The organism is Falsiroseomonas sp. (assembly GCF_030695085.1).
In the GTDB taxonomy this organism is placed as follows: domain Bacteria; phylum Pseudomonadota; class Alphaproteobacteria; order Acetobacterales; family Acetobacteraceae; genus Falsiroseomonas.
Genome location: NZ_JAUYTS010000084.1, coordinates 1 through 56,416 on the forward strand (window position 1 = coordinate 1; position 56,416 = coordinate 56,416).

Below are 56,416 nucleotides of genomic sequence, written 5' to 3' on the forward strand. Positions count from 1 at the left end.
AGGGGTTGTTGGTCTCAGCAACCCAACCCTACCGAAGATCACCGCGGTGGCCGCCCAGGGCGCTCCGCTTCGCTCAGCCAGGGGCTTCGCTACGCGCCCCGGGCTTCGGTCCTCCTACACCACCACCCGGGACACGACCTCCCTCGGTCCGTCGCTGCGTTTGGCCGGGCGGCCTACGTCTCGCAAAATGAACGGTCCGAGCTGTAGGCCTCGCGTCGATATTTCGCGGCGTAGTTGGCGCGCCGAAGCGGGCGGCGCAGCAGGACCTGGCCGAGCCGGCGCCAGCTGCCGAGCGGCTGCATCGGCGGTGCGCCCGCACCGGCATTCCATAGGAGCTGGACCTCGACCCGGCCTGTTGCCGCATGACCCAGCACGCGAAACCCTGGTGCGGCCAAAGTCAGGTCGTAGTCAGCACATTCCACAGGCAGGGGCAGAGCGGTGGCGGTCCAGATCGGTGCGTCGGGTCTCTGCCAATACGCCGCGACCAGCGACCGCAGCGCCCACAGATGCAGCCTGGTCGCGGCAGTCAGGCGCGCGGCATGGGTCATCTGATTGGCAGCCGGCGCGTCATGCGCGAATTACTCCGTTGGGTATTGGGGTGCAAGGCAATCTGCCGCGTCGGTCTCGGCTGCGCCGGCTGGACGGGACCTGGGGGTGTTCGCGGATGAGAATGGCTTCAAGGCGGCGCGCATCACCTGGCGGTGCGATTCCACGGGTGTGTGATGCCGCAACCGATACCAAAAAGGAAGACTCCGGCGCGCGGGATCAACGACTGAAGCGCCCACTGAGAATGCCACCTGGACGCTGGTGACCGCCGGCCTGTAGCCTGGAAGGGCTGCGTCACCAATCGGAGCCATTCTCCTGATCCCGCACGCCGTCTCTCGTGCCGCCATCGTCTTGTTGATCGCAGTGGCCTCCGCACTCGTCCCTTTGTCGACCTCGGCGCAGGTGGAGCACGCAGCGGGGAGAATCCTGCGGGTCGGTCCAGGCGAGCCATTTCCGCTGCCGAGTGCGGCCGCGGCTGCGGCGCGGGAAGGCGACCGTGTGGTCATCGCGCCCGGCCGATATCGGGATTGTGCGGTATGGCGCGTCCCGCGCGTGACGATCGAGGCTGCGCCGGGCGGCGAGGTCGAGATCCATGGTCCCATCTGTGCCGGCAAGGCATTGTTCGTGGCCAGCGCGCCCGGCCTGGTGGTAGCCGGCCTGACCTTCCGCGGCGCCAGGGCGACAGAGGGCAACGGTGCCGGAATCCGGGCCGAAGGCGGCGACCTCACGGTGCGCGCAAGCCGTTTCATCGACAATGAGAACGGTATCCTGACGCATCGCGATCCGACCGCGAAGCTGCTGGTGGAGGACAGCGTGTTCCAGGGCAACGGCGCGCTGCGCAATGGAAGGGACTGCGCGCACGGGATTTATGTCGGGCAATGGGCGCGGGTCACCATCCGCCGCTCGGAATTCCGGGACACGCAAGCCTGCCACCACATCAAGTCGCGCGCCCTGCGCACGGATATCCTGCAGAGCCTCATCGAGGATGGGCCGCAAGGACGATCCAGCTACCTCATCGACATTCCCAGTGGTGGCGACCTGATCCTGCGTGGCAGTCGGCTGATCAAGGGGCCGCTGACCGGCAATCCGGTCGGCGCGGTGGTCATCGGGTCGGAGCGCACGCTCAACCCGACGCGGGAGCTACTGATCGAGGACAATGATTTCGAGAACCGGATGACGAGCGTCACCGCCTTCGTCGTGAACCGTGGGGAAGTGCCCGCCGTGCTGAATGCCAATCGGCTGTCCGGCCCTACGCGTCCGCTTCTCGGGGCCGGCAGGCTGCGCTGAGACCGGACGCGCGCAGGCATGTGGTCACGCCGCGCATCTTCCGGTGCCGATAGGCGCCCCTGCGCCTGGATCAGCTATAGAGATGCGCGCGTTCTTCCTCCCGCACCCCATCATGGGCTGCGACATCTCGCTCGATACGCTTGCGCGCCACCCAGTCGAAATAGGTGTCGATACCGCGCCACCCGCGCTCAAGCGCCGCGTGGCGCGCGCGATAGAGATCGACCACATGCTTGGGCATGGCTTCGATGCCCTGCTCGAACAGCAGCGGATACAGCATGTTCGCCTGCTGCCGCCGCACGGCGTAGCGCATTTTGCGATTGCGATAGATGCGCCAGTCGCCGAGACGCCAGGGCGACAGCTGCTGAAAGGCGAAGCCACCCCGCTCGGTCGCGGTGATGCGCTCCTCATGCCGCGGCCCGCTGGTATCCAGATCGTGCTTGACCAGCGTCGTCACCAGCCCGTCCTCGCCGAAGATGCCGAATGGCAGCCGAATGTCGCGTTTCCGGAATTCAGCCAGACAGCTGCCGCGCAAGGCGTACAGATTGCCAGCCATTTCATGGCTGCGGATCAGCTTCTCACGAAAGGCGTTGCGGCTACGGCCGCTGACCGGCAGGCCTGCGCAGCCATTGGCCTCCGGTACGGCTTCAAAGCGCTCCAGGAAGCCGGCGATCGACCCTGGCGCCACGATCATGTCACCATCCGTGAAGACATGCAGCGCCGCATCGTGCGGCGCTATCTCATGTGTGTAGGTGTTCCATGCATTGGCCTTGTCGCCGCGGCGGATCACCACGGGCACCAGCGCGAAGCCGCGGGGCTGATAGGCACGCACCCGCGCCTCCGTGTCGTCGGTGCAGCCATTGATAAGGACATGCACGGTCATCGGCGCCTCATGCGCGCAGGCGGCCAGCGCATCGAGGCATGCGGTGATCTGCGCTGATTCATTGTAGGCGAAGACAGCGACGGAAACGGCGGGTGACATCTGCAGTGCTCCGGCGATGGGTGGAATTGCGCTGGACCAGCAGCCCCGCGCATGGGCTCAGGCGCGCAAGCAAGGGCGGCTGCCGTGCATACAAGGCACAGTCGCCAACGGCCCCAGGCTGCTGCCGGCATCACGTTCAATTGACAAGTCGATAATCCGAGTTCTGTCGGCTGTGGCGCGTCGCGTCTCGCCGAACCATGCCGGCCAGGATGGCGCGGCGCAGTCAGGCCAATAACACCCTTTTGCTGTGCGAAGACAACCGCGATCGATCTAACTTGCGCGCCATGCCTCCCCGAACACGACATTGCGCCGAGGGCGGCGCGCCACGCACGAGATTGAGACGACGCGCGCAGATGACGCGACGGGTTCGTGGTACTCCCTCGGCCTCACCTTTTCCCTGAACCCTTCGGCACGCGCACCGATCGGTCCACCCCGGCCCCTGATCGCTGTTGTCGCTCGACTTTACAGCACCCGGGTACTGGATGTCGGTTCGTCCTTAAAATGTTGTCTTTGCTTCGCTATTTCGACGGCAAGGCATTTGCATAGCGGCGCAGTGAATCTGTGTTGAGCGTCACATTGCGGAACAGCGATTGTGAAACAGTGTGGGTATGACCTTAGCCTCCTGAGGACGACGACAGCGATGCGCTTCCACCTGCGGCTTTGTCAGAGCACCACGGACACGAGGACGGCCGCACGCCGCGCCGCCGGAATCCTGGTGCGTGTCACCGGGCCCACCGGCTGCGACGAGGCCCGGTTGGGCGGCGGAAACCATGCAGGCACCGGCGCATGACCGCGGTTGATGGCCCCCCCGAGCCGCCGCGTGAGGCCGCGCCTCCGCGGCCGCGCCGCGTGCTGCATGTGCTGAAGTATTATCGCCCCGCCTTCACCGGCGAAGGCGTGTTTCTGGAGCGCTCCAGCGCGGTGATGCAGGAAATCCTGCCGGGTGTGGGGCACGACCTGCTGGTGACGCATACGCCGCGCCCGGCCGAGGATCCGGCAGCCTGCTCCACGCTCGGCCGCGTCATCTACCTGGCGGACCGCCCGCTCGGCACGGTGCGGCGCGAAATCCGCATGGTGGCCTGGTTCATCGCCAACCTGCACCGCTACGACACGGTGCATGTCCGCACCCATGCCGACTGGTATTTCCTGACCTACCTGCTGACCCGGCTGGCGCGGCGCCGGCTGGTGATCTCCGCCACCTTGGATGACAGCCTGCCGGTATTGACCCAGCAGTACCGCGCCAGCCTGCGGAAATGGGCAGCGCGCGGTTTCCGCCTTTTCGACGGCTTCATCAGCATCAGCCCGAAGCTGGATGCGGAAACCCGAACTGTCGCCGACGCCGCGCGCTGCCATCTCATTCCCTGCGGCGTCAGCATCCCCGCGGTGCAGCCCGATGTACGCGCCGGGCTGCGCGCCGAACTCGGCATCGGGGCGGAGGAACTTGTGCTGCTGTTTGTCGGCGGCCTCGGCGCGCGCAAGGACCCGCTGTTTCTGGTGCGTGCCCTGCCGCGCATCCTGGCGGCGCGGCCTGATGTGCGGCTGCTGCTGGTCGGGCCGGTGCTGGAGGATGCGCATCTCTGGGCGATCCAGGATGAGATGGGGCGCTCAGGGCTTGCGGGCCGCGTCATCCTGGCCGGTGAACAACGCAATCCCCACCCCTATTTCGCCGCCTCCGATGTGCTGGTCTTCGGCTCCCACCTCGAAGGTTTCGGCACGGTGGTGCCGGAGGCCATGGGCCATGGCCTGCCTGTCGTGGTGCGCCACCTGCCGGGCGTGAATGACAGTTTCGTGCTGGACGACGAAACCGGTTTCCTGTTCACGGATGAGGATGGCTACGTCGCCGACGTGACCCGCCTTGCAACCGACGCCGCATTGCGCGGACGGATCGGGGCGGAGGGCCGCAAGCTGGCGCGGGCGCGCTTCGGCATGCGCGGCGTCGCGCATCGCTATCTTTCCGTCTACGGCTTTGACGCGCCGCCGCTGCCGCCGGAGGAGACCGGCCTCGGCGCCACGGCGTCGGTTCTCGATCACCGCTTCCACGAGCCCATTTCAGCCCCGGCCAAAGCCCAGCCGCTGCTGATCACCATGGTCGATGCGGAGGAAGCCTTCGACTGGTCCGCCCCGTTCCGCCGCGACGCGCCGGATGTCACCTCCATGGCGGCGCAGGCGCTGGCGCACCGGGTGTTCGAGCGGCATGGCGTGGTGCCGCTGTACCTGGTGGACTACCCGGTGGCGACACAGGATGCAGGGCGTGCGCCGTTGCGCGAATTCCTTGCCTCCGGCGCCTGCGAGATTGGCGCGCAGATGCACCCCTGGGTGACGCCGCCCTTCAATGAGGAGGTGAATGAGCGCAACAGCTATGCCGGCAACCTGCCGGTGGATCTGGAACTCGCCAAGGCGCGCTGCCTGACGGATACGCTGGCGGAGACCTTCGGCACGGCGCCGCGGATCTATCGGACCGGGCGTTTCGGCGCCGGGCCGCGCACCGCGGATATCCTGAAGTCGCTGGGCTACCTGGCCGATAGCAGCGTCACCCCGCATTGGCCGCCCGATGGCGTGGTGGGCGGGCCCGCGGCCAACTGGGCCTTTTCGGCGCGGCCCTATTGGGCAGACCGCGAGCGCACGCTGGTGGAAATTCCGGTCTCCGCCGCACTGGTCGGGCGGCTGGCCGGCACGCGGGCGGAACGCCTGGCGCCGTGGTTGCTCGGCCCTGCCGGGCGGCGTCTGCACCTGGGTGGGGCACTGGCCCGGCTCGGCCTGCTGGAGCGTATCCGATTGAGCCCCGAGGGCATGACGCTGGAGGAGGCGAAGCGGCTGACCCGCCACATGCTGGCGCATGGCCACCGGGTCTTCGTGCTGACCTATCACTCCCCGTCACTCGCCCCCGGCAATACGCCCTATGTGCGCGACGCGGCGCAGCTCGAGCGATTCCTTGGCTGGCTGGACGAATTCTACACCTTTTTCCGGGAGGAGGCGGGTGGGCGCTTCGGCAGCTGGCAGGAGGTCCGCGGCCAGCAATTGGCGCCGCCACGCCCGGCCATTCTGGCGGCGGCATGAACGGGCTGCAGAACGCGCTCGCGCCACTGCTGCTGCCGCCTCTGGCACTGGTGGTGCTGGCGCTGCTGGCCGGGCTGCTGGCGGCGCGATGGGCCGCGCCCGGGCGCCGCGGCGCCGGGCTCGCAGCAGCCGCGGCCAGCCTCGGCGTGTTGCTGATGGCGACGCCACTGGTCTCCGGGTTGCTGATCCATTCGCTGAACCCGGAAGCCGCAGACCGCACGGGCGAAATGCCGGGCGCCATCATCATCCTCGGTGGCGATGTGGCGCAGGGGCGCCAGGGCCCGGAGGTCGGGTTGCTGACGCTGGAGCGACTGCGCGCCGGCGCCGCGCTGCATCGCGCCAACAACCTGCCGATCCTGGTGACCGGCGGGGTTCTTTCCGCGAACCAGCCGCCCCTGGCGCAGCTGATGGCGCACAGCCTGGAGGCGGATTTCGGCGTGGCGCCACGTTGGGTCGAAGCCCGGGCCGCTGATACGCGGGAAAATGCGGGCTTTGCCGCCGCGTTGCTGAAGGCGGATGGGGTCTCCGCCGCCTGGCTGGTGACGCAGGGCTGGCATATGCCCCGTGCACAGGGTTCCTTCGCGCGGCTGGATTTCCGCGTCCTGCCGGCGCCGGTACGGCACAGCCCTGCGCCGCGGCTGGCGCCGGCGGCCCTGCTGCCGCGCGCCGACCACCTGACCGATAGCTGGTTTGCCCTGCACGAATGGGCCGGCCGCGCCTTTTACGCGGTGCGCGACGGATGGGCGCCATGACCGATCCCGTCGGAGCACCTTACACCACCCTTGCGCAGTGTCGTCCTCGCGCCGCATCTCGTTGTTTTGCCTTCGACAAGTCCGTGGCAAGGCGCTTGCATAGTTGGAGCCTCACACCGCTTTCCATCGACCGTGCCGGCATTACCCTGGCTCATGCACCGGCACCGCCCCCGTCCACCGAGAACGAGCACAGCCATGGACTTTCACCCGCAGCAATTGCACTGCGCCCGCTGCGAGGCTTCCACTTGAACCTTATTGAGACAGATACGAATACCCGGCGCGGCCCCGGGCGGGATGCTGCCCGCAACACGCCGATGCGGCTGCATCCGGTGACCGGTGGGCGCCTGCCGGATTGGTGTGAACGCTTTCTCGCCCCGGTCGGCGCCGGCGACATCTTCGCCACGCGCCTGTGGTACGACACGACTCTGGCGCACGCCCTGCCGCCCGGCACCACGCCGCTGCTCGGTTGCTGCGCGGAGGATGCGGCGCTGCTGCCGCTGCTGCGCGGTTCGCATGGCGGGCTGCGCAGCCTCACGACCCCCTACACCCTCGCCTGGCGACCCCTGCCCGCGCAGCCCACCAGCTCCGCCGCGCTGATCGCCTGCGGGGCCAGCCTCGGCGCCGCGCTGCGCTTCCGCGCGCCCGCCCGGCTCGAGGCACTGGCCGAGGATGCGCCCGGGCTCGAGGATTGGCTGCAGGGCCTGCGCGATGCCGGCATCGCCGTGCAGCGCTACCGGCACTTCGGCAATTGGCACGAGGCGCTGGTGCCGGGTGCCGGCTGGTCCGGCTACATGGCGGCCCGCCCGCCCGCGCTGCGCACCACCGTTCGTCGCAAGCTGGACCGTGCCAGGCGCGACTTCCGTTTCGAGATGCTGTGCGAGCCGGGCCCGGCGCTGGAAGCCGCAATCGCCGGCTACCTGGACGTGCACGCCGGGAGCTGGAAGCCGGCCGAGCCATTTCCCGCCTTCGACCCCGCCCTGATGCGTGGCGCCGCGGCCGTCGGCGCGCTGCGCCTCGCCCTGCTGCGCGATACCGCGGGCAAGGCTGTCGCGGCGCAGTACTGGCTGGTCTCCGGCGGCCACGCCTGGCTGCTGAAGCTCGCCCATGTGGAGGCCAGCCGCGCCGCATCCCCCGGCACCGCGCTGACCGCCATGATGATCCGCCATCTGATTGAGGAGGAAGCCGTGCAGCATCTGGATTTCGGGCGCGGCGACGACGCATACAAAAGCCTGTGGGTGGCGGCGCGGCGGCAGCGGATGGGCCTGGTGCTGGCGCATCCCGGCCATCCGCTCGGGCTGCTGGCCATCGCGCGCCGGCAGATCGCGGGATGGATCGGCCGATGAGGATTCTCTACAGCCACCGCATCCGATCCCGCGACGGGCAAGGCGTGCACCTGGACGCCATGGTCGCCGCACTCCGCGCCGCCGGCCATGTGGTGCAGGTGACCGGCCCCGCCGGCTACGACAAGGCCGAGCTGGGTGGCGAAAGTGCCGGCCTCGCCCGGCTGCGCCGCCTGCTGCCGGCCGGGGCGCAGGCCCTGGCGGAAATCGCCTATGCGGTTCCCGCCACCTGGCGGCTGTACCGCGCGGCAGCGGCCTTCAAGCCGGACGTGATCTATGAACGCGCCAACCTGTATCATGTGGCCGGCCGCATCGTGGCGCGGGCCCGCGGCGTGCCGCTGCTGCTGGAGGTGAATGCACCGCTGGCGGAGGAACGGGCGCGCTTCGGCGGCCTGGGTCTGCCGCGCCTGTCGGCCTGGATCGAGCGCTTCGCCTGGCGTGGCGCGCAACGCGTGCTGCCGGTGACGGAAGTGCTTGCCGGACGTGTCGCCGATGCCGGCGTGCCACCCGGCCGTATCACCGTGGTGCCGAACGGCATCGATCTGGCCGATTTCCCTGAGCCCGCACCGCGGCAGTCACGCGATACGCTGGTGCTCGGCTTCGTCGGCTTCGTGCGGGATTGGCACGGGCTGGACAAGGCGCTGCACGGCATCGCCGCCTGGCGCGGCGACCGACCGATGTCGCTGATGGTGGTGGGCGATGGCCCGGCCCGGCCGGGCCTCGAGAGGCTGGCGGCGGAACTCGGCATCGCCGATCGCGTGCGTTTCACCGGCCTCGCGGCGCGCGACGCCGTGCCCGCCCTGGTCGCGGGCTTCGACATCGCCCTGCAGCCGGCTGCGGTGCCCTATGCCTCGCCGCTCAAGGTTTTCGAATACATGGCCGCCGCCTGCGCCATCGTCGCGCCCGACCAGCCCAACCTGCGGGAAGTGCTGCAGGACGGCGAGACGGCGCTGCTGTTCGACCCGGCGGAGCCCGGCGGCTTCTGGGCCGCCGTGTCCCGCCTGGCACAGGACGCGGCGCTGCGGCAGCGGCTGGGTGAGGCGGCGCGAGCCCAGATCCTGGCGCGTGACCTGACCTGGGCCGGCAATGCCCGCCGCGTAGTGGCGATTGCGGAGGCCGAGCGGGCGGCGTTGCGGCCGCATGATGCCGCAGGCGAGATCACACGGGGGTCGCTCGCATGACGGTCCCTGCCTTTTCCCAAGCAAGGCTGACCGAACAGCTCCCGGATGCCGCGGCGCGCAGCAAGACCCATGTGGATGATCAATCCGGGCGCGCGCGCAGACCGCTGGTGATGCATGTCTTCCCGAGCTTCGCCGTGGGCGGTGCGCAGGTGCGCTTCGCCGCGATCGCCAATCGTTTCCGGTCGCGCTGGCGGCATGTGGTGGTACCGCTGGACGGCAACGGCGCCTGCGCCGCGCGGATCGGTCCTCAGGTGCCCTTCACCCTGCTCGACCCACCGGCCAGCCACGGCACCGGCGCAACCGGGCTGGCGCGCAAGCTGTGGGACATCCAGGCGCTGCTGCGGCGGCTGCGGCCGGATGTGCTGGTGACCGGCAATTGGGGCAGCATGGACTGGGCCATCGCCCGCCACGCCGTGCCCGGGCTGCGTCACATCCATATCGAGGACGGTTTCGGGCCGGAGGAGGCGGAACGCCAGTTCCGCCGCCGCGTCCTGGCCAGGCGCTGGGCACTGCGCGGCAGCACGGTGGTGCTGCCGTCGCTGACCCTGCTGCGGCTGGCCCGGCAGGAATGGCGGCTGCCGGACGCACAGCTGCGCTACATCCCGAACGGGTTGGACCTCAACCGCTTCCGGCCGGATGGCCCGGTGGCCTGCCCGGTCCCCGGCTGGGGCGGCGACGGGCACCCCATGCCGCTGATCGGCACCGTGGCCGCGCTGCGGCCGGAGAAGGCGCTGGATCGGCTGCTGCGCGCCTGTGCCCTGCTGGCGCGGCGCCACACCGCCTTCCACCTGGTGATCATCGGCGACGGTCCGGACCGCGCCCGGCTGCAGGCGCTGACAGCATCGCTCGGGCTGGAGTCTCGGGTGACCTTCGCCGGCCATGTGCCTGACCCGGCCGCCGCCTACCGGTCCTTCGACGTCTTCGCCCTGACCTCCGACACGGAGCAGATGCCCTTCTCGGTGCTCGAGGCGATGGGAACCGGGCTGGCCGTGGCCTCCACCGATGTCGGCGATGTCGCGGCGATGGTCGCCACGCAGAACCGGCCTTTCGTCACGCCGCGCGACGATGCCGATTTCGCCATCGCGCTTGCGACGCTGCTGGAAGAACCGGCCCGGCGGCGCAACATCGGCGCGGCCAACCGTTCCCGCGCCGTGCTGGATTTCAGCGAGGAAACGATGTTCCAGACCTATGCCGGGCTGATCGAGGGCTGACAGCCGCGAGCGCCGCCGGGCGCAGGCGCGGAATTCGCGCCTGGGCGGCCGCGCTTTACCCCACCCTGGTGCATTGAAGGCGGGACCGGACGCTGCACGGGACGGTTGTGCCCGGCGTCCGCGTCGCGCTGGCCGCGCATCCATTCATTCAGGCGCATTTCCCAGCGACCTGCCGCTGTCCCGAGGCGGCAACAAGCCAGCCGCAGCAGCAGCGGCGAAGGCTGCCACGTCCCGCCTTTATCGGCAGATTGTGATGACAGCCATCTCCTCGCCACAAAGGCGGTCAAAATGCGGCGGAACGGCCAGTTGCAACCATAACTGTGCCAATTCGTGCCGAATCATGGCCCGAGGCAAAAACAACGGGGAGCTTTTTATTTCGTGTCCGGTATGGTTACGGACATAAGCTTACACTACCTTCCATCAAAATTTGAGGAGCATGGTAAACCAACTTGCGTCTAACGTTAGCCTACTGAAGTTTTCATAATTTTAATCAAACTTCGCGCAGATATGATGCAACCTCCTGGTGTGGATGCGTCGGGTTTATCGGCGCCGAGGGAGTACTTCATGTCTGATTCAACCCACGGTATCGTCCTCCAGAATGCCGGTAGCGGCTCCCTTGACGGAGGCATTGCCACCTTCGGCCAGGTGTTTTTGCGGGGCGATGTCCCCGCGGGCGCGGAACTCACCGCGCAAGGCGGCGGCCTTTCCCTCCCTGTGCAGATGGATGTGAAGACCCGCTACGAGGACGGCTCGGTCAAGATGGCCGTGCTGGCCGTGCAGCGTCCCGCCATTGCACCGGGCGAATCGCTGGAACTCGCCCTGACGGCCGGGCCTGCCACGTCGGGCGCAGCCGCGATCAATCTGAATGCCGCGCTGAGCCAGCATACGTTCCTGGTCGAGATGAAGATCGCCGGCGGATCGACCGTCCAGGTCGACGTCATGGATGCGCTGCGTGATGCGTTGGCCGACGGCAGCGCCAGCTTCTGGCAGAGCGGGCCGCTGGCAACCCAGGCCCGCGTCGCTGTCGACCTGCCGGGCGCTCAGCGCCTGGTCTTCGATGTCACCGCCTTCAAGGGTGGCGGCATGACGGTGGAGGCGCAGTTCAACAACGACAAGGCCATGGGCGCCAGCGGCGGCCGTGTTCAATACGATCTCACGGTTACCATGGATGGCGTTAAGGTCGCGACGGAGACGGTCAGCCAGGGCCAGTACCAGAACTGGCACCGCACCTTCTCCTCGAACGATCACGATGGCGGGCAGGGACTGGGCAGCCCGTCAGAAGGTTGGCTGAACATCCGGCATGACGTCGAGTATCTCTCGAAGACCGGTGCCATCGCCGCCTATGACACCAGCCTCAGCATCAGCGACACCCTGATCAACAAATGGGCCGCGGCGCAATCGGAGGCCGCCTGGTCTGCGCCCTTGTCGGCCAACGGCATCACGCAATACATGCCGATGACCGGCGGTCGCGGCGATATCGGCATCACCACCGCCGGCAACACCGCCTGGTTGTTGAGCGGCGATCCCTACGCCGCCGGCTACGCGATGGGCCAGGCCGAAGCTGCGAGCGCCATTCCCTGGCATTTCTGGAACGCCCAGAAGGATACGTGGATCAATTCCGCCGACTTCCCGAAGCTTTGGACCGACGCACGCGGCGGCACCGGCAAGGTCGGTGACGCGAACGCCACCGGCCTGACGCAGCAGGTGCCCAATGATACGGGTTGGTCGCCGGACCGCGCGCACCAGCCGAGCGTATCCTTCGTTCCCTACCTGCTGACCGGCGAACGCTGGATCCTCGACAACCTGCAGGCCCAGGCCAATTTCAACGTCATCGGCGTCTGGCCCGCGGTGCGCACCGAGGACGGCGCCTTCATCGCGCCGCAGCATCAGGCACGCAGCATCGCCTGGAGCATCCGTGAGGTCCAGAACGCCGCCTGGGCGAGCCCGGATGGCAGCCCGGAGAAGGCCTATCTGCAGGGCGTTGCCGACGCGAACTGGAAGTGGCTGGTCGAGCAGATCCCCGCCTGGACCGCATTGCAGGGCGAAGCCCACGGATGGGTGCCGAATGTGGGTGGTGCCGGGATCGACATGTCGCCGTGGCAGCAGGACTACATTGCCTCCACCGCCATCGCTGCCGCCAGCCGCGGCAACGAGGATGCGATGACCTTCCTGAAGTGGCAGATGAACTTCCTGATCGGCCGCTTCCAGTCGGCCGATAATGGCTTCGCGCTGCGTGACGGTGCCGCCTACATCATTGCCGTCGGCGACGGCAGCAATGTCTACCAGAGCTGGGCCGAGATCGGAGCCGCCACCGCCGCGCGTGGCTGGTCGAACGGCACTGAAAGCTGGCAGCATTCCAACGGTGACTATGCGCGCCTGGCATTGATGACCCTGGCCGGCATCTACGGGGTGACCGGCTCGCAGGACGCCTATGATGCCTACAAGGCCCTGCTGGCACAGAAGCCACCCCACGTTTCGGAAAGCACCTTCGCCGGCAGTCCGAATCATGCCGTGACGATACCGGAGTTGTACGGCAGCGGCGCCGGCACCGGCGGCACGCCCATTATCCCCCCAGCGCCGCCGGCGCCGAGCCCGCCCGATCAACCGAGCGAACCCGCGCCGCCGGTTGTCATTCCCGTGGCGCCCCCGGCTGCCGCCCCACCGCCGGCGAGCGACACCCTGACGCTTTCGCAAACAGTCCAGGGGGACCGCATCGATCTGGGCGCCGGCAGCAACAACACGCTGAACCTGTCGTCTGCCGGCGCCAACAAGCTTACCGTGCTGAACGCCAAGACCATCAACGGTGGCAGGGCGAATGACGACGTCACCCTCGCCACCACCATCACCAATGGCCGCATCGACCTCGGCGGTGGCAGCGACAGGCTCACCCTGTCTTCCTCCGGCGCCAACAAGCTGACCGTGTTGAATACCGAGAACATCACCGGCGGTACCGCCAATGATGATGTCACCCTCGGCACCATCGTGAACGGCGCCATGGTTGATCTGGGCGGGGGGCAGGACAGGCTGGTCCTGGCAGACGGCTCCAACAGGATCACCGTCGCCAATACCGAAACCATCATCGGCGGCTCCGGCAACGACGACGTGACGCTGTCCACCGCCATCACCAATGGTCGCGTCGACCTCGGCGGCGGCAGCGACAAGCTGACCCTGTCTTCCGCCGGCACCAACCGGCTGACCGTGCTCAACACCGAGACCATCACCGGCGGCACGGCCGATGACGATGTCATCCTCGGCACCGCCATCACCAACGGGCGCATCGACCTCGGCGGCGGCAGCGACAAGCTGACCCTGTCTTCCGCCGGCGCCAACCGGCTGACCGTGCTCAACACCGAGAACATCACCGGCGGCACGTCCGATGACGATGTCATCCTCGGCACCGCCATCACCAACGGGCGCATCGACCTCGGCGGTGGCAATGACAAGCTGACCCTGTCTTCCTCCGGCGCCAACAAGCTGGTCGTGCTCAACACCGAGAGCATCATCGGCGGCAATACAAATGACGAGATCACCCTCGCCACCACCATCACCAATGGCCGCATCGACCTTGGCGGCGGCAGCGACAGGCTCACCCTGTCCTCCTCCGGCGCCAATAAGCTGGTCGTGCTGAACACTGAGATCATCACCGGCGGTACCGCCAATGATGATGTCACCCTCGGCACCCTCGCGAACGGCGCCCTGGTCGATCTCGGCGGGGGGCTGGACAGGCTGGTCCTGGCAAACGGCTCCAACAGGATCACCGTCGCCAATACCGAAACCATCACCGGCGGCTCCGGCAACGACGACGTGACGCTGTCCACCGCCATCACCAATGGTCACATCGACCTCGGCGGTGGCAATGACAAGCTGACCCTGTCTTCCTCCGGCGCCAACAAGCTGGTCGTGCTCAACACCGAGAGCATCATCGGCGGCAATGCGAATGACGAGATCACCTTCGGCACCACCTTCAATGGCGGCATCGTCAATCTTGGCGGCGGCACCGATAGCATCACCTTGTCCTCGGCCGGCAGCAACAAGCTGACCGTGTTGAATACAGAGAACATCAATGGCGGCAGCGCGAGCGATCACATCACCTTCGGCACCACGATCACGAACGGGCGCGTCGACCTCGGTTCCGGGCATGACACCGTCATCCTGTCCTCGGTCGGCGCCAATAAGCTGACGGTCACCAACGTCGAGGTGGTGATCGGAGGCAACCATAGCGACCACGTCACCGTGCTGGGCTCCAGCGCTGCTCGCCTGGCAACTGGCGCCGGAAACGACGTCCTGATTGGCGGCGGCGGCAACGACACCCTGATCGGCGGCAGCGGTACCGATACGATGACCGGAGGTGGGGGGGCTGATCATTTTGTCTTCAGCATGACCGGCGAATCGATCCTGTCCGCCCCCGATCGCATCACGGATTTCAACTCGGGCACGGACAAGCTCGTGTTCGAAGGGCTCCTGAAGGGAAGCTTCGGGTATCGCGGCGACGCGGCCTTCACCGGCAAGGGGCATTCCGAAGCCAGGTTTGCCGATGCTTCGCATCAGCTGATTCTCGATGTGAACGGCGATGGTCGTGCGGACATGGCCATCATTCTGGATAACGTCGTGGCATCCACGCTCCGCGCCTCCGACTTCATCTGGAGCTAGTCCAAAACCTGGGCGCACCGGTCACCTGGATCGATCGGTGCGCCCAGGGATCCAGGGCTCCATAGCCTGATCCTTCACGTTGATCGCACCTCAGCTTCCGGCGCCGATGCGCGCCAGCCAGGTGTGAGGAGGGGCCGCCGATGACGGCTCCGGTGCGGCGCGAATCCCGCAAGCATCCCGCCAAACGCCTGTGCAGCACGAACCGGCGGCCGGAAGGTTGGACGCATCAAGCGTTTGATCACCTCAAGTTGAGCGATGCACAGATGAAATGATGCCGACAGATTCGAAGTCGCATCTGTGCGGTCCCAACCACTTCCGCCCAAGAACGAGACATTTCGCAGTGTTGGCGTCGAATCTTGCTGGCCGTGTCACCTGCCGCTGTTCTTTACGTGAGTATTTTCCGGTGCTGCCACGAGGAGGTAAACAGCTGTAGTCGGATGCAAGCGCGGGATCGCTGCTGGTTCGTCCGGATGAGGGAGAGCCATCAGCAGGTGCGAACCGGCTTGTACGGTGAGACATCTCGCGAATGCGCCCCAAGCGGCCCAGGCCGCCCTAGTCACACGCGGCCCGCCGCACCGTCCGAGGACACAAAGAGATGCACGGCATGGCAAAGTCTTCACCCGCCGCTTCGCGCACCGTCGCCGTCGAAGGGCATCCCCAGGGCCTTTCCGCACTCGACACGGTGGGCGCCGAGATGATGGTTGCGGCAACGCCGGGCAATCGTTCCCCCACCTCCGCCGATGCCAGCGTCGGCAGCCGGATCAAGGAACTACGGCGTGCCGCCGGCCGTACGCAGAAGGAGATCGCCGATATCGTCGGGGTGACCGGTGCGCAGTTCCATCGCTATGAAACGGGCGCCACCCGGATCGCGACGAGCCGGCTGCTCGGCATCGCCGCCGCGCTCGGCGTGCGGGCCGAGGCGCTGGTTGGGACCGCATCCCCGCGTTCGGAGCCGATGGTGGATTTTTCCGAAGGCGCGACCGATGAGCTGGTGGAGCTGGTTCAGGTGTTCTCGACCATCAGCGATCCGCGTCGCCGCAGCGCCCTGATGGCTTTTGCCCGGGCCGTGGCCCGCGGCCAGCCGCTGCAGTCAACCGGCGGCTCGATCGAATAGCCGTCACCCCTGTTTGATCGGCGGCGGGGCCCGACGCAGTTCAGCCCTGCTGCCCGAGCGCCGAGACCACTTTCCGAATCAGCTCCGGCAGCGATTTGGCGCCGATCTTCGCCATGATGGCGGCACGATGGTTTTCCACCGTGCGCTGGTTCAGCCGCAGTTCCGCGGCGATGATCTTGCTCGGCGAGCCGGCGATGACGTGGTCCAGGATCTGGCGCTGACGTAGCGTCAGCCGATCCAGCCGCGCCGCCACCTCCGCCTTCATCGCAGCCTCCCCCGCCGCCTGTGAAATGCGGGTATTCGCGCTGGCAATGTTCCGCAGAAGATCGGAACGCACGATCGGCTTCTCGATGAAATTGATCGCGCCTGCCGTCATCGCGCGCACCGCCATGCGCACATCGCCATGGCCGGTCACCATGATGGCCGGCAGGCGCTGGGCGTGTGGGCGCAAGGCCGCCAGCAGCGCCAGGCCATCCATCCCCGGCATCACCGCATCCACCAGCACGCAGCCGCGGCGCCCTGGATGGTCCGCCTGCAAAAAGGCTTCCGCGCTCGGGAAGCTCTCCACCGAGAACCCGTTGGCAGCCAGCCACTCCGTCGTGTCGCGCCTCAGCGTCGCGTCGTCGTCAACAATAAAGACCTGCCCTCCCGCTTCGGGCGCCGCCACCGCCTCCGCCGACAGGCTGGCCGCCGTCCCGGGCAGCGCGCTGGGCGTTTCCGGCTCGTCTTCATCCGTGCCGATGGCTGGCGCAACCGCATCGGCACGCGCCGGCTCCGTCGTCTCCACATTCGCTGCGCGCACCGCGAGGAGGCGCCGCACGCGGGAGAGGAGATCGTCGGCCCGGATCGGCTTCGGCGCATGTTCAACATCGAGCAGCCCGATCTCCTGCCGCGTCCGGGCGGAGGTATCGCCCGTCAGGATGATCGCCGCCGGCGGCGCCGCCAGCACCTGACGCAACTGCAGTGTCAATTCGACGCCGTTGAAATTGCCCGGCAAGTTGTAGTCGGTAATGACGAGCGCGGGCGGATGTTCAACGGCAAGCGCGATGGCGCGCGACCCCTCGAAGGCAACCGACACGGCATAGCCCTGTTCCTGCAGCAGCATCCGCAGCGCATCAGCCACCGCCTGGTCATCCTCGATCACCAGGATACGCGCGACCTCGCGCGGTGGCGGCAGGTCCTGCGCCGGCAGCGCGCCACCCTGCGCCAGGGGCAGGTCGATGTGGAAGCCGGACCCTGCATTCTCACGCGACCGGACGCCGATCGGGTGCCCCAGCAGATTGCAGAGGCGCCGCGCGATGGCGAGCCCGAGGCCAAGCCCCTGGCTTCGCGCCCGCGCGGTGCCGCCAATCTGATGGGATTCGTCGAACACCGCCTGCATCTGGGCCTTCGGGATGCCGATTCCCGTGTCCCACACCTCGATCCGCAGATGCCCGCCGACCCTGCGGCACCCCAGCAGGATCCGTCCCTGCCGAGTGTATTTCAGCGCATTGGAAAGAAGATTGCGCAAGATCTGTCGCAGCAGCCGTGCATCGCTCAGCACCACCGCGTCGCTCGGCACCAGGCGCCAGTCGAGGCCTGCGGCCAGCGCCGCACCCGCGAATTCCCGCTCGAGGCTGGCCAGCAGCGCGCCCACATGAACCGGGGCGACGTCCGCATGCACGCGGCCCACCTCCATGCGGTTGATGTCCAGCAGCGCGTCCAGGATGCCCGACATCGAGTCGATCGTCTCATCCAGCCGCCCGATCAGCCGCAGCAGCGCGGGATCCGACGCCTTCGCCGCCAGCAGGCCGTGCAGCATGCTCATGCTCTGCAGGGGTTGCCGCAGATCGTGGCTGGCCGCCGCCAGGAAACGCGACTTGTCACGATCCGCTCGCTCGGCCACCGCCTTGGCCAGTTCCAGCCGCCCAGCCAGGCGCGTCTGCTCCGTCAAATCCTCGATGGTCAGCACGCTGCGCGGCGGGTCGGAGCTCAGGCGCCGGGCAACCACCCGCAGCAGCTGGGTCTCCCTTCCCGCCTGAGCGACTTCCAGGATCGAATCCTCCGCCTCACCCGGCAGGACGTTCGCGGAGGTCAGGAAGGCCTCCAGCCGTGGTGCCGCGAGAAGGGCCGCCTCCAGGCGCTCCGGCGTCATGCCCAGCACGGCGCGAAAGCCCGCATTCGCGGCCACGACCTGGCGTTCCGCATCCAGCACCGCAACCGGCAGGTGAATGGCCTGAAGCAATTCCTCCGCCAGGTGCCGCCGGGCACCCGCGGCCCAGGCCACCAGCGCGCCGCCAAGTGCCACCTGCGGAAGGGCCTGGTCGACCAGCAGGCGGTCCGGCCCCTGTTTCAGGTCGTCAGCATCGCGCAGCTGTGTCATCACCCAGCCACCGCGGCGGCGCAGGGCTTGCAGCCCACCCCCCGCACGCGCCGGGTCGTCCGAGAGGAACACCGCGATGCCCTGCGCGCCTTCCGTCTCCGCAAGGCTCAGCAGCAGCGCCTCCAGTCCGGTTCCCGGCGCCGCAGGCAGCGCGCGGAGCCGGCGGTCGCGCAGCTCCATCGGCGTTCCGTCCGGCACCAACAGGACGGCATCCGCCAGCACCGGTGCGCCGTCCGAGACCAGTCCAACCGGCATGGCGATCCGGCCGGCGAGCGCCTGCCGACGAATTTCCTCCGCCCCGCCCGCGGACACCATCACCACCAGGGCAAGCCCCGATTGCCGCGGCATGTCGCCCAGCAGGGCCAGGCAGGTTTCCAGGCTTCCGCCCACAGCGTCGACGACCACCACCGCAATCGCCCGATCACCGGGTTGCAGGCGCGCCGCATCGACATCGCCGCAACCGGCACCGGGCATTCAGGGGATCCTGGGTTTTGGGATGAATTCCACCCAACATAGAGCCAGCGTCCAAAATTCAAACCAGCCCAATTCGCCGTGCTTGTTCAAATAAATGAGCGAATACCACAGTATATGAAACAGCTGCAGCAGTTTACATCTTGCCGCAGTCGCATGTAACGCTTTGCGCAAACCTGGCAACGCCCGGAGCTAGCGGAGGCAAGACACGTGTAGTCCTGCGACGCGCAGCGGCAGCGCGCCGGAGGACCGAGGTCGGGCCTGACCCCGCAGCAACCCTCCGCCTCAAAGGGCGGAGGATGCTACCCGGGCCGACGCAGCGGTACCGGTCCATTAGGCCAACGCGACGATGGCCGGCCGCAGCCCCTGTTCCAGCGTCAGCGCCGGGCTTCCCGGCCAGGCTGTCCGGCAGCCGCACCACCTGGGGCTTGCGGGACCCGTGTCGAAGGCGGCGTAGCTGCGCTGGAACAGGGTGGCGACGCGGTCGTCCACGCCAGCCCCTGCACCGCCGCGCCCATGGCATCAATGACGCCCCAGCGCACCCTGCCCCTGCGCACCCTGCCCCAGCGCACCCTGCCCCAGCGCGCCGGCCTCCGGCCCGGAGCGATCAGGACGGCGGCTGAGGCAGGCGGCAAGTGTGGCGCCTCGGATGTCGCAATCCCGACCTTCGCGCGTCGGCGCGCGGCCCGGCGCTGCGAAAACGGGGCCACGCCGCGACAGTTGCAACGCGATGTTCAGCAATCCCGACCCAGGATGTTCACCGGCCAGCCCGATCGCATCTTGGAAGCGGCGGCCGCAGCCACTATTTCTGTCACGTCCTCATTTCACCCTCGGGCCGCCGGAGCGTCCCGCCATTTGGAATCCGGCCTCGACCCTCGCATGACGAAATCTGAACACGCCGACGGCCTGGACCCCGGGACCGTGACCGCTCGCCTCAAGGTTTCGGCCCGCCTGCGCCGTACCAGCGCCGCGGTGCAGGGGCTTCTGGTGGAATTGCGGCGGCCTTCTCGCCTCGCGCCGCTACCCGTGCCGCCGCCGCGGCTTCAGCCCGGCATCATGCGCGTGGCGTCCTACAACATCCACAAATGCGTCGGCACGGATCGCCGCTTCGACCCGGCCCGCACCGCGGCCGTCATCGCCGAACTCGGCGCCGACCTGGTCGCGGTGCAGGAAGCCGATCGCCGCTTCGGACGCCGCGTCGGCCTGATGGACCCCGCGACGCTGGAGCGGGAGACGGGGCTGGCGCCGTTGCCGGTCTCCGACCTGCCGGATGGCCATGGCTGGCACGGCAACGCCATCCTGGTGCGGCCCGGCACCCCCGCCCGCATCCGCCGCCTGGCGCTGCCGGGCGCGGAACCGCGCGGCGCCTTGGTGGCGGAGCTGGACCTGCCCGGCGGCCGGCTGCGCGTGGTGGCCGCGCATCTCGGCCTGCTGCGCCGCTGCCGCGCCCGCCAGGCCGCCGCCATTCTGCGCGCCCTGGCCGAGGATGCGGAGGGCGAGGCACCGCTACCCACCCTGCTGCTCGGTGACCTGAACGAATGGCGGCCCGGCGCCAAATCCTCCCTGCGCGTCTTCGAGCCGTTCTTCGGCCCCCTGGTCCACGGCCCGGCCAGCTTCCCGACCCGCTTGCCGGTGCTGGCGCTGGACCGCATCCTGGGCTGGCCGCGCGGCGTGGTCAGCGATGTGGCCGTGCATGACAGCGCCCTGGCGCGCATCGCCTCGGACCACCTGCCGCTGACCGCGGCGGTGCGGCTCGGCGCCACCTCCGGGCTGGTGAGCGAGGCCGCCTGAGACTCCTGGCTTTGCGTCGTTGCAACCGCAATGCTGCTGCCCCGTTCGCTTGAGGCTGGCACCGCTGATCGCCAGATCACCCTGGCAGGCGGATGAGGAGCGGCATGCGACAGATCTCGGCGATCCCTCCGGCCCAGCCCATGACCACCAGGCCCGGAACGGCCACGCCGGGGCCAACCACGCCGGGGCCAACCACGCCGGGAACGGCGCTGGACGATGCGGTGCGGCGGGTGCTCGGCGGGCTGGGCCACGCCAATAGCGGCGCGTCCCTGGTTCCGGAGGGGCTGGACGCCTTCGCCATCCGCGTCGCCACCGCGCGCGCCGCCGGCCGGAGCCTCGATCTGCAATACTACATCTGGCATGCCGATGTGACCGGCAAGCTGTTGGCCGCCGAGGTGCTGGCCGCCGCCGACCGTGGCGTGCGCGTCCGGCTTCTGCTGGACGATGCCTATGCGCTGGGGCGGGAGCGTGTGCTTTCCGCGCTGGATTCGCACCCCGGCATCGCGGTGAAGCTGTTCAACGGCACACGCTGGCGCATGTTCGGCCGCGCCGGTTTCCTGCTGGAGATGCTGTTCGGTGGCTGGCACCTGAACCGGCGCATGCACAACAAGGCCTGGATCGCCGATGGCAAGGTGGCGATCGCCGGCGGCCGCAACCTGGGCGACGAGTATTTCGGCGCCAAGTCGGATGAGTTCAATTTCCGCGACCTGGACCTGGTTCTGGCCGGCGAGGCCGCCGCCGGCACCAACCGGGTATTTGAGCGCTACTGGCGCAGCAGCCTGGCGCGCCCCGCCGCCCTGGTCTGCCCGCCCAGCGACAAGCGCGGCCTTCCGGCCCTGCGCCAGGCGCTGGCCGACGCCGCGGCGGCGCCGGAGGCGAGGCGCTACCTCCAGCATCTGGGCGCCTTCACCGGTGCCGAAGCCCCGCTTTCGCGCGGCCTGGTGGCGCTGGCCCCCGGCGCCGTGCAGGTGGTGGCGGACCCGCCGGAAAAGGCCCGCCGCGGGCTGGCCGCGCGCCGGCTGGCGCGTGCCGCCGGCGGCATCGCACCGGAAATCGCCGATGCGCTGCGCCGCGCAAAACATCAGGCGTTGCTGATCTCGCCCTATTTCGTGCCCGGCGAGGCGGGCCTCGCGCTGCTTCTGGGCCTGGTCGCGCGCGGCGTGCAGGTTTCCGTGGTGACCAATTCACTGGCCGCCACCGATGTGGTGGCCGTGCATGGCGGCTACGCCAAGTACCGCGAACCGCTGCTGCGCGCCGGCGTGCCGCTGTATGAGCTGAAGCCGAGCGGTGAGGATGAGGATACCTCCGTCTTCGGCTCCCGCGGCGCCAGCCTGCACACCAAGGCCTTCGTGGTGGATGACGGGCCGGTCTTCGTCGGCTCCTTCAACCTCGACCCGCGCTCCGCCGCGCTGAACACGGAAATGGGCGCCTTCGTGGACCACCCGGCGCTGGCCCGCGAATTGCGCGCGGAGCATGACCGGCTAGCGGACCCGGCGCGAAGCTGGCGGCTGGGGCTGGAGGAAGGGCGGCTGACCTGGACCGGCAGCGGCCCGGATGGCCAGTTGCAGACCCTCCGGCGGGAACCCGACGCCTCGCTGCGCCGCCGAGTGCTGGCGCGGGTGCTGCGCTGGCTGCCGATCGAATCGCAGCTATAGGGCCGGGTCAGGACCGCGCCGCAAGGCCATGGCCAGGATATGGCCCGGCGTCGGCTGCCACTGCATCACGCGCCAGCGCGCCGTGCCGCCCGGGGCGAAGGCCAGGCGTGGCGGGTCCAGCGTGAAGCCGAAACTGTCCAGCCCGGCCGCAATCCCCTCCCCCGTCGCCTTCACATAGGCCTCCTTCAGCGTCCAGATCCGCAGGAAGGCCGCATGGCGCGCGGCCTGCGGCGTCGCTGCCAGCAGCGCGGCCTCCGAGGGTGCGAAATAGCGTTCGGCGAGGCCAGGCCCGGCCTCCCGCCGGGACAGATCCTCGACATCCAGGCCGATATCATCCCCGGCGGCCACGGCGCAGGCCACCAGGCTGCGCGTGTGGGACAGGTTGAAGCGCAGCCAGGGCAGGTTGTGGGCCGCGTCCAGCTCCGGCTTTCCTTGCGGGCCGCGCCGGAAGCGGAAGCAGGGCGCGGGCAGGCCGCCGGCCCCGGCCAGCATGGAGCGGGCCAGGGCGTGGGCCGCGACATAGGCGCGGCGATCCGCCTCGAAACGGAAGCGCGCCGCGGCTGCCTGCTCCTCCGCATCCAGCGTGGCGTGCCAGGCGGCCAGCGTCGGCGCGTCGGCGGTGCCGGGATGCAGCCAGCGCAGGCGCACCGCGCCACGGGTGAAGGGGGCCACGGCGGTCAGCCGGGGTAGGGCACGGCGTCGTGCTCCACCAGGCCCCGGCCGCGCCCGGCGGCCAGCAGTGCGGCGCGCAGGGACTCGCCATAGGATCGCGCGCAGGCCAGCCGGAACGCCTCGCCATCGCGCCAGATCAGCAGCGGAATATGCGCGGCCAGCGTTGCCGCCGCGGCGCCGTGCGGGAAGCTGCGGGGATGCAGGTCCAGTGCCAGGATCGTCGCCAGCGCCTCCCCCGCCAATCTGCCGGCGAGTCCGAAGACGGCGCGCGACCCATCCATCGCCGTGCGGTGCGGATCGGGCACCGGCAGGGCGGTGCCGGGCGCGTGCAGGCACAGCCAGGTCCCGGGCGCCGTCCAGATCGCCGTGGCGCCCGCCACGGCCACCCAGCCGGGGCGCTGCGGCAGGCCTGGCAGCATCGTGGCGGGGCCATGCAGCGCGGTGGCGCCGATGGCGGTGAAGCGGCGCAGTTCCAGCTCAGCCACGGGTCCGGCCACCTTCCGGGTCGATGAAGACGGGTGACACCACCTCCGCCTCCCCATCATGGCCGCGCACCGGATCGAAGACGCGGATGCGCGTGCCGATCCGCGCCTGGCCGCCGGACAGCAGGGCGAGGCCGATCTGCGCCTGCAGATGCGGCGACCAGCAGCTTGCGGTGACATGGCCAAGATCGTTCGCCGTGGTCGCCGCCGCGCCGGGGTCCAGCAGATGCGCGCCGGTCCGCAGCCCTTCCCCGCGCAGGCCCACCAGCGCCGGGCGCCGAGGATCGACCAGCGCCGGCCGCTGCGCCATGACGCGGCCGATGAAATCCTTGGTGGGGGACAGCATGCGCCCAAGGCCGAGATCGCCCGCCGTGGTCTGGCCGTTCATCTCACCGCCGCCGGCATGGCCCTTCTCGATCCGCAGCACGCCCAGCGCCTCCGTCCCATAGGGCACGGCGCCGGCCGTGAGCAGCCGGTCGGCCATCGCCGCCGCGTCATCCGGCGGCACGCCAATCTCGAAGGCCAGCTCGCCGGAAAAGGACAGGCGATACAGCCGGCCGCGCAGCCCGCCAGCAAAGTTGGCCTCCGTGCAGGCCATGTGCGGCAAGGCGGCGTTGGAGACATCCGCCTCCGTGACCTGCGCCAGCACATCCCGCGCCCGCGGCCCGGCCAGCGCGATCTGCGCCCAGGCGTCGGTGACGGACAGGATCGTCACATCCAGTTCCGGCCGCAGCACCTGATGCACATATTCCAGATGCTGCATCACCCGCGCCGCATTCGCCGTGGTGGTGGTGACGAAGAAGCGATGTTCCGAGATTCGCGCACAGGTGCCGTCATCGAGCACAAAGCCGTCCTCGCGCAGCATGATGCCGTAGCGGATGCGGCCGGGCTTCAGCGTCGCGATGGCGTTGGCATAGACGAAATCCAGCAGCGCCGCGGCGCCCGGCCCCACCACCTCGATCTTGCCCAGCGTCGAGACATCGCAGAAGCCAACGGCCTTGCGGACCTGCAGCACTTCCCGGTCAACGCTGTCGCGCCAGCCGGCCTCGCCCGGGCGGGCATACCATTCGGGGCGCAGCCAGGCGCCGGTGGCGACGAAGCTGGCGCCGTGGCGGGCGGACCAGGCGTGCAGCGGGGTCAGGCGGGTCGGGCGGTAATCCGGGCCGGTCTGCGCGCCGGCCAGGGCGCCGATGGTCACCGGCGTATAGGGCGGGCGGAACATGGTGGTGCCGGTCTCGGCGATGCCGCGGCCGGTGGCTTCGGCCAGGATGGCGAGGCCCACGACATTCGCGGTGCGGCCCTGGTCGGTGGCCATGCCGAGGGTGGTGTAGCGTTTCGCGTGCTCGACGCTGCGAAACCCCTCCCGCGCCGCGAGGGCGATGTCGTCGGCGGTGACGTCGTGCTGGAAATCCACGAAGGCCTTGCGACCGGGCACATGATACAGCGCGCGCAGCCCGGCCGGTTCGTCATCGGCGCGCGGCAGGGCCAGGGGCTGGCCCTCATGCCCGGTATCGCGCGCCGCCTGAAGGCCGGCAGCGGCGCCATCGGCGAGGCAGGCGGCCAGGGTGAAGCGGCCCGCCGCGGCACCGGCCACCGCCATGCCGGGCGGCGGCGTGCCGGGCAGGAAGGCGGCCAGCGACTCATCCCAGCCTGGGCGGCCGCCCTGGTGGCTGGCCAGGTGCAGCGTCGGATTCCAGCCGCCCGCCACCGCCAGAACATCGGCCGCGATGCGTTCGCCAGTGTCCAGCCGCACGGAGGACAGGCCGAGCCGCCCCCCGGTGCCCACCACCCGGGCGCCCGCCACCACGCGCAGTCCCTTGTCGCCGCGGGCGGAATCGCGGGGGTCCACCACCGTCACCTCCGCCCCCGCCTCGCGCAGATCGCGCGCGGTGCGCCAGCCATCATCGCCCGCCGTGAACACCACCGCGCGCTGTCCTGGCAGCACCGCGTAGCGGTTGAGGTAGCCGCGCGCGGCGGCGGCCGACATCACGCCCGGCCGGTCATTGCCCGGGAAGGCGATGGGCCGTTCCACCGCGCCAGCCGCCAGCACCACGCGCTTCGCCACGATGGTCCAGCCCCTTTGGCGCGGCTGGCCCGGCGCGGGTTCGGCCAGGTGGTCCGCCACGCGCTGCACCGCGCCATAGGTGCCGTGGTCGAAGGCGCCGAAGATGGTGGTGCGCGGCAGCAGCATGACATCCGGCAGGCTGGCGAGTTCCGCCAGCACCAGCGCCGCCCATACCTCGCCCGGCGCGCCACCGATCTCCGGCGCATCCGCCAGCAGCCTGCCGCCAAGCCGGAAATCCTCATCCGCCAGCACCACCCGCGCGCCGCAGCGCGCGGCGGCCAGCGCGGCGGCGAGGCCCGTGGGGCCGCCGCCCACCACAAGCACGTCGCAATGCGCGTGCATGCGCTCATACGCATCCGGGTCCGGCGCGGTCGCGGCGCGGCCGAGGCCGGCGGCGCGGCGGATCAGCGGCTCATAGACCTTCTCCCAGAAGGACGCCGGCCACATGAAGGTCTTGTAGTAGAAGCCGGCGGAGAGCAGCGGGCCGAACAGCCCGTTCAACGCCATCACGTCGAAGCGCAGGCTGGGCCAGCGGTTCTGGCTGCGCGCCGCCAGCCCCTCGAATAATTCGGCGGTGGTGGCGCGGGTGTTGGGTTCCTGGCGGGCGCCGTCGCGCAGTTCGACCAGCGCGTTCGGCTCCTCGCTGCCCAGGCCCCAGATGCCGCGCGGCCGATGATATTTGAAGGACCGCCCGACCAGCTTCACGCCGTTGGCAAGCAGCGCGGAGGCCAGCGTGTCGCCGGCATGGCCCTGATAGCCGCGGCCATCAAAGCTGAAGCGCAGTGATTGCGCGCGGTCGATCAATCCGCCGCTGGGCAGCCGCGTCATGGCCGGCACGCCTCGGCGCTGGCAACCGCATGGGTGCGGGTATCGCGCATCACGCGCAGCCATTGCCGGCAGCCATGGATGTGCTGCCACAGTTCCGCATGCATCCCGGCGGGGTTTTCGCGGAGGTGCAGGTATTCGTGCCACGCCTCCGTCGGCGCATCGGCCGCAGGGCGGGGCGGCGGGGCGCTGCCGATTGTCGAAAATTCGGCGGCGTCGCGTTCGCCGCATAGGGGGCAGGGGATTCGCATCAGTGCAGGTTCGCCTGGGCGCCGGCGCCCTTCTCATCGATCACCGCGCCCGTCGCGAAGCGATCCAGCCGGAACGCCGCATTCAGCGCATGTGGCTGCCCGGTGGCGATGGTATGCGCGAAGCACCAGCCGGAAGCCGGCGTCGCCTTGAAGCCGCCATAGCACCAGCCGCAGTTGAGAAAGAGGCCCTCGATCGGGGTGCGGTCGATGATCGGTGATCCATCCATCGACATGTCCATGATGCCGCCCCACTGCCGCAGATAGCGCAGCCGCGACATCGCCGGGAAAAGCTGCACCGCGCATTCCATCACGTCATGCACCACCGGCAGGTTGCCGCGCTGGGCGTAGGAGTTGTAGCCGTCGATATCGCCGCCGAAGACCAGCCCGCCCTTGTCGGACTGGCTGACATAAAGGTGGCCCGCGCCATAGGTCACCACCGTGTCGATCATCGGCTTCACCGCCTCCGACACGAAGGCCTGCAGCACATGGCTTTCGATCGGCAGCCGCAGCCCCGCCATCGCCGCGACGCGTGAGGTGTTGCCCGCCACCGCCAGCCCCACCCGCTTCGCGCCGATGAAGCCGCGCGTCGTCTCCACCCCCACCACGCGGCCCGATTGCACGCGGATTCCGGTGACCTCCGTGTTCTGCAGCAGGTCAACGCCGCGGGAATCCGCCGCGCGCGCGTAGCCCCAGGCAACCGCATCATGCCGCACCGTGCCGCCGCGGCGTTGCAGCAGCCCGCCCTTCACCGGAAAGCGGACGCTGTCCATGTTCAGCCCCGGCACCATGGCGCGCACCTGCGCCGCATCCAGCAGTTCCGCATCCACCCCGGCCAGGCGCATCGCATTGCCGCGCCGTGCATAGGCATCCCGCTGGCTGTCCGAATGGCACAGGTTCAGCACGCCGCGCTGGCTGACCATGGCGTTGTAGTTGATGTCCTGCTCCAGCCCTTCCCACAGCTTCATGGAATGCTCGTAGAAGGGCGTATTGCCGGGCAGCAGGTAGTTCGACCGGATGATGGTGGTGTTCCGCCCGACATTGCCGGAGCCGAGATAGCCCTTCTCCAGCACCGCCACATCCGTGATGCCGTGCAGCTTCGCCAGGTAATGCGCCGTGGCCAGCCCATGCCCGCCGCCGCCGACGATGATCGTGTCATAGGCCGGCTTCGGCGCCGGGTCGCGCCAGGCGGGGGTCCAGGACCGGTTGCCGGTCAGGGCATGGCGCAGCAGGGCAAGGGCGGAATAGCGCATGCCGGCAGCATGGCAGGCGGCGGCCGCCTGACTTGCCTCAGAACGACATGGATCGGTCGTTCCGCGCCTATTCCCCCTCCGCCAGCAGCGCCGCATCGCCGCCGGCGGCGGCGGTGTTCACCGTCACCACCCGTTCGACCATGAAGCGCGGCAGGTAATGCGGCCCGCCCGCCTTCGGCCCGGTGCCGGATAGCCCCTGCCCGCCGAAGGGCTGGCTGCCGACCACGGCGCCGACCATGTTGCGGTTCACATAGACATTCCCGGCCGGCACCGCCTGCGCCACCCGCACGGCAAAACCCGCGCGCCGGCTCTGCACGCCCAGCGTCAGCCCGTATCCGGTGCCGCCGAGCGCACGCAGCAGCGCCGCCTCCGTCGCCCCGCGCCAGCGCACCACATGCAGCACGGGGCCGAAGACCTCCTGCGTCAGATCCTCCACCCGCCGCAATTCGACGATGCGCGGTGCGAGGAAATTGCCGGTTTCCGTGGCGGGATGGCGAAACACCTCCCGCGCCCCTTCCGGCAGTTTCGCCAGCCAGGCCTCGATGCGCGCCTTGGCCTCGGCATCGATCAGCGGCCCGACATGCGTGGCGGGGTCGCGCGGATCGCCCCGTTTCAGCTCGCGCGCCGCCCCGGCGATCATCGCCAGCATCCGGTCCGCCGCTTCCTCCTGCACACAGAGCAGCCGCAGCGCCGAACAACGCTGGCCGGCGGAGCGGAAGGCGCTGTTCAGCACGTCATCCGTCACCTGTTCCGGCAGCGCGGTCGCATCCACCACCATGGCGTTCAACCCGCCCGTCTCCGCGATCAGCGGGATGATCGGCCCGTCCTTCGCCGCGATGGCGCGGTTGATGCTGCGCGCGGCCGCGGTGCTGCCGGTGAAGGCGATGCCCGCGGTGGCCGGATGCGCCACCAGCGCCGCGCCCACCTCCACCCCGCCCGGCACAACCACCAGCGCATCCGCCGGCAGCCCCGCCAGGCGGAGCGCCTGCGCCGCGAGCCCCGCGATGCGCGGCGTCTGCGGCGCCGGCTTCGCCACCACGGCATTGCCCGCGACAAGCGCCGCCGCCACCTGGCCAAGGAAGATCGCCAGCGGGAAATTCCAGGGCGAGATGGCGAGGAAGACGCCGCGCCCGGACAGGCTCAGCACGTTGCTTTCGCCGACCGGGCTGGGCAGCGCGGCGGGTGTGGCGATGCGTTCCGCCTCATCGGCGTAGTAGCGGCAGAAATCGACGGCCTCCCGCAATTCGGAAAGCGCGTCATCCAGCGTGCGGAACCCTTCCTCCTGGATCGCCGCGATGAATTTGCCCGAATCCGATTCCAGCGCATCTGCCGTGCGGCGCAGCACCGTGGCGCGCTGCGCCACGGGGGTCGCGTTCCAGGCCGGGAAGGCGGCCTGCGCGCGCGCCATGGCCGCGGCGGGATCGACCTCCGGCACCTTGGGCAAGGGCGGCGCCGCATCACGCGCGGCGACCAGCGTGGCGAGGGCACGCCTGTCGCCGAATTCCACGCCGCGGCTGTTCGGACGATCGCCGAACAGCGCGGCCGGGCGCTTCACCCGCGGATGCCGCGGCGGGCCTTCGGCCAGGGCCACGGAGGGATGCCGCAGCAGTCGCTCCAGCGGCACCGCGTCATCCGCCACCGCCGCGACGAAGCCGCCATTCGCGCCATTCTCCAGCAGGCGGCGCACCAGATAGGCCAGCAGATCCTCATGCACGCCAACCGGCGCGTAGATGCGCAGCGCCGCATCCGGGCGCTTCTCCGCCAGCTTGGCGTAGAGCGCGCTGCCCATGCCGTGCAACCGCTGGAATTCGAACTTTTCCGGGTTCACGCCCTTGGCCTCAGCCAGCGCCAGCGCCTGCGCGATGCTTGCCGCATTATGGGTGGCAAATTGAGGAAAGATGCGGCCCTGCCTGGCCACATCCAGCAGCACGGCCGCCTGGGTCAGCCAGGCGAGGTCGGTCGCCGCCTTGCGGGTCCAGACCGGAAAATCATCGAGTCCGCGTTCCTGCGCGCGCTTGATCTCGGCATCCCAATAGGCGCCCTTCACCAGCCGCACCATCAGCCGCCGCCCGGTCGCCGCGGAGCGATCCGCCAGCCAGCCCACCACCGCGCCGGCGCGTTTTTGGTAGGCCTGCACGGCGAGGCCCAGCCCTTCCCACCCCGCCAGGCTGGGTTCGGTCAGTAGCCGGTCGAAAACCTCCAGCGACAGCTCCAGCCGGTCGGCTTCCTCCGCATCCAGTGTCAGGTTCAGATCATGCGCCCGCGCCACCTGCGCCAGCTCGATCAGATCCGGCACCAGCTCCGCCATCACCCGGTCCCGCGACACCGCCTCATAGCGCGGATGGATCGCCGACAGTTTGACGGACAGGCCCGGCCGCGCCGGCAGGCTGCCCTGCGCCGCGCGCCCGATCGCGGCGCAGGCCGCGTGATAGGCGCCCAGATATTTGCGCGCATCCGCCGCGCTGCGGGCGCCCTCCCCCAGCATGTCGTAGGAATACCGCATGCCCTTGGCCGACCGGCCGAGCGCATCGCCGATGCTCTCGCCCAGCACGAATTGCCCGCCCATCAGCCGCACCGCCTGCCGCGCCGCCTGGCGCACCGCCGGCACGCCGAGCCGCCTGGCCATCGGCGCCAGCACGCCACCCGGCGTTTCCCCACGCCCGACCAGCCTTGCCCCCATGGCAAGTGCCCAGCCGGAGGCGGCGGAGGCAAAACCCTCCGCATGGTGGCGCCAATCGCCCTCCGCCAGCTTCTCCGCGATCAGCGCATCGGCCGTCGCGTCATCCGGCACGCGCAGCAGCGCCTCCGCCAGCGCCATCAGCGCCAGGCCTTCGCGGGTGGAAAGCGGCCAGCCGCGCAGGATCTCCTCCACCGCCAGCGGCCCGCCGCCATCCCGGGCGGCCTGCGCCAGGGCCAGCGCCAGGGGCGCGGCCTCCGGCCTTGGGGTGGGGGCGGAGGCGAGCAGCGCGGCGCGCGCGGCTTCCTCGGAGGGGGCATAGGGGGCTTCGAACATGGGTTCAGCATGCCGCGCCGCCGGCCGTGGATGCAGCGGGATTTTCCGCGGTATAACCGGCGGATCAACGGCGGAACGCCCCATGGACCACGAGATCGACCGCATCGACCGCCGCATGCTGGCGCTGCTGCAACGCGATGGACGGGCCACGGTGGCGGAGCTCGCGACCCGCATCGGCCTGTCGCCCTCCGCCGCCTCCGAACGCCTGCGGCGGCTGCAGGCGCAGGGGTTCATCACCGGCTGGGGCGCGCGGCTGGATGCGGCGCGGATCGGCCTCGGCCTGCTGGTCTTCGTCGAGATCAGCCTGGACCACACCACGCCGGACGCCTTCGACCGCTTCGCCGTCGCGGTGAAACGGGTGCCGGAGGTGCTGGAATGCCACATGGTGGCCGGCGGCTTCGACTATCTGGTGAAGGCGCGGGTGCGCGACATGGCGGCCTATCGCCGCTTCCTCGGCGATGTGCTGCTCAGTCTGCCCGGCGTGAAGGCCAGCCACACCTATGCGGTGATCGAGGAGGTGATTGCGGAGGCGCCGCTGCCGGTCTGAGGTTAGCTCCGCAGCCTGCGCCCCAGCGCACGCCACTTCACCTGGCTCAACAGCAGGAAGGCCATGAAGGCCATCAGCACCATGGTCAGCGGGCTGGCCACCGCCTCCTCCACCAGGAAGCCGAGGTCATCGCCCACCGAGATCACCGCGCGGCGCCAGGACACGTCGATCATCGGCCCGAGAATCATGCCGAGGATCACCGGCCCCACCTGGAAGCCGTACATTTTCAGCAGATAGCCGAAGATGCCGAAGCCCAGCATGAAATACACATCCACCACGCTGTTCTGGATGGAATAGGTGCCGACCACGGACAGCACCAGGATCAGCGGAATCAGCACCGAGGGCGGGCATTCCACCAGCTTGGCAAAGGCGCGGATGCCGGTGAGGCCAAAGACCAGCAGGAAGATATTGGCCAGCGCCAGATTGCCGACGGTGAACCAGAACAGATGCGGCGTCTCGATCATCAGCATCGGGCCGGGCTTCAGCCCATGGATGAACAGCGCGCCGAGGATCACCGCCGTCACCGCATCGCCCGGGATGCCCAGCGTCAGCATCGGCACATAGGCGCCGCCGACCGCGGCATTGTTCGCCGATTCCGGCGCGATCAGCCCCTCATAGGCACCCTCGCCGAATGGGCGCGACGGGTTCTTCACCGTGCGCTTCGCCTGATCATAGGCCATCAGCGCCGCGATATCCCCGCCAGTGCCCGGCAGCGCGCCGATCACCACGCCGATGAGGGAACTCCGCAGCGACAGTGGCAGGTATTTCCGGATCAGCCGCCAGGGCGGAATGATGCGCGACACATCCTGCTTCACCGGTTTGACGCGCAGATTGTGCAACTGCACCAGCGCCTCCGACACGCCGAAGAAGCCGATCATGGCGGCGACATAGGGGATGCCGGCCATCAGCTGCACCGTGCCGAGGGTGAAGCGCCCCTCCGCCGTCATCGGGTCCAGCCCCACCATGCCGAGCGCGATGCCGAGCGCCCCGGCGAACAGCCCCTTGGCGAGCGATTCACCGGACAGCGTTCCCACCAGCAGCAGCCCCATCACCGCCAGCAGCAGGTAATCCCGTGGCGCGAACAGCAGCGCGAATTCGGAAATCACCGGCGCTGCCACCGCCAGCGCGATCACGCCGATGAAGCCGCCGAGCACCGACATCACGGTGGACAGCCCGATCGCCACGCCGGCCTCTCCGCGCCGCGCCAGCGGATAGCCATCGAGTGCGGAGGCGATGGCCGCGGGCGCGCCCGGGATATTCAGCAGGATGGCGGAGCGTGATCCGCCATAGACGCCACCGGTGAAGACGCCCGCGATCAGCGCCAGCGCCGCATTCACCTCCCAGGCAAAGGTGAAGGAGATCAGGATCGACGCCGCCATGGTGACGGACAAGCCGGGGATGGCGCCGATATAGATGCCCGCCAGCGTGCCCGCCGCCGTCAGCATCAGCAGGGACGGATCCAGCCAGGACAGCAGGAAGAAGCCCATCTGCTCCGTCACAGCAGCCACCCCGGAGGCAGGATGCTTCGCAGCATCCAGCCCTGCGGCAGCACCACGGTGAAGACCATGCGGAACACCACATGCACCGCGACCACGGAAACCAGCGCCAGCAGCAGCGCGAAGCCCAAGCCGCGCAGCGGAGAAGCGGGGCCGCCGCGCCGCAGATACAGGATCAGCGCAGACAGGAAGGCGAATGTCGCGATGTGGAAGCCGATCGGCTCCAGCAGCGCCATGTAGATGGCGATCATCAGCACGGACAGCGCGATGTCGCGCGGCGCGATCCGCGTGGCGAAGCCCGCCTCGGTCGGCACCAGGGTCCGGGTCCGCAGGATGATGACGAGCGCCGAAATCGCCATGACCACGCCGGCCGCCAGCGGCGTGATGCCCGGCGCGCTCACTTCCTCGAAGCCCCGCAGGCGGTGGCCCTCCGCCATCACGGCCAGGCTCATCAGCAACAGCACGAAGCCGAACAGGGTCTCGCCCGGCTCCCGCCGCCGGCGCTGGTCATGCATCAAACAGATCCTTGGAGGCGGGTACGCGGCCCCGCCAGCGGGGCCGCGTGGCAGGCGTTCAGGACGGGCGCGGGATGTTCAGCGTCGCCGGGTCGGTGCGCGCGGCGCCGGCCTCCTGCAGGATCCAGGCGGTGACGGATTGCCAGCGGGCGAGGAAGGCTTCCGCCTCGGCGCCGGAGGTGTTCATCACCACATTCCCGTTGCCGGTCATCAACTGGGTGAATTGCGGGTTCGCCGTGCCGGTGCGGAAGGCCGCCACCAGCTTCTCCCGCGCCTCATCCGGAATGTCCTTCTTCGCCCAGACGCCGTAGAAGGACCCCCAGGGCATTAGTCGTGCCAGTTCCGGAAAATCCGCCGTCGCGGGCGGCACGCCGGGCAGGCTCGGCAGCGGGGTCTCGTTGAACACGGCCAGCGCCTTCACACGGCCGGCGCGCACATGTTCCGCCACCGCGCCGGAGCCCACCGTCATCCAATCCGCGTGCCCGCCCTGCAACGCCGTCAGCCCGGGGCCTTCGCCATCGAAGGGCACCGAGATGTGGCGGAAGGCGCCGGTCGAGGCGATCATGGTGGAGACGACATGCGCCTGGCCGCCCGGCCCGGTGCTGGCCATGCGGATGCGGCCAGGATTGCGCTTCATGTCATCCACAAGCTCCTTCAACGTGTTCCAGGGCTTGTCCTTGTTCGCCACGATCACCGGCACGCTGCGCGCCAGCAGGCAGATCGGCGTGAAATTGGTGTAGTCGAGCTGGGAGATGTTCAGCACCTTGTACAGCAGCGGATTTTCCGCCCCGTACAGCAGCGTGTAGCCATCCGATGGCAGGCCGTGCACATAGGTCAGGCCGATCGCGCCGGTGCCGCCAGTGCGGTTCTGCAGCACGATCTTCTGGCCGAGCGCGGCTTCCACATGCGGCGTCACCGCGCGCCCCGTCACATCCGTGGCGCCGCCGGCACCCCATTGGATGACGCCGAGCAGGTCGCGCGACGGAAAGGCCTGGGCGCGGGCGGTGGTGGCGCCCAGCAGCGGCGCGGCCGCCAGCCCGCCGAGCAACATCCTGCGATGCATCATGGTTCTTTTCCCCCCATTTGGTGGCGTCTTCGTTTCCAAGACGCAGGCTGGCACGGCTGGCCGCGGCTTTCCAGACGGGGAAACCGCGCACCGGTCGCACGCTACTGGAATTGCATTCCAGAATGGAACCCCCTATCGGCTAAGGCCGATCGGGTGGAAACGACGCATGCACCAGGCTCTCGGCCAATTGCCGGAGGAGGCGGAGTACGACCTCATCGTGCTCGGCGCCGGCGGTGCCGGCATGGCGGCGGCGTTGTTCGCGGCGCTGGACGGGCTGCGGGTGCTGCTGGTGGAGCGCACGGAATTCCTGGGCGGCACCACCGCCCTGTCCGCCGCCACCACCTGGATTCCCAACACGCAGCACGCCGGGGAAGGCGACAGCCCCGCCCAGGCGGCAGAATTCCTCGACCACGCCGTGGGCAACCATGCCAGCCGCGCGCTGCGCCAGGCCTTCCTGGAGGCCGGCCCCCAGGCCATTGCGCGGCTGGAGGCGGAGACGGAGGTAAAATTCCGCGCCCGCCCGCTGCACCCGGACTACATCCAGGAAATCCCCGGCGCGACTTTGCGCGGCCGGGCGCTGGAGCCGCTGCCCTTCGATGGCCGCAAGCTCGGCGCGCTGTTTCCGCTGCTGCGGCCGCCGATTCCGGAATTCACCATCCTCGGCGGCATGATGGTGGACCGCGACGATATCGGCCATCTGCTTGGACTGCGGAAATCCTGGCGCTCCGCCCGCCACGCACTCGGCCTGCTGGCGCGCCATGCAAGCGACCGGCTGCGGCAGAAGCGTGGCACGCGGCTGGTGATGGGCAATGCCCTGGTCGGGCGGCTGCTGCATGAGCTGGCGCGGCGCGGCGTGGACATGCTGACCGAGACGAAGACGGAGGCGCTGCTGCGCGAGGGCGGCCGCGTCACCGGCCTGATGCTGCAGCAGCACGGCACCCGGCGGCAGGTGCGGACCCGGCGCGGCGTGGTGCTGGCCACCGGCGGCTTCGGCCGGCACCCCGCACGGCGCGCGGAGATGCTGCACAGGCCGACGCCGGCCCACAGCCCGGCCGCCCCCGGCCATACCGGTGAAATGCACGACCTCGCCTTGGCCATCGGCGCCCGCTACGGCGAGGGCGGGATGGACAACGCCTTCTGGGCGCCGGTTTCCACCCGCACCCGCGCCGATGGCAGCACCGCGGTCTTCCCGCATTTCGTGCTGGACCGCGGCAAGCCCGGCACCGTCGCCGTCAACGCCGCCGGCCGCCGCTTCGTGAACGAGGCGACCAGCTACCACCTGTTCGCCCGCGCCATGTTCGCCAGCCACGCCACGGTGCCGACCATCCCCTGCTTCCTGATCGCGGATGCGGTGGCGCTGCGGAAATACGGCCTCGGCATGGTGCGCCCCGGGGGACGCGGCCTGGCGCCGTACCTGGCCGATGGCTACCTGACGGAGGCGCCGACGATGGCGGCGCTGGCGGCGAAGCTTGGCGTGGATGCGGCGGGGCTGGCGCAGACCGTGGCGGCGATGAACCGCTACGCCGAGACCGGCGAGGACCCCGAATTCGGCCGCGGCAGCACCGCCTATCACCGCGCCAATGGCGATGCCGCGCAGCAGCCCAACCCCAATCTCGGCCCGATCGCCACCGCGCCCTTCTACGCGGTGCGCCTGCTGCCCGGCGATATCGGCGCGGCGACGGGGCTGGTCACGGATGCGAACGCGCAGGTGCTGGACGAGGCCAACCAGCCGATCGGCGGCCTCTACGCCGCTGGCAACGACATGCATTCCATCATGGGCGGCGCCTATCCCGGGCCGGGCATCACCATCGGCCCCGGGATCACCTTCGGCTTTCTTGCGGCGCGCCATGCGGCGCAAAACGGTTAACTGTGCAGCAGGAAGTCCACCATCATGGCGCGGCCGGCGGCGAACATGCCGATGCCGGTCTGCGTGCCACAGCCCAGCGCGCGGGCGGCGGTGAGCAGCGGCGTGACCTCCGGGCTGGTGATCACGTCGCCGACGAACATCGCCGGTGTCAGCAGCTCCACGCGCACCGGCAGCGCATCGCTGTGCTTCATGCCGGCCGGCGTGGCGTTGGCGATCAGGTCGTAGCCGGTGGGATCGTCGCTGCCCGCCAGCAGCTTCGCCGCACCCCGCCCGGCGAGGCGTGCCAGCAGCCGGTCCCGCCGCACCGCATCCGCGTCATGGATCGCGAGTTCCGAAACCCCCGCCTCCAGCAGCGCCAGCGCAATGGCGGTGCCGGCGCCGCCCGCGCCGACCATCAGGGCGCGCTTGCCCTCCGGCACGCAGCCGGCCTGGCGAATGCCGCCGACGAAGGCGACGCCATCGGTCATGTCGCCATGCCAGGTGCCATCCGCATTGCGGCGCATGATGTTGACCGATTGCAGGAAGCCCGCGCGATCCGTGGTGCTGGCGCAATGGGCGAAGGCGCCGAACTTGTGCGGCACCGTCACGACAATGCCATCCAGGTTGCCGGCCAGCAACACGCCCCGGATGAACTCATCCACCTGCGCCACGGAAACCTGCGCCGGCACCAGCAGCGCATTGCGCCCGCGCGCCACGAATTCCCGCGTGATGCCGCCGGGCGACTGCACCTGCGCGATGGGGTCGCCGATGATGATGAAAAGCCGCGTGGCGCCGCTGAGGGCTTCGAGCATGTTGGTTTCCTCCTGTCCCCGCAGCTAGCCACGGCGCGCGACGCATGACCACCGTGCTCGCCCGGTCGCTGCGGCTGCTGGAGGCGCTTTCGCGGGCGCCGGAGGGTCTGCCGCTGGCGGTGCTGGCGGACCGCCTGGCGATGCCGCGCAGCGCCGCGCACCGGCTGCTGACGGAGCTGGCGCGGCAGGGCTATGTCCGCCAGGGCCAGGATGGCGGTCCCTATGCGCTGAGCCTGAAGCTGGTGAGCCTCGGCCTGACCTTCCTGGCGGAATCCGGCATCCCCGACATCGCCCAGCCGGTGCTGGACCGCCTGGCGGCGGAAACCGGGGAGCTGGTGCGCCTCGGCGTCATCCGGGATGGGAAGCTGGTCTGGGTGGCGAAGGCGCAGGGCGCGCGGTCCGGCCTGCGCTACGACCCGGACAACGGCGCGGAGGCGCATCTGGCCTCCACCGCCAATGGCCAGGCCTGGCTGGCGACCCTGCCGGAGGCGGAGGCGCTGGCGCTGGTGGCCGCGCAGGGCTTTGGCGAGGCGCTGCCGCTTGGCCCGCAGGCCCCGCGCGACCTGCCCACCCTGCTGGCGCGGCTGGATCAGGCGCGGCGTCAGGGCTTTGCCTGCGTCACCGAAAGCAGTGCGCCGGGCACCGCGGCCATCGCCGCCGTGGTGCGGGCACCGCAGGGCCAGGCGATCGGCGTGGTCAGCATCGCCGGCCCTGCCTCGCGCCTCGATGCCGGGCGGCTGGCCGCGCTGGCGCCGGCGCTGCTGGCGGCTGCCGGCGACATGTCCCAGACCAGCCAGGCCTCCCCGCTGCTGCGCGGCGCGCCATGAGGGAGGATTGCGACGTGCTGGTCATCGGCTCCGGCGCCGGCGGGCTGGCGACCGCGGTGACGGCGGCCTTTCATGGGCTGCGCGTGGTGGTGGCGGAGAAGGCGGCGGTGTTCGGCGGCACCACCGCCTGGTCCGGTGGCTGGATGTGGGTGCCGCGCAACCCGCTCGCCGTGGCGGCGGGCATCATCGAGGATGTGTCGGAGCCACGCACCTATCTGCGGCACGAGCTTGGCAACCAGTTCGGCGCGGCGAAGGTGGAGGCCTTCCTGGATGCGGCGCCGCGCATGGTGGATTTCTTCGCCGGCCACACCGCCATGCAGTTCATCGCCGGCAATGCCATTCCGGATTTCCACGGCGATACGCCCGGGGCGGCAACCGGCGGGCGATCCGTCTGCGCCGCGCCCTTCGACGGGCGGGCACTCGGGCCGCTGGTGCATCGGCTGCGGCCGCCGCTGGCGGAGATCAGCCTGGCCGGCATGGGCATCGCCTCGGGCGAGGATCTGCGGCGCTTCATGACGGCGGCACGGTCGCCACGCTCCGCCCTGCACGCCGCGCGGCGCCTGGCGCGGCATGGCTGGGACCGGCTGCGTCATGGGCGCGGGATGCATCTGGTGAACGGCAATGCGCTGGCGGCGCGGCTGCTGAAATCCGCCGATGACCTCGGCGTGGCGCTGTGGGATTCCGCGCCGGCGGAACGCCTGCTGGTGCAGGACGGCGCGGTGCGCGGTGCGGTGCTGCGGCGCGGCGGCGCGGCCGTGCAGGTCACGGCACGGCGCGGCGTGGTGCTGGCCTGCGGCGGCTTCCCGCATGAGGCCGACCGCATCCGCACCATGTTTCCGCACGCCCCGGACGGCGCGCATTTCTCCGCCGCCCCTCGCGACAATGCCGGCGACGGGCTGCGGCTGGGGGAAGAAGCGGGCGGCGCCGTGGTGCGGGATTTTCCGGATGCCGGTGCCTGGGCGCCGGTCTCCCGCGTGCCGCATGCGGATGGCATGGCGGGCCACTTCCCGCATCTGGTGGAGCGCGGCAAGCCGGGCGTCATCGCCGTCACCGCGCGCGGGCTGCGCTTCACCAATGAGGCGCGCGCCTATCACGACATGATGCGCGGATTGTTCGCCGCCGTGCAGCCGCCCGAGGAAGTGTGCTGCTGGCTGGTCTGCGACCACCGCTTCCTGCGCCGCTACGGACTCGGCTTCGTCAAGCCGGCGCCGCTGCCGATCGGCCCACATCTGCGCTCCGGCTATCTGCGGCGCGGCGCGACCCTGGCCGAACTCGCCGCCGCCTGCGGCATCGATGGCGCAGCGTTGCAGGCCACGGTGGCGCGCTACAACGGCCCGGCGCGGGAAGGCGCGGACCCGGAATTCGGTCGTGGCTCCACGCCCTATGAACGCATGCAGGGCGATGCCGGGCGCTGCAACGCGCCGATCGAACGCGGCCCCTTCTACGCGGTGAAGATCGTGCCCGGCAGCCTCGGCACCTTCGCCGGGCTGCGGACGGATGCGGCGGCGCGCGTGCTGGATGCGGCGGGCGCGCCGGTCCCGGGCCTGACCGCCGTGGGCAACGACATGGCGAGCATGATGGGCGGGCACTACCCCGCCGGCGGCATCACCCTCGGCCCCGCCATGACCTTCGGCTGGATCGCCGGCCGCCGCCTTGCGGGGATTGAGACATGATATGGCGCCTTGCAGATCGTGGCCGATCCGCGCCTCAGGCGCCGGCGCTTCGCCTGGCCCGCAGCACTTGCGGCGGCGGCCCCTCGGCCGCGCACCCGCCTTCGGCCTGCGCAAGTCGCGACCCACGGGATCTGACATGACCCATCGCCTCGGCATCGCGCAGCTCACGCTGATGGAGACACCACCGCCGGAGTTGATCTCCATCGCCGCGGAGGCCGGCGCCGATTGCGTCGGCATCCGCATGATCCCGGTGCTGCCCGACACGCCCTTCTACCCGCTGATGACCGATGCGCGGCTGATGCGGGAGACGCTGCGCCGCATCGCGGATACCGGCGTGCAGGTCTTCGATATCGAGATTGTCCGGATAGAGCCGGAGACGGACATCGCCAGCTTCACGCCGTTTTTCGAAGCCGGCGCCAGGCTCGGCGCCAAGGCGATCCTGGTCGCGGCCTACGACCCGGAACCGGTGCGGCTCGCCGACACCTACGCCCGCTTCTGCGACGCCGCCGCACCCTATGGCCTGACCGCGGACCTCGAATTCATGCCCTGGACCGCGGTGCCGGATGTGCGCACGGCGGTGGCGCTGCTGACGCAGGTGGATCGCCCCAATGCCGGCATCCTGGTGGACCCGATCCACTTCGACCGTAGCGGCAGCACCCTGGCCGACCTCGCCGCAATTCGCCCGGACTGGCTGCATTACTGGCAACTCTGCGACGCCCCCGCCGCGCAGCCCACAGATCTGGCGGATATGCTGCACCAGGCGCGCGCCGAACGGCTGCGGCCGGGCCAGGGCGGGCTGGACCTCGCGGCACTGATCCGCGCCATGCCGGCGCATCTGCCGGTCAGCCTGGAAGTGCCGGAGGCGGCGCTGTCGCAGCGCGTGACGGCGCGGGCGCGCGGCGTCTCGATGGTGCGGGAGGCGCGGGCCTTCCTGTCAGACCACGCTACGCAACCATTTTAGGCTGCGCGCGATCTGCGGTTCCTCCTCCCCATAGGCGGGGGCGAGGTAGTCGATCTCCAGCGCCAGCAGCCCGGTGTAGTGCGCGGCGCGCAGCTGGCCGAGCACCGCCTCGATATCCACCAGCCCGGCATCCAGCGGCACGCTGGGCCAGAAGGCAAAGCTGCGTGGGTCGCCGCGCTGGGTGGTGATGTTCTTCACATGCGTCGCACGGGTGTAGGGCGCGAGCTTCGCGGCCACCGCCACCGGCTCCTCGAACATCCGCAGGTTGTTTGCGGTATCGAGGCAGACGCCGAGGCCCGGGCTGTCCACCGCCTGCATGATCTCCACCATCTCATCCGCCAGTAGGTCGATGTGGTTCTCCACCGCCAGAACCACGCCCTGCCGCGCCGCCGCTTCCGCCAGGGGTCGCAGCATCGGCACCAGCTTTCCTTTGTGCTGCGCCCAATCCGCCGGCCGCGTGCGGCGGCTGCCGGCGCAGATGCGCATCACCGTGGCGCCGACGCGCTTAGCGATGCCGATATGGCGCAGCAGGTCTTCGGCGGCGGCTTCATCGGTGCCGGAGCGCAGGCCATCCGGATGCCCCCAGGCCCAGACCGGCTCCATGCCCAGTTCCGCCACACGATCGGCCAGGCGCCCGAGCGTCGCGTCATCCTCCGGGATGTACACGGCCTCCAGCGAAACACCTTCCACGCCATGGCCCTGTGCGATGTCGAGAAAGTCGAACACGTCGATGCGGCGGCCGGGGTCGCGTTGCAGCCCCTCATACCAATCGCCGAAATAGCGGTGGTAGCAGTAGCTATCGATGCCGATCCGCATGTCGTGTCGCTCCCGTCAGGCGGCGATCTCCACCAGCACCGGCACATGGTCCGACGCCTTGGTCCAGCCGCGCGCATCCTTCAGCACGGTGTGGCTGACCAGCCCGCCGGCGAGGTCCGGCGAGACCCAGACATGGTCCAGCCGCCGCCCGCGATCCGAGGCCCGCCAATCCGCCGCGCGATAGGACCACCACGTGTACAGCTTCTGATCCGCCGGCACGAAATGCCGCAGCGCATCATGCCAGCCGCCCGCCTGCATCATCGCCGTCAGCGCCTGCGTCTCGATGGGCGTGTGGGAGACGACGTCGAGCAACTGCTTGTGCGACCAGACATCATGTTCCAGCGGCGCGATGTTCAGGTCGCCGACCAGCACCGCACGGCGGAACCCGCCCGCGGCATGGCGCGCGGCGGACCAGGCGGTGGCCTCCGCGACGAAATCCAGCTTGTGGGCGAACTTTTGGTTTTTCTCGCGATCGGGAATGTCGCCGCCTGCGGGGATGTAGAAGTCGTGCAATTCCACAGGGCCGCCAGGGGCGTCCAGCTCCACCGCGATGTGCCGGCAATCGCCCTTGGCGCACCAGTCGGGGTCCGCGCCATCGCGTCGCGTGAAGGGGATGCGCGAAAGAATGGCGACGCCGTTGTAGCCCTTCATGCCGCGCACGGCGCGATGCTCGTAGCCCAGCGCGGCCACGCCCTCATGCGGGAAGAATTCGTCGGGGCACTTGGTCTCCTGCAGGCAGATCACGTCCGGCGCGAGCGCGGTGACGAGATCGGCCAGCAGCGGCAGGCGCAGCCGGACGGAGTTGATGTTCCAGGTGACGATGCGAAGGGTCATGCGGCCTGCCTGCGAGATGGGTCAGGTGGCTTGCCCCCACCCCGACCCTCCCCCGTAAGAACGGGGGAGGGGGAATCACCTAGACGATCTTGACGGTGACCGTGCCGACGCCCTCGACCATGCCTTCCAGCAGGTCGCCCTTCACCACGGCGGCCACGCCTTCCGGCGTGCCGGTCATGATGAGGTCACCCGGCTCCAGCCGCACCAGGCCGGAGAGGTTGGCGATCACTTCCGGCACGGACCAGATCAGCTTGGACAGGTCGGAGGTCTGCGTGACCTTGCCGTTCACCTTCAGCTCGATCTTGCCCTTGGACGGGTCGAAATCCCCGGCCGGCACCAGCAGGCCCATCGGTGCCGACTTGTCGAAGCCCTTGCCCATGTCCCAGGGACGGCCGGTCTTCTTCGCCTCGTTCTGCAGATCGCGGCGCGTCATATCCAGGCCGCAGCAATAGCCCCAGACATGCTTGAGTGCGTCCGCCTGGCTGATATCCACGCCGCCGGTGCCGATGGCGACCACCAGCTCCATCTCATGGTGCAGCGACTTGCTGGCGGGCGGGTAGGGCATATCCGCATCGTTGATCACCACGGCATCCGCCGGCTTGGTGAAGTAGAAGGGCGGCTCCCGGGTCGGGTCGCTGCCCATCTCGATGGCGTGCTCGGCGTAGTTGCGGCCGACGCAGAAGATGCGGCGCACGGGGAAGGACCCGCCGCCCTTCACCGGGATGAAGGCCTGGGCGGGCGGCGGAATCACGTAATCGGCCATGCTGGAGCTTTCCTTGGGAACGCGATGCGGCGGACCATACCCCCCCGTCCCCAGGGCGCAAGAGGATGATGGCGACCCTCATGCGCCGGGCTGCGCGCCATGGGGCGCGGCGGGTCACAGCAGCGCCGTGACCGGCCGCTCGTCCGCCACCGGCGGGCGCGCGTTCGGATCAGCCCAGGCTGACCCGCCACATGAAGCGCCGGCTTTCGCCCGCACCCAGCATCTCCATCCCCGGCTTGGCCCAGATATCGCCCCAGAACTGCGCCGGGTCGGCGTAGCCGGCCCAGGGCTCGATGCAGAGGAACTCCGCCCCCGGCTTCATCCACAGGCCGAGATGCGAAAACCCCTGCCAGGTCACCTCCAGCCCCTTCGTGCCTGGGGCGGCATAGCGCAGGCGTCGGCTGGCCGGGTTCAGCAGGATGATGGCGGAGGGGCGGAACAGATCCTCCCGCAGGCCGAGGTTGCGGCCATGCACCGGCAAAGATTGCGGCGTGGCGTCGATCAGCCCGTTCTCATCCAGCCGCCAGGCGGGGCCGGATTCCTCCTGCTCGAATTCGATCCGGTGCGCGTTCTTGCCACCGGCGCCGGGCAGCGGCCAGCGAAAGGCCGGATGCGCGCCGATCGAGAAGGGCAGCGTGCCCTCGCCCGGATTGTGCACCGTATGCGTCACGGTCAGCGACGCGCCATGCAGCACATAGGCCACCTCCAGCCGGAAGGCGAAGGGATAGGCGGCGCGGGTCGCGGCACTGTCCACCAGCAGGAAGCGGCAATGCTCGGCGCCCTGTTCCACCAGCTCGAAGCGGCTGTCGCGGGCGAAGCCGTGCTGGCCCATCGGGTAGATCTCGTGGCCGACGCGCAGCGTGTCGTCACGCAGCCGGCCGACGATGGGGAACAGCACCGGGGCATGGCGCGGCCATTCCGGCCCCGCCTGCCAGAGGAATTCCTGGCCCGCGGCGTCCCGCAGGCTGGCCAGCTCCGCCCCCGCCGCCTGCACCGCGATGGTGACCTGGCCGGAGGAAAGGGTGACGCGATCCGTCATGCCGGCCGTCCTGGCAGCCGCCCGGCCGCGCGTCGCTGGTCATAGGCGCGGGCATGCAGATGGGCCATCTCGTGCAACTCCGCGGGGATGCCGGCGCTGCGTGCGGCCTCGGCCAGATAACCCAGAATATGGTCCGCCTCCGTCCGCCCACCGGCTTCGAGATCCCGCAGCAGGGATGCGGTGTAGGTGCTGGCGGGGTCGGCGAACAGGGTGCGGTAGCTGGCCATGAAGCCGTCCGACATCGCATGGCCGCGGGACGCGGCGATGGCGGCGTTGCGGTCCAGCAGCGTCATCAGGAAATCCGTGCCGCCGGCGCGGATGATCTCCCCCACGCTGGCGCGCATCAGCACCGTGGCGGCAGCGACGGTGCCGAGATGCACCAGCTTCTCCCACATCCGCCTTTCGATATCCGGCACCGCCTGCGCCACCAGCCCCGGCGCCTCCCCCAGCGCGGCGGCGAGTGCGGCGGCGCGGCCATCCATGCGGCCATCCTGCTCCCCGAAGGTCAGCCAGTGCCAATCGCCCAGATGCTGCACCACGCCATCCGCCGTCAGCGTCGCCGCGCATTTGGCCAGGCCGCCCCAGACCCGGGCCGACCCGAAGGCGGCGTTCAGCGCGGCGATATGCGCCATGCCGTTGAGGATCGGCAGCACGCAGGCGCCACCCTCCACCGCCGGGCGGATGGCGGCGATGGCGCTATCCAGGTCATAGGCCTTGCAGGACAGCAGCACGACATCGAAGCCCGGCCCCGCCGCCAAGGTGGTTGCCACGGGCCGGTCGATGTCGCCGAAGGTGCTCCGCACCCGCAGCCCGTCCCGCGCCAGGGATGCCGCCCGCGCCGGACGCACCAGGAAGGTCACGTCCAGGCCCCGCTCCAGCGCCCGCCCGCCGAAATATCCGCCGAGCGCACCCGCCCCCAGCACCAGCATCCGCATGGCATCGCTTCCCCGTTCCGGCAGGCAGCAATCCCCACATCCCGGGCCGCTGTCCAGCCCAGCGGACGCAGGACTGGGCGGGATGCGCCGGGAGAAGGGGAGCGCATCACGCCGAGGCGGTCACCGCATCGCGGCGATATCCACCACCTCCGCGCCCGGCAGCCCGGCCACGGCACCCAGCTCGGTCAGCCGGCCATTCTCCAGGTCGATGCTGTGCAGCGTGCTGCCGGCCAGCACGAAGCCCCGGTTGCCGCCCTGGCCATCCGACAGCACGTCGAAGCCCACCGACACCGGCAGGCCCATGCCCAGCATGCCCTTCACCTGCTGCACGCCATCATTCGGCGGCGCCTGGAGGTTGTAGCTGCCGAGCAGCGTGTCGATCGTATAGAGCGCCGTGCTCGGCGCGCCCGGCTGGCCAGCGGCCGGCGCACCGGCGGGCGGGGCCACGCTGTTGGTATAGGCGCCGGCGGTGATGCGCGGCGTGGTGCCGGCCTGGGCCGAGCCATCCATGTATTTCTGCTGGCCGTCACGGACCACCTCGCCGGTGTCCACATTCACCCGGAAATTCACCCCGCTCATGCCCATCAGGCGCAGGCGGTTGGCGACCGGATTGAAATCCACCACGGCGCGGCCGCCACTCTCGAACGGCATGTTGAGGCGGGAGACCTGCGTGGCGCGGCCGGTCATCGGGTCGATGGTCACGATCTGGCCGCTCTCGGTCACGCCATACAGCCCGCCATCCTGCGGCCGCTGGTCGATGCCGAGCAGGCGGCCATCGGTGCCGGTGATACGGATCGGGGCCTCGGCGCGGCGGGTCTCGCTGTCGATGCGGACCAGCATGTTGTCGGCGGTCAGCCCGATCAGGGTCGCGGCCTGGGCGCTGGCGGCGGCACCAGCCAGCAGGGTGGCGGCGGCCAGGGCGGTGCGAAGGGTCTTCGACATTCGGCGTCTCTCCATGTCCAGGGCAGGCCTTGGCGGCCGTGCTGCTGGCGTTACGGAGGGCGGAGGCGGCTGGATGCAGCGACGCCGAAAAAAACTTCAGCTTCCGGTGGCGGGCGCCAGGCGGCCGATGAACAGGATCGGCCCGGTCGGTCGGCCGATCGGCGACCCGCCCGGCGGTTCCAGCGTGATCTCGATCAGCATGCCGGGGCTCGGCCGGATGGTGGCGGGCGAGACGCTGATGCGCCCCTGCGCCGGGATCAGGCCGAGCGAGGTCGGCGCCGTCGCACCCTGCGGCAGCGCCCAAAGCTGCAAGGCGCGGCCTTCCGGCGCCGGGCGCGGGTTCAGCGAGGCCAGGCGGATGCCGCCGCCATCGGCCTCCACCAGCCAGGCCGGCTGGTCCTGTTCGGTCAGCAGCACGGTCATCAGCCGCGGCGCCGGCTCCGGCCGCAGCAGGATGAAGGCGGCGAGGCCGGCGGCCAGCGCGGTGCCGCCGATGGCCGTGATCCGCCAGGGGTCGCGCAGCCGCGCCAGCCAGCTTCGCCGCGGCTTCGGCGCGGGCGCCGGGTCCAGCGACGCGACGATGCGGTCCCACAGTTCGGGCGGCGGGGCTTCGGGCGGCGCCAGAGCGGTGAGCGGCGCCAGCCGCGCCTCCCACTGCGCCACCGCCTCGGCCAGCGCCGCATCGCCGGGCAGCGCCGCGGCGACGGCCGCCGCCTCCCGCGCTTCCAGCGTGCCGAGCACATATTCGCCGGCCAGCGCGTCGCGGTCCTCGGGGGTCATGCCGGCCAGGTTCATGCCAGGCACTCCCGCAGCCGCAGCAATCCGCGGCGGATCCAGGCCTTCACGGTGCCTAGCGGCAATTCCAGCCTGGCCGAGATCTGCGCATGGCTCAGCCCATGCACGAAGGCCAGCACGATGCCGCGCCGGTTGCGCTCCTCCAGCGTTGCCAGGCACTGGTGCAGGCGCCGGCCCTCGGCACTGGCGGAGACCCGTTCCAGCGCCTCCGCCTCCACCGGCTGGTCGCCCAGGGCGGGGTCATCCGTCGGAATCTCACGCCCACGCGCGCGCGCCATGTCCAGCGCCGCATAGCGCACGATGGCCGCCAGCCAGGCCTCCGCCGTGCCGCGGTCCGGGTCGAACTGGTGGGCGCGCTGGGCGATGCGGAGGAAGGCGTCCTGCAACGCATCGGCGGCCGAATCCCGGTCCCGCAATATGGCGTTGGCAACCCCGAACAGGCGCACGGATTGCCGCTCATATACCGCGCGCAGCGCCTGGCGGTCCCCGTTGGCGACGGCGGAAAGCAGCGGGGTGAGATCCGTGGCGGCGTCCATTGGCGGGCAGGATGACCATGCCGCCGCGCCGCGGGCAACCCGTGATGGGAAGCCTGGTGTCAGGTCTCCAGCATCCGGCGCAGCAGCTCGACATCCTCGGCAAAGGCGCTGTCGGCCTGCATCAGCTCCGCCACGCGGCTGACGGCATGCATCACGGTCGTGTGGTCGCGCCCGCCGAAGCGGCGGCCGATTTCCGGCAGGGACCGGCTGGTAAGTTGCTTGGCCAGGTACATCGCCACCTGGCGCGGCCGCGCCACCGCCCGCGCCCGGCGGGGGGAGGACATGTCCGTCAGGCGGATGTTGTAGTGTTCCGCCACGCGCTTCTGGATTTCCTCGATCGTCACCCGGCGATCATGCGCGCGCAGGATGTCGTGCAGCACCTCCTGCGCGCCTTCCAGCGTCACCGGGCGGCCGAACAGGTTGGCGTGGGCGATCAGCCGGTTCAGCGCGCCCTCCAGCTCCCGGACGTTGGAAGTGATCTTGTGGGCCAGAAATTCCATCACCTTGGGCGGCACCGGCACGCCCTGGGTCTGCGCCTTGGCCTGGAGGATGGAGATGCGGAGTTCGTAGGTGGTGGCGTGCAGGTCGGCGACCATGCCGCAGCCCAGCCGGGTCCGCAGCCGGTCTTCGATGCCCGAGAGGTCCGAGGGCGATTTATCCGCGGACACAATGATCTGCTTGCCGGCATCGACGAGTGCATTAAAGGTATGAAAGAATTCTTCCTGCGTATTGTCCTTGCCGATCAGGAATTGCAGGTCGTCGATCAGCAGGACATCGACGGAACGCAGCGATTCCTTGAATTCCATCGTGCTCTGGCTGCGCAGCGCCGCGATGAAGCGGTACATGAACTTCTCGGCGGACATGTAGGCCACCGAAAGCGGCGGGCGCCCATCGGCCGCACCATGGTCGCGGATCGCCCAGGCGCTGGCATGCATCAGATGCGTCTTGCCGAGGCCGACGCCGCCATACAGGAACAGCGGATTGAAGCCCGGGCTGGCCGGGCGTTCGGCCACGCGGCGGGCGCAGGCATAGGCGAATTCGTTCGGCTTGCCGACGACGAAGGTATCGAAGGTGAAGCGCGGGTCGAGCGGCGCGGCCCAGTCGCCGCGCGCATCGGTCTGGCGCTGTTCCGCCGGGCGGCCAAGCGGCTCCGCCAGGCCGGAGGGCGCCTCCTGCGGCTCCGCCGCCAGATGCCGTGCCGTGATCCGCGTTGGCTTGCCGGCCGCGGCACCGGACCGCAGCGCCTCCGCCACGCCATGGTCCTGCGGTTCCGCCTGCTGGCCCTGTTCGGGGCGTAAATCCTGCGCTGGCCGCGGATCCGGCGCGCGGTTCTCGGGCATGACGCGGAATTCGAGACGCCGCACCACCGGCAGTTCGCCCTGCCACAGGGCGCGCAGCCGGTCGCCGTAATGGCCACGAACCCAGTCGCGCAGGAAGCGCGTGGGCAGCAGCACGACCACCTCCTCACCCTGGACGGAGGCCAGCGTCATCTGCCGCAGCCAGGTGCGGTATTCGACCTCGCCGACCTCTTCCTTCAGCCTACCCCGAATGCGCGCCCAGACCTCCGCCAATTGGGTGGGGGAGGACGAAGACGACGGGCCGACCGCATGCTCCATGTGATGCACCTGCCAACCTCGTGGGCCCTTGCGGGCGATGTGCATTTGACCGTTCGGCTGCGGAGAACCCGGCCGCGAAAGCGGGCGCGCGGCTCCGGGGGGGATGAGCGCGACCGTCCCGAAGTTACCGCGACGCGCTTAGTCGGCGCAAATGATTACTGGGGGATTTGGAAATTGCTGCTGCCGGGGACCAAGTAGTTACCTCGGCATAACCGACACGTTTCACGACAGAAATAATAAGCCGCCCATCATGCCGACAGGCTGCTTGCCCTTTATGTCATGAAAAAGATGTCGTCCGCAGCAAGCCGGCCCCGCGCCCATGGGCGCGGCGGCCAAGCTGTTCAGGCCTGGGCGGTGGCGCCGAGGGCCTTGATGCGCGCCGAAAGCCGGGACAGCTTGCGAGCGACGGTGTTGTCGTGGAACACGCCCTTGTCGGCGGCGCGCTGCATTTCCGGCTGCGCGGCCCGCAGCGCTTCCTGCGCAACGGACTTGTCCCCACCCGCAATGGCCATTTCGACCTTGCGGATGAAGCCGCGCACGCGCGAACGGCGCGAGCGGTTGCGCTCCGTGCGCTTCTCGGTCTGACGGATGCGCTTGCGCGCGGAAGCCGTGTTCGCCATGGCGTCTGTATCTGACCAGTCAAAAGTTACGGGTGCCGGAGGATCGGACCACCGGCGAAGGCGCGGTTACTACCCCTGGTCGTGGCGGGGAGTCAATGCGCGCGAAAGCAGGGGCGCACGAGAGCAGGGGGGGCGCGTGAGCAGGTGGTGCACGCATCAGCGGTGCCGGAAGGCCGGCTTCCGCTTCTCGGCGAAGGCCGCCATGCCTTCCTTCTGGTCTTCGGTCGCGAACAGCGACTGGAACAGCCGGCGCTCCAGCCGCACGCCATCCTTCAGCGTCGTCTCGAAGGCCGCGTTCACCGCCTCCTTCGCCATGGCGACCGAGGGCGCGGACAGGCTGGCGATCTTCTCGCCCATCTTCAGCGCCTCCGGCAGCAGGTCGGCCACCGGCACCACGCGGGCCACCAGATTGGCGCGCTCCGCCTCCGCCGCATCCATCATCCGCGCGGTCAGGATCATCTCCATCGCCTTGGACTTGCCGATGGCCCGCGTCAGCCGCTGGCTGCCGCCGGCACCGGGGATGATCCCGAGGTTGATCTCGGGCTGGCCGAACTTCGCATTGTCGGCGGCCAGGATCAGGTCGCACATCATGGCAAGCTCGCAGCCGCCACCCAGCGCGAAGCCCGCCACGGCGGCGATCACCGGCTTCTGGATGCGCAGCACGTCTTCCCAGCGCTTGCCGATGAAATCGTCGAAATAGACCGCGGGGAAGTCGCGGTCCTTCATCTCCTTGATATCGGCCCCGGCGGCGAAGGCCTTCTCGGACCCGGTCACCACGATGGCTCCGACCTCCGGGTTGGCGTCGAACGCCCGCAGCGCCTCACCCAGTTCGGTCATCAACTGGTCGCACAGCGCGTTCAGCGCCTTGGGGCGGTTCAGGGTGATAAGCCCGACCCGGCCCTGCGTCTCGACCAGGATCATTTCATAGGCCATGCGCGCACTCTCCCTGCTTCGGCCAAGCGGTAGCGCAGCGGCCGACGCACCTCAACGCTGGGTGCGCGCACAAAAGAAGCTGCTGCGGCCGGACTGCACAATGCGCGACACGCCCGCGCAACCGCTGCCCGGCCCGGGGCAGAGCGGGCAGGGCTGGCCTTCGCGGTCATAGACCGAAAACCGGTCCTGGAACCGGCCCAGCTCGCCATCCGCGCGCACATAGTCCCGCAGGCTGGACCCGCCAGCGCCGATCGCCTCCTCCAGCACCGCCTTGATGGCCGGCGCCAGGCGGACGGCCCGGGCGCCGGGGATCGTCGCCGCCTCCCGCCGCGGCGAAATCCGGGCGCGGAACAGCGCCTCCGCCACATAGATGTTGCCCAGGCCCGCCACCACGCGCTGATCCAGCAGCGCCGCCTTGATCGGCGTCTTTTTCCCGGCCAGGGAGGCCGCCAGGCTGGCCGCGTTGAACGCCGGCTCCAGCGGCTCCGGCCCCATGCCCGCCAGCAATTTGTGCTCGTCCTCCGCCGCCGTCGGCATCAGGTCGATGCTGCCGAAGCGGCGCGGATCGACGAAACCGATGCGCGTGCCGTCCGCCGTCTCCATCACCAGGTGCTCATGCGCCTCCGGCGGCTGGTTGTGGCCGCGGGCATCCGAGAACACGCCATTCGGCCCCAGGAAGGGCACCGCCGGCCCGGCCACCGGGCGCGCCACCATGCGGCCGGACATGCCGAGATGGATCAGCAGGCTCTCCGCCGTATCCAGCCGCGCCAGCATATACTTGCCGCGCCGCCGGAAGCCGGTGACCACAGCCCCGGCCAGCCGGCGCGCCAGCCCATCCGGAAACGGCCAGCGCAGCCCCGCCCGCATCGTCTCCGCCCGCGTGATCCGCCGCCCCTCGAGCACCGCCCGGAGCCCCCGCATCACCGTCTCCACCTCCGGCAATTCCGGCATTTTTTTCTCATGCTGCCGCGGGCCCTTGGCACAGCGGGGCGCTGGTTTTGGGGCGGGCGGTCCCATCTGTCATCGCGCTGGGGCGCCCTACTGGCAAGGCATCCGGCGAAAGGGCAGGATGGGGCGATGAGCGACACAACCGATTTCGGCTTCCGCGAGGTGCCGCGCACCCAAAAAGCCTCCATGGTGCGGGAGGTATTCGAGAGCGTGGCCCCCCGCTACGACGTGATGAACGACCTGATGTCGCTGGGCATCCACCGCATCTGGAAGCGCATTTTCATCAACTCCATCGCGGCCTCGCCGCGGGAGACGCTGCTGGACCTGGCCGGCGGCACCGGGGACATCGCCTTCGGGGCGCTGGCGCGGGGCGCCAAGCGAGTGATCCTGACCGATGTGAACCCGGCCATGCTGGAGGTTGCCCAGAAGCGGGCGCTGGACCGCGGCATCACCACCGGCCTGGACTTCGCCGTGGTCGATGCCGAGCACATCCCGCTGCCGGACCGGTCGGTCGAAAAGATCTCCATCGCCTTCGGCCTGCGCAACTGCACGGACAAATCCGCCGTGCTGCGCGAAGCCCGCCGCGTGCTGCGCCCGGGCGGCCGCTTCCACTGCCTGGAATTCTCCAAGGTGGCGATCGAGCCACTCGCCAAGGTCTATGACCTCTGGTCCTTCAAGGTGCTGCCCGAGATCGGCGCCCGCGTGGCGCAGGACCGCGACAGCTACGAATACCTGGCCGAATCCATCCGCCGCTTCCCGGACCAGGAAACGCTGGAGGACATGATGCGGGACGCCGGGCTGGAACGGGTGGCACATCGCAACCTCTCGGGCGGCATCGTCGCGATGCATTCGGGATGGCGCCTATGACCCTGGCCGTCCATTCCGGCTGGCGCCCGTGATCGCGGCGCGGGACCCGGATTTCCAGGCCCGCATCCAGGCTGCCTTCGCCGCACAGGGCTTGATGGCGACCCTGGGCGGCCGCCTGGTGGCGGTGGGGCCCGGGCACTGCACGATCGAGGCGGACTTTGCCCCCGGCCTCACCCAGCATCACGGCCTGTTCCACGCCGGCGTGCTGACCACGCTGGCCGACAATGCCTGCGGCTTCGCGGCGATGAGCCTGCTGCCCGCGGGCGGGGAGGTGCTGAGCGTGGAGTTCAAGGTCAGCTTCCTCCGCCCCGCCTCCGGCCTGGTGGCCGTGGCGCGGGGGGAGGTGGTGAAGCCCGGCCGCACCCTCAGCTTCTGCCGCGCCGAGGTCTTCGTGCGCGATGCGGCGGGGGCGGAGACGCTGGCCGCCTGCATGATGGCCACGATGATGGCAGCAGGACCGGACCGGCGCTGAGACGCCGCGGACCCGTCGGCGGATTTGACGCCCTGCCGCCCAGCCTGGCCCGGGCGCCACAGATGGCGAATAATCGTAATGAATATCAGTTGGTTGTTGGAACCAGCGCGGCAGGCACGGATCTTGCTCATTGTCCTATGCCGATTGGCCAATGAGAAGGGACCACACGAGATGAGTACGCCCAAAAGCTTCCTCGCTGCAGCCGCCCTGGCCGCGGGCCTTTCCCTAGCCGCAGCCCCCGCCAGCGCCGCCGTCATCTACGCCGGCAATTTCACCGGCAATGAATGCGGCGGCCGTGGCGGCTTCAGCAATTGCTACGCCAGCACCACCGGCACGCAGCAGGGCGCCACCCCCGGCGCCTCCCCTGCGGTTTACAAGCGCGAAGCCGGTGGCGGGCAGGACTTCAGCAGCCAGTTCCCGACGATCGACGGCAGCGAGTTCGTGGTCACCCTGAACAGCGTGACCAACGTGCTCAGCTTCACCTACACCCCCGGTGCCGACGATCCGGAGATCCACTATTTCGCCATCAAGCAGGCAAACGGCTTTGCGCTGTTCTATGACCTGACCGCGGCGATCACCTCGTTCTCCGCCAATCTGGACACCTACTTCCCGGGTAACCCGGGTTTCTCCCACATCACCTTCTTCGACACCAAGGGCCCGGTGCCGGTGCCCGCGCCGGCCAGCTTCGCGCTGTTTGGCGCAGGGTTGGCGGGCCTTGGCCTGGCGCTCCGCCGGCGCCGCCATTCGGCCTGATCCGATCCCGGACGCGGGCTGCGCCAAATGGCGCAGCCCGGACGCCTCAATTCAGCCGTAGCCCGATGCGGCGGATCACCGGCTCCCACGTCGCACGTTCCGCGGCCAGGTAGTGCGCCAGATGCGCCGGCCCGCTGCGGGCGGGTTGCGAGCCGATCCGCGCCAGGGCGGCGGCGACCTGTGAATCTCCCAACGCCTCCGCCAGCGCCGCCGCCATGCGCTGCAGAATGGCATCCGGCGTGCCGGCCGGGGCCAGCAGCGCCTGGAAGTTCCGCACGACAAGCGCGGGAAAGCCCAGCTCCGCCGTGGTAGGGATGGCCGGCGCGAGGGGGGAACGCGCATCGGCGGTAATCGCCAGCGCCCGCACGCTGCCCGCTTCCAGCAACGGCAGCAGGGCGGAGATATCGCCGAACAGCGCATCGATCTTGCCGCCGATCAGGTCGGGCAGCGCCGCGCCGGTGCCGCGATAGGGCACGTGCTCCATCTGGATGCCCGCGAGTTGCGCCAGCAATTCCATCGCCAGATGCGGCGTGGTGCCGATGCCGGCGGAGCCCAGGTTCAGCGCCCCGGGCCGCGCCTTGGCCAGCGCCACGAAGCTCGCCAGGTCGGTCGCCGGCAGCGCGTTGGTCACGGCCAGGATCTGCGGGCTGTCGGCGATCAGCGCCACCGGCGCCAATGCCTGCAGCGGGTCCGGCGAATCCGCAGCCCCGGCCGCGGGTGCGATGATCAGCGGGCCGGGCGAGCCGACCAGCATGCTGTAGCCATCCGGCCGTGCCGCCGCGACGATGCGCGTGCCCACCAGCCCGCCCGCCCCGGCGCGATTTTCCACGATCACCGTCTGGCCGAGGGCACGGCGCAGCCCCTCCGCCACCGGCCGCGCCACATTGTCCACCGGACCGCCGGGCGCGAAGGGCACCACCAGCGTCACCGCCCGTTGCGGCCAGGCCTCCTGCGCCCGGGCCTCCTGCGCCCGGACCTCCTGGGCCCGGACCGGGCCCGGCATGGCCAGGCTGGGCGCGGCCAGCGTCGCCCCCAGCAGCATGCGTCGTGTTGTCGCGATCATGGTGTTCCTCCCTCTTCACGCGCTGCGTCACGGCTTCCACACTCGGCGAAACAGGAACGCCCGCCATGCGCATCGCATCGATCGAAACGCTTCCCTGCGTGCAACGCCAGGAAGACCCCAGCTGGAATTTCGCGCGCGGCGCGATTCCCGAAGTGCGCGGCTGGATCATCCGGGTGCGTGACACGGATGGCGCGGAGGGTTTTGGCTATGGCCACGCCATGGCGCTGGTCACCGGGCTGCCGGAGGCGCTGCCGCACGCCGTCGCGCATTATGCCAAGCTGCTGAAGGACCGCCCTCTGTCGGATCTGGCCGCGCATGCGGAGGCGATGGGCCAGGCGCTGGTGCATGCACCCGGGGCGCGCGCCGGAGTGGAGATGGCGCTGCACGACCTGCTGGCGCGGCGCCTGTCCGTGCCGGTCGGCACGCTGTTCGGCGGACGGTTCCGAGACAGCATCGCCTGCGCCCGCCTGCTGGCGCTGAAGCCGCCGGAGGGCATGGCCCAGAAGGCCGCGGCGCTGGTGGCGGAGGGCTACGGCGCGCTGAAGGTGAAGTTCAGCGGCGACCCGGCGTTGGATGCCGCGCGCCTGGCCGCGATCCGCGAAGCGGTGGGGCCGGATATCCGCCTCTCGCTGGACCCCAACCAGGCCTATTCCGCCAAGGGTTTTCTGAAATTGTTCGAGCGTATCTGCATCCATGACATCGCGCTGGTCGAACAGCCGGTGCCGGCCGGGGACTGGGACGGGCTGGCGATGCTGACCGCACGGCTCGGCGTGCCGGTGGAGGCGGATGAAAGCGCGGCGTCCCTCACCGATGTCACGCGCCTGGCGCGGGACCGGATGGTGGATGTGATGAACCTGAAGCCCACCAAGATCGGCGGTATCCGCGACACGCTGGCCGCGATCGCGATCTGCGAGGCCAGCGGCATCGGCGTGCGCTTCGGCGCCAGCTTCGGGCCGGGCCTGCTGCAGGCCTTCACCAGCCATCTGGCCGCCTCGCTGAAACGGATGGAGCATTCGTCCGAACTCGCGGAACACGCCCATCTCCTCGATGATCCCTTCGCGCCCTATCCGGTGGTCAATGGCTGCGTGGCCGTGCCGGATGGGCCCGGCACGGGCCTGGATTTCATCGCCCCTTGAACACCGGCTTGCGCTTCTCCGCGAAGGCTCGCAGGGCTTCCTGCGTGTCCTCGGTCGAGGCCAACGCCACCGTCTGCGACTGTTCGTAGCGATAGCCGTCATGCAGCGGCAGGTCTTCCGTCACCTGGAAGCTGCGCTTCGCCGCGCGCACCGCCAGCGGCACCTTCTGCGCGATCTCGGCGGCGATGGCCTGCGCGGCTTCCACCACCTTGTCGCGCGGCACGCATAGCGAAGCGGCGTTCATGCGGAACAGCTCCGGCCCGGTGATGCGGCGCGCGGTGTAGATCATCAGCCGCGCATCGGATTCCCCCAGATGGCGGCGCACATGCTTCACGCCGCCGGCGAGGCCCACATCGACCTCGGTCATCGACATGAAGCTGTCTTCCGCCATCACCAATATGTCGCAGCACAGCGCCAGCACGCAGCCGGCGCCGATCGCGGCACCGTTCACCGCGGCGATGACGGGCTTTTCACATTCCAGCACGCAATCGAAGCCGGCGCGCACCAGGCGGTTGTGGCGCGGGAAGGCGCCGGGTGCGCTACGATCCGGCCGGTCCTTCAGATCCGCCCCGGCCGAGAAGGTCTTTCCCGCGCCGGTCAGCACGATCGCGCGCACATCCTCGCGGTCGTGCAGCTCGTCGAAGACGCGGA

At 69.7% G+C, this 56,416-nt stretch carries 48 protein-coding genes (1 of these 48 cut by a window edge); 20 read left to right on the top strand and 28 right to left on the bottom strand.

Annotated features, from left to right (window positions below; all coding sequences use genetic code 11):
* Positions 1-173 precede the first annotated feature (173 nt).
* Entirely contained in the window at positions 174-548 is a 375-nt protein-coding gene (locus Q8S40_RS10365) for a hypothetical protein (protein ID WP_305670319.1), read from the bottom strand.
* Between the two features lie 352 nt (positions 549-900).
* On the opposite strand from Q8S40_RS10365, the gene Q8S40_RS10370 reads away from it, so the two are divergent.
* Positions 901-1,833 carry a hypothetical protein gene (locus Q8S40_RS10370; RefSeq protein ID WP_305670320.1) on the top strand — a complete coding sequence of 311 codons (933 nt, stop codon included), beginning with the start codon at positions 901-903 and terminating at the stop codon, positions 1,831-1,833.
* Positions 1,834-1,903: 70 nt separating this feature from the next.
* Here Q8S40_RS10370 and Q8S40_RS10375 read toward each other — a convergent pair whose 3' ends face one another.
* Positions 1,904-2,812: a glycosyltransferase gene (locus Q8S40_RS10375; RefSeq protein WP_304807705.1), complete on the bottom strand. Its 909-nt coding sequence runs from the start codon at positions 2,810-2,812 to the stop codon at positions 1,904-1,906.
* Between the two features lie 786 nt (positions 2,813-3,598).
* Here Q8S40_RS10375 and Q8S40_RS10380 point away from each other — a divergent pair.
* The 8 genes from Q8S40_RS10380 to Q8S40_RS10415 all read left to right on the top strand — a co-directional run bounded on the left by Q8S40_RS10380 (position 3,599) and on the right by Q8S40_RS10415 (position 16,117).
* Positions 3,599-5,869, top strand: coding sequence for a glycosyltransferase (locus Q8S40_RS10380; RefSeq protein ID WP_305670321.1), 2,271 nt, complete (start codon positions 3,599-3,601; stop codon positions 5,867-5,869).
* Positions 5,866-6,621: a YdcF family protein gene (locus tag Q8S40_RS10385; RefSeq protein WP_305670322.1), complete on the top strand. Its 756-nt coding sequence runs from the start codon at positions 5,866-5,868 to the stop codon at positions 6,619-6,621. Before Q8S40_RS10380 ends, Q8S40_RS10385 begins: the two co-directional genes overlap by 4 nt.
* A 314-nt stretch (positions 6,622-6,935) precedes the next feature.
* Positions 6,936-7,964 (top strand): GNAT family N-acetyltransferase, encoded by a 1,029-nt coding sequence (locus Q8S40_RS10390; protein ID WP_305670323.1) that lies wholly within the window; start codon positions 6,936-6,938, stop codon positions 7,962-7,964.
* Positions 7,961-9,142: a glycosyltransferase family 4 protein gene (locus tag Q8S40_RS10395; RefSeq protein WP_305670324.1), complete on the top strand. Its 1,182-nt coding sequence runs from the start codon at positions 7,961-7,963 to the stop codon at positions 9,140-9,142. Before Q8S40_RS10390 ends, Q8S40_RS10395 begins: the two co-directional genes overlap by 4 nt.
* A complete protein-coding gene (locus tag Q8S40_RS10400) occupies positions 9,139-10,353 on the top strand; it encodes a glycosyltransferase family 4 protein (protein WP_305670325.1) in 1,215 nt (404 codons plus the stop codon). The genes Q8S40_RS10395 and Q8S40_RS10400 overlap by 4 nt, the downstream gene beginning before the upstream one ends.
* A gap of 564 nt (positions 10,354-10,917) precedes the next feature.
* A complete protein-coding gene (locus Q8S40_RS10405; protein ID WP_305670326.1) occupies positions 10,918-15,003 on the top strand; it encodes a calcium-binding protein in 4,086 nt (1,361 codons plus the stop codon).
* 140 nt (positions 15,004-15,143) lie between these two features.
* A complete protein-coding gene (locus Q8S40_RS10410; RefSeq protein WP_305670327.1) occupies positions 15,144-15,275 on the top strand; it encodes a hypothetical protein in 132 nt (43 codons plus the stop codon).
* Between the two features lie 323 nt (positions 15,276-15,598).
* Positions 15,599-16,117 carry a helix-turn-helix domain-containing protein gene (locus Q8S40_RS10415; RefSeq protein WP_305670328.1) on the top strand — a complete coding sequence of 173 codons (519 nt, stop codon included), beginning with the start codon at positions 15,599-15,601 and terminating at the stop codon, positions 16,115-16,117.
* Positions 16,118-16,157: 40 nt separating this feature from the next.
* Here Q8S40_RS10415 and Q8S40_RS10420 read toward each other — a convergent pair whose 3' ends face one another.
* Positions 16,158-18,953 (bottom strand): response regulator, encoded by a 2,796-nt coding sequence (locus Q8S40_RS10420; RefSeq protein ID WP_305670329.1) that lies wholly within the window; start codon positions 18,951-18,953, stop codon positions 16,158-16,160.
* A 330-nt stretch (positions 18,954-19,283) separates the two neighbouring features.
* A complete protein-coding gene (locus Q8S40_RS10425) occupies positions 19,284-19,442 on the bottom strand; it encodes a hypothetical protein (protein WP_305670330.1) in 159 nt (52 codons plus the stop codon).
* Between the two features lie 429 nt (positions 19,443-19,871).
* Here Q8S40_RS10425 and Q8S40_RS10430 point away from each other — a divergent pair, with 429 nt between their 5' ends.
* Entirely contained in the window at positions 19,872-20,741 is an 870-nt protein-coding gene (locus Q8S40_RS10430) for an endonuclease/exonuclease/phosphatase family protein (protein WP_305670331.1), read from the top strand.
* A 140-nt stretch (positions 20,742-20,881) separates the two neighbouring features.
* Positions 20,882-22,396: a phospholipase D family protein gene (locus tag Q8S40_RS10435; RefSeq protein ID WP_305670332.1), complete on the top strand. Its 1,515-nt coding sequence runs from the start codon at positions 20,882-20,884 to the stop codon at positions 22,394-22,396.
* Here Q8S40_RS10435 and Q8S40_RS10440 read toward each other — a convergent pair.
* The 6 genes from Q8S40_RS10440 to Q8S40_RS10465 form a co-directional block, all read right to left on the bottom strand.
* Positions 22,391-23,068: a 4'-phosphopantetheinyl transferase superfamily protein gene (locus Q8S40_RS10440; RefSeq protein WP_305670333.1), complete on the bottom strand. Its 678-nt coding sequence runs from the start codon at positions 23,066-23,068 to the stop codon at positions 22,391-22,393. The two genes, Q8S40_RS10435 and Q8S40_RS10440, sit on opposite strands and share 6 nt — an antisense overlap.
* Before the next feature lie 5 nt (positions 23,069-23,073).
* Entirely contained in the window at positions 23,074-23,553 is a 480-nt protein-coding gene (locus Q8S40_RS10445; RefSeq protein ID WP_305670334.1) for a hypothetical protein, read from the bottom strand.
* Positions 23,546-26,443, bottom strand: coding sequence for a sarcosine oxidase subunit alpha family protein (locus Q8S40_RS10450; RefSeq protein ID WP_305670335.1), 2,898 nt, complete (start codon positions 26,441-26,443; stop codon positions 23,546-23,548). Before Q8S40_RS10450 ends, Q8S40_RS10445 begins: the two co-directional genes overlap by 8 nt.
* On the bottom strand, positions 26,440-26,691 hold the full coding sequence (locus tag Q8S40_RS10455) for a sarcosine oxidase subunit delta (protein ID WP_305670336.1): 252 nt from the start codon (positions 26,689-26,691) through the stop codon (positions 26,440-26,442). The genes Q8S40_RS10450 and Q8S40_RS10455 overlap by 4 nt, the downstream gene beginning before the upstream one ends.
* Positions 26,691-27,941, bottom strand: coding sequence for a sarcosine oxidase subunit beta family protein (locus Q8S40_RS10460; RefSeq protein WP_305670337.1), 1,251 nt, complete (start codon positions 27,939-27,941; stop codon positions 26,691-26,693). Before Q8S40_RS10460 ends, Q8S40_RS10455 begins: the two co-directional genes overlap by 1 nt.
* A 67-nt stretch (positions 27,942-28,008) precedes the next feature.
* Positions 28,009-30,954 carry an L-glutamate gamma-semialdehyde dehydrogenase gene (locus tag Q8S40_RS10465; RefSeq protein WP_305670338.1) on the bottom strand — a complete coding sequence of 982 codons (2,946 nt, stop codon included), beginning with the start codon at positions 30,952-30,954 and terminating at the stop codon, positions 28,009-28,011.
* 82 nt (positions 30,955-31,036) lie between these two features.
* Between Q8S40_RS10465 and Q8S40_RS10470 the strand changes: the two genes are divergently transcribed.
* Entirely contained in the window at positions 31,037-31,501 is a 465-nt protein-coding gene (locus tag Q8S40_RS10470; protein ID WP_305670339.1) for an Lrp/AsnC ligand binding domain-containing protein, read from the top strand.
* A 2-nt stretch (positions 31,502-31,503) separates the two neighbouring features.
* Here Q8S40_RS10470 and Q8S40_RS10475 read toward each other — a convergent pair whose 3' ends face one another.
* Genes Q8S40_RS10475 through Q8S40_RS10485 form a run of 3 tightly spaced genes read right to left on the bottom strand, consistent with a single transcriptional unit; the run spans position 31,504 to position 34,578 of the window.
* On the bottom strand, positions 31,504-33,000 hold the full coding sequence (locus Q8S40_RS10475; protein ID WP_305670340.1) for a tripartite tricarboxylate transporter permease: 1,497 nt from the start codon (positions 32,998-33,000) through the stop codon (positions 31,504-31,506).
* The gene (locus Q8S40_RS10480; RefSeq protein ID WP_304809699.1) at positions 32,997-33,512 is read right to left on the bottom strand and encodes a tripartite tricarboxylate transporter TctB family protein; all 516 of its coding nucleotides are present in this window, start codon (positions 33,510-33,512) and stop codon (positions 32,997-32,999) included. Before Q8S40_RS10480 ends, Q8S40_RS10475 begins: the two co-directional genes overlap by 4 nt.
* A gap of 58 nt (positions 33,513-33,570) precedes the next feature.
* Positions 33,571-34,578, bottom strand: coding sequence for a tripartite tricarboxylate transporter substrate binding protein (locus Q8S40_RS10485; protein ID WP_304809697.1), 1,008 nt, complete (start codon positions 34,576-34,578; stop codon positions 33,571-33,573).
* Positions 34,579-34,744: 166 nt separating this feature from the next.
* Between Q8S40_RS10485 and Q8S40_RS10490 the strand changes: the two genes are divergently transcribed.
* Positions 34,745-36,445: an FAD-dependent oxidoreductase gene (locus Q8S40_RS10490; protein ID WP_305670341.1), complete on the top strand. Its 1,701-nt coding sequence runs from the start codon at positions 34,745-34,747 to the stop codon at positions 36,443-36,445.
* Here the strand turns inward: Q8S40_RS10490 and Q8S40_RS10495 are convergent.
* Positions 36,442-37,236: a shikimate dehydrogenase gene (locus Q8S40_RS10495; RefSeq protein ID WP_305670342.1), complete on the bottom strand. Its 795-nt coding sequence runs from the start codon at positions 37,234-37,236 to the stop codon at positions 36,442-36,444. The two genes, Q8S40_RS10490 and Q8S40_RS10495, sit on opposite strands and share 4 nt — an antisense overlap.
* Positions 37,237-37,280: 44 nt before the next feature.
* Here Q8S40_RS10495 and Q8S40_RS10500 point away from each other — a divergent pair, with 44 nt between their 5' ends.
* The 3 genes from Q8S40_RS10500 to Q8S40_RS10510 all read left to right on the top strand — a co-directional run bounded on the left by Q8S40_RS10500 (position 37,281) and on the right by Q8S40_RS10510 (position 40,697).
* Positions 37,281-38,063 (top strand): IclR family transcriptional regulator, encoded by a 783-nt coding sequence (locus tag Q8S40_RS10500; protein ID WP_305670343.1) that lies wholly within the window; start codon positions 37,281-37,283, stop codon positions 38,061-38,063.
* Positions 38,060-39,736 (top strand): FAD-dependent oxidoreductase, encoded by a 1,677-nt coding sequence (locus tag Q8S40_RS10505; RefSeq protein ID WP_305670344.1) that lies wholly within the window; start codon positions 38,060-38,062, stop codon positions 39,734-39,736. Before Q8S40_RS10500 ends, Q8S40_RS10505 begins: the two co-directional genes overlap by 4 nt.
* A 136-nt stretch (positions 39,737-39,872) precedes the next feature.
* Positions 39,873-40,697, top strand: a complete 825-nt coding sequence (locus Q8S40_RS10510; protein WP_305670345.1) for a sugar phosphate isomerase/epimerase — start codon at positions 39,873-39,875, stop codon at positions 40,695-40,697.
* Here Q8S40_RS10510 and Q8S40_RS10515 read toward each other — a convergent pair.
* From Q8S40_RS10515 to mutM, 12 genes are all read right to left on the bottom strand, one after another.
* Complete coding sequence (locus Q8S40_RS10515; RefSeq protein WP_305670346.1) at positions 40,671-41,513, bottom strand: sugar phosphate isomerase/epimerase; 843 nt, start codon at positions 41,511-41,513, stop codon at positions 40,671-40,673. The genes Q8S40_RS10510 and Q8S40_RS10515 overlap by 27 nt on opposite strands.
* A gap of 15 nt (positions 41,514-41,528) precedes the next feature.
* Complete coding sequence (locus Q8S40_RS10520) at positions 41,529-42,347, bottom strand: exodeoxyribonuclease III (protein WP_305670347.1); 819 nt, start codon at positions 42,345-42,347, stop codon at positions 41,529-41,531.
* A gap of 79 nt (positions 42,348-42,426) precedes the next feature.
* Positions 42,427-43,110, bottom strand: coding sequence for a fumarylacetoacetate hydrolase family protein (locus tag Q8S40_RS10525; RefSeq protein WP_304809681.1), 684 nt, complete (start codon positions 43,108-43,110; stop codon positions 42,427-42,429).
* Positions 43,111-43,279: 169 nt separating this feature from the next.
* The gene (locus tag Q8S40_RS10530) at positions 43,280-44,149 is read right to left on the bottom strand and encodes an aldose 1-epimerase family protein (protein WP_305670348.1); all 870 of its coding nucleotides are present in this window, start codon (positions 44,147-44,149) and stop codon (positions 43,280-43,282) included.
* On the bottom strand, positions 44,146-45,084 hold the full coding sequence (locus Q8S40_RS10535; RefSeq protein WP_305670349.1) for a 2-dehydropantoate 2-reductase: 939 nt from the start codon (positions 45,082-45,084) through the stop codon (positions 44,146-44,148). The genes Q8S40_RS10530 and Q8S40_RS10535 overlap by 4 nt, the downstream gene beginning before the upstream one ends.
* 120 nt (positions 45,085-45,204) lie before the next feature.
* Positions 45,205-46,026, bottom strand: a complete 822-nt coding sequence (locus Q8S40_RS10540) for a DUF4394 domain-containing protein (protein WP_305670350.1) — start codon at positions 46,024-46,026, stop codon at positions 45,205-45,207.
* Positions 46,027-46,122: 96 nt separating this feature from the next.
* On the bottom strand, positions 46,123-46,821 hold the full coding sequence (locus Q8S40_RS10545; protein ID WP_305670351.1) for an anti-sigma factor domain-containing protein: 699 nt from the start codon (positions 46,819-46,821) through the stop codon (positions 46,123-46,125).
* Positions 46,818-47,357 carry a sigma-70 family RNA polymerase sigma factor gene (locus Q8S40_RS10550; RefSeq protein ID WP_305670352.1) on the bottom strand — a complete coding sequence of 180 codons (540 nt, stop codon included), beginning with the start codon at positions 47,355-47,357 and terminating at the stop codon, positions 46,818-46,820. Before Q8S40_RS10550 ends, Q8S40_RS10545 begins: the two co-directional genes overlap by 4 nt.
* Positions 47,358-47,416: 59 nt before the next feature.
* A complete protein-coding gene (gene dnaA / locus Q8S40_RS10555; RefSeq protein ID WP_304809669.1) occupies positions 47,417-48,973 on the bottom strand; it encodes a chromosomal replication initiator protein DnaA in 1,557 nt (518 codons plus the stop codon).
* Positions 48,974-49,314: 341 nt separating this feature from the next.
* Complete coding sequence (rpsT, locus tag Q8S40_RS10560; protein WP_304809667.1) at positions 49,315-49,593, bottom strand: 30S ribosomal protein S20; 279 nt, start codon at positions 49,591-49,593, stop codon at positions 49,315-49,317.
* A gap of 156 nt (positions 49,594-49,749) precedes the next feature.
* On the bottom strand, positions 49,750-50,526 hold the full coding sequence (locus Q8S40_RS10565; RefSeq protein WP_305670353.1) for an enoyl-CoA hydratase: 777 nt from the start codon (positions 50,524-50,526) through the stop codon (positions 49,750-49,752).
* A 51-nt stretch (positions 50,527-50,577) separates the two neighbouring features.
* Positions 50,578-51,477, bottom strand: a complete 900-nt coding sequence (gene mutM / locus Q8S40_RS10570; RefSeq protein ID WP_305670354.1) for a bifunctional DNA-formamidopyrimidine glycosylase/DNA-(apurinic or apyrimidinic site) lyase — start codon at positions 51,475-51,477, stop codon at positions 50,578-50,580.
* Between the two features lie 126 nt (positions 51,478-51,603).
* On the opposite strand from mutM, the gene Q8S40_RS10575 reads away from it, so the two are divergent.
* From Q8S40_RS10575 to Q8S40_RS10585, 3 genes are all read left to right on the top strand, one after another.
* Entirely contained in the window at positions 51,604-52,341 is a 738-nt protein-coding gene (locus Q8S40_RS10575) for a class I SAM-dependent methyltransferase (RefSeq protein ID WP_305670355.1), read from the top strand.
* A gap of 28 nt (positions 52,342-52,369) precedes the next feature.
* Positions 52,370-52,813, top strand: coding sequence for a PaaI family thioesterase (locus tag Q8S40_RS10580; RefSeq protein WP_305670356.1), 444 nt, complete (start codon positions 52,370-52,372; stop codon positions 52,811-52,813).
* 171 nt (positions 52,814-52,984) lie between these two features.
* Positions 52,985-53,566, top strand: a complete 582-nt coding sequence (locus Q8S40_RS10585) for a PEP-CTERM sorting domain-containing protein (protein WP_305670357.1) — start codon at positions 52,985-52,987, stop codon at positions 53,564-53,566.
* A 46-nt stretch (positions 53,567-53,612) separates the two neighbouring features.
* On the opposite strand, the gene Q8S40_RS10590 is transcribed toward Q8S40_RS10585, so the two are convergent.
* Positions 53,613-54,629, bottom strand: coding sequence for a tripartite tricarboxylate transporter substrate binding protein (locus Q8S40_RS10590; RefSeq protein ID WP_305670358.1), 1,017 nt, complete (start codon positions 54,627-54,629; stop codon positions 53,613-53,615).
* 65 nt (positions 54,630-54,694) lie between these two features.
* On the opposite strand from Q8S40_RS10590, the gene Q8S40_RS10595 reads away from it, so the two are divergent.
* Positions 54,695-55,765 carry a mandelate racemase/muconate lactonizing enzyme family protein gene (locus Q8S40_RS10595; RefSeq protein ID WP_305670359.1) on the top strand — a complete coding sequence of 357 codons (1,071 nt, stop codon included), beginning with the start codon at positions 54,695-54,697 and terminating at the stop codon, positions 55,763-55,765.
* On the opposite strand, the gene Q8S40_RS10600 is transcribed toward Q8S40_RS10595, so the two are convergent.
* Positions 55,752-56,416 carry the 3' portion of an enoyl-CoA hydratase/isomerase family protein gene (locus Q8S40_RS10600; RefSeq protein WP_305670360.1) on the bottom strand. It continues 106 nt past the right edge of the window, so the window shows 665 of its 771 coding nt (coding positions 107-771); its start codon lies beyond the right edge, outside the window; the stop codon is at positions 55,752-55,754. The two genes, Q8S40_RS10595 and Q8S40_RS10600, sit on opposite strands and share 14 nt — an antisense overlap.

What these genes read in the sequence shown, in the direction of transcription:
- Q8S40_RS10365 (WP_305670319.1), bottom strand. Translation starts at nt 548, where the DNA reads ATGACCCATGCCGCGCGCCTGACTGCCGCGACCAGGCTGCATCTGTGG.
- Q8S40_RS10375 (WP_304807705.1), bottom strand. Translation starts at nt 2,812, where the DNA reads ATGTCACCCGCCGTTTCCGTCGCTGTCTTCGCCTACAATGAATCAGCG.
- Q8S40_RS10380 (WP_305670321.1), top strand. Translation starts at nt 3,599, where the DNA reads ATGACCGCGGTTGATGGCCCCCCCGAGCCGCCGCGTGAGGCCGCGCCT.
- Q8S40_RS10385 (WP_305670322.1), top strand. Translation starts at nt 5,866, where the DNA reads ATGAACGGGCTGCAGAACGCGCTCGCGCCACTGCTGCTGCCGCCTCTG.
- Q8S40_RS10390 (WP_305670323.1), top strand. Translation starts at nt 6,936, where the DNA reads ATGCGGCTGCATCCGGTGACCGGTGGGCGCCTGCCGGATTGGTGTGAA.
- Q8S40_RS10395 (WP_305670324.1), top strand. Translation starts at nt 7,961, where the DNA reads ATGAGGATTCTCTACAGCCACCGCATCCGATCCCGCGACGGGCAAGGC.
- Q8S40_RS10400 (WP_305670325.1), top strand. Translation starts at nt 9,139, where the DNA reads ATGACGGTCCCTGCCTTTTCCCAAGCAAGGCTGACCGAACAGCTCCCG.
- Q8S40_RS10405 (WP_305670326.1), top strand. Translation starts at nt 10,918, where the DNA reads ATGTCTGATTCAACCCACGGTATCGTCCTCCAGAATGCCGGTAGCGGC.
- Q8S40_RS10410 (WP_305670327.1), top strand. Translation starts at nt 15,144, where the DNA reads ATGACGGCTCCGGTGCGGCGCGAATCCCGCAAGCATCCCGCCAAACGC.
- Q8S40_RS10415 (WP_305670328.1), top strand. Translation starts at nt 15,599, where the DNA reads ATGCACGGCATGGCAAAGTCTTCACCCGCCGCTTCGCGCACCGTCGCC.
- Q8S40_RS10420 (WP_305670329.1), bottom strand. Translation starts at nt 18,953, where the DNA reads ATGCCCGGTGCCGGTTGCGGCGATGTCGATGCGGCGCGCCTGCAACCC.
- Q8S40_RS10435 (WP_305670332.1), top strand. Translation starts at nt 20,882, where the DNA reads ATGACCACCAGGCCCGGAACGGCCACGCCGGGGCCAACCACGCCGGGG.
- Q8S40_RS10450 (WP_305670335.1), bottom strand. Translation starts at nt 26,443, where the DNA reads ATGACGCGGCTGCCCAGCGGCGGATTGATCGACCGCGCGCAATCACTG.
- Q8S40_RS10455 (WP_305670336.1), bottom strand. Translation starts at nt 26,691, where the DNA reads ATGCGAATCCCCTGCCCCCTATGCGGCGAACGCGACGCCGCCGAATTT.
- Q8S40_RS10460 (WP_305670337.1), bottom strand. Translation starts at nt 27,941, where the DNA reads ATGCGCTATTCCGCCCTTGCCCTGCTGCGCCATGCCCTGACCGGCAAC.
- Q8S40_RS10465 (WP_305670338.1), bottom strand. Translation starts at nt 30,954, where the DNA reads ATGTTCGAAGCCCCCTATGCCCCCTCCGAGGAAGCCGCGCGCGCCGCG.
- Q8S40_RS10470 (WP_305670339.1), top strand. Translation starts at nt 31,037, where the DNA reads ATGGACCACGAGATCGACCGCATCGACCGCCGCATGCTGGCGCTGCTG.
- Q8S40_RS10480 (WP_304809699.1), bottom strand. Translation starts at nt 33,512, where the DNA reads ATGCATGACCAGCGCCGGCGGCGGGAGCCGGGCGAGACCCTGTTCGGC.
- Q8S40_RS10485 (WP_304809697.1), bottom strand. Translation starts at nt 34,578, where the DNA reads ATGATGCATCGCAGGATGTTGCTCGGCGGGCTGGCGGCCGCGCCGCTG.
- Q8S40_RS10490 (WP_305670341.1), top strand. Translation starts at nt 34,745, where the DNA reads ATGCACCAGGCTCTCGGCCAATTGCCGGAGGAGGCGGAGTACGACCTC.
- Q8S40_RS10495 (WP_305670342.1), bottom strand. Translation starts at nt 37,236, where the DNA reads ATGCTCGAAGCCCTCAGCGGCGCCACGCGGCTTTTCATCATCATCGGC.
- Q8S40_RS10500 (WP_305670343.1), top strand. Translation starts at nt 37,281, where the DNA reads ATGACCACCGTGCTCGCCCGGTCGCTGCGGCTGCTGGAGGCGCTTTCG.
- Q8S40_RS10505 (WP_305670344.1), top strand. Translation starts at nt 38,060, where the DNA reads ATGAGGGAGGATTGCGACGTGCTGGTCATCGGCTCCGGCGCCGGCGGG.
- Q8S40_RS10510 (WP_305670345.1), top strand. Translation starts at nt 39,873, where the DNA reads ATGACCCATCGCCTCGGCATCGCGCAGCTCACGCTGATGGAGACACCA.
- Q8S40_RS10515 (WP_305670346.1), bottom strand. Translation starts at nt 41,513, where the DNA reads ATGCGGATCGGCATCGATAGCTACTGCTACCACCGCTATTTCGGCGAT.
- Q8S40_RS10520 (WP_305670347.1), bottom strand. Translation starts at nt 42,347, where the DNA reads ATGACCCTTCGCATCGTCACCTGGAACATCAACTCCGTCCGGCTGCGC.
- Q8S40_RS10525 (WP_304809681.1), bottom strand. Translation starts at nt 43,110, where the DNA reads ATGGCCGATTACGTGATTCCGCCGCCCGCCCAGGCCTTCATCCCGGTG.
- Q8S40_RS10530 (WP_305670348.1), bottom strand. Translation starts at nt 44,149, where the DNA reads ATGACGGATCGCGTCACCCTTTCCTCCGGCCAGGTCACCATCGCGGTG.
- Q8S40_RS10535 (WP_305670349.1), bottom strand. Translation starts at nt 45,084, where the DNA reads ATGCGGATGCTGGTGCTGGGGGCGGGTGCGCTCGGCGGATATTTCGGC.
- Q8S40_RS10540 (WP_305670350.1), bottom strand. Translation starts at nt 46,026, where the DNA reads ATGTCGAAGACCCTTCGCACCGCCCTGGCCGCCGCCACCCTGCTGGCT.
- Q8S40_RS10545 (WP_305670351.1), bottom strand. Translation starts at nt 46,821, where the DNA reads ATGAACCTGGCCGGCATGACCCCCGAGGACCGCGACGCGCTGGCCGGC.
- Q8S40_RS10550 (WP_305670352.1), bottom strand. Translation starts at nt 47,357, where the DNA reads ATGGACGCCGCCACGGATCTCACCCCGCTGCTTTCCGCCGTCGCCAAC.
- dnaA (WP_304809669.1), bottom strand. Translation starts at nt 48,973, where the DNA reads ATGGAGCATGCGGTCGGCCCGTCGTCTTCGTCCTCCCCCACCCAATTG.
- rpsT (WP_304809667.1), bottom strand. Translation starts at nt 49,593, where the DNA reads ATGGCGAACACGGCTTCCGCGCGCAAGCGCATCCGTCAGACCGAGAAG.
- Q8S40_RS10565 (WP_305670353.1), bottom strand. Translation starts at nt 50,526, where the DNA reads ATGGCCTATGAAATGATCCTGGTCGAGACGCAGGGCCGGGTCGGGCTT.
- mutM (WP_305670354.1), bottom strand. Translation starts at nt 51,477, where the DNA reads ATGCCGGAATTGCCGGAGGTGGAGACGGTGATGCGGGGGCTCCGGGCG.
- Q8S40_RS10575 (WP_305670355.1), top strand. Translation starts at nt 51,604, where the DNA reads ATGAGCGACACAACCGATTTCGGCTTCCGCGAGGTGCCGCGCACCCAA.
- Q8S40_RS10585 (WP_305670357.1), top strand. Translation starts at nt 52,985, where the DNA reads ATGAGTACGCCCAAAAGCTTCCTCGCTGCAGCCGCCCTGGCCGCGGGC.
- Q8S40_RS10590 (WP_305670358.1), bottom strand. Translation starts at nt 54,629, where the DNA reads ATGATCGCGACAACACGACGCATGCTGCTGGGGGCGACGCTGGCCGCG.
- Q8S40_RS10595 (WP_305670359.1), top strand. Translation starts at nt 54,695, where the DNA reads ATGCGCATCGCATCGATCGAAACGCTTCCCTGCGTGCAACGCCAGGAA.